This is a genomic window from Crossiella sp. SN42 (assembly GCF_023897065.1).
Lineage (GTDB): Bacteria > Actinomycetota > Actinomycetes > Mycobacteriales > Pseudonocardiaceae > Crossiella.
This window is the reverse complement of sequence record NZ_JAMHIV010000034.1, coordinates 1-56,791: the sequence shown is the minus strand read 5'-3', so window position 1 is coordinate 56,791 and position 56,791 is coordinate 1. Positions and strand designations below refer to the sequence as shown.

The window sequence follows — 56,791 nt, the reverse complement described above, 5'->3', positions numbered from 1 at the left end:
ACGGCTTCCTGCGCTTCGCCGAGTCGACCTTGCTGCCCGCGCTGCGCGAGCTGGGCTGAACGGCACGGGGCCCGGGAGATCCGTCCCGGGCCCCTCTGTGCGCTGTTCAGTCGGTCGGACCGGGTGGGGTCAGACCAGGAAGGTGCGGTCGAAGGAGCAGTTCAGCACCGGGGTGTTGAGACCGGTGCACTGACGAGGCGCCTGCCGCCAGACCTGACCCTGGGGAGCGATCAGCGTGGTGGTGTAGCCGAGGATCTGCTCGGCGCCACGGGTCACCGGGGAGTGGGTGGCGGAGCTGACACCCTGGTAGAGGTAGGCGAACCCGAACCGGGGTGCGGCCTGCTCGACCTGGCGGGTCTCGGAGTAGAGGGTCGCCTGGCCGGTCATGATCACCGGCAGGCCGCAGTTCGTGCGGCCCTGGAAGGAGATCCGGACGTTCTGGGTGTCCGAGGGCCACTGCGCCCTCAGGTTGATGGTGCAGATCGTGGCAGCCGAGACACCCTGGGCGCGGACCTGGAACTGGTCGCTGATCACCGTGTCGGGGATCGGGGCGGCGTTGGCGGAGACGCCGGCGACCAGTGTGGTCAGGCCGACGAACGCGGCGACTACCAGTGCACGCAACCGCATGACTTTCAACCTCCGAAATGGGGGTGGACTTGCTAACGGTCACTATTCAGACATGCCGGCCGGGTCCCGGTCCAGCAATTCCGGCTGCGATCAATCGGGGATACCGAGCGTCTGTGTGCAAGCAATTACCGGGGTTGGATGTCGAAAACCGGACCGGTGGATGCGGTGAGTACGCACTGGTTGGGGTAAGTGCGCTGAAAACGAACCGGGCGCCCCTGCCAGTGTCCGCGGGCGGTGACCGTCACCGGGCGGTAGTCACGCGGGCAGCCGGGGTGCGCCGGATCACCGGGCAGCCGGGCGAGATCTCCGTTTGCCCTGGTCAGATCGGCGCAGGCGGCTGCGGCGCGGGGGTGGTCGCCGCCGGGCGGCTGACAGGTGAGGGTGCGGCGGTGCGCGATCGGGGCCGGGTCCTCACCCTCGGCGATGGTCAGCGTCAGGCGGCTGGACTGGGCCGGTCCGGCATTCACCGGCCCGGCGGTCAGCCCGGCCCCGGAAATGGCCGCGACAATAGCGGCGGTCGCGAACAAGCGTTGGCGCATAGTGTTGCCTCCACACAGAAAACCGACGGGAGCGGTTCTCGCTCCCGTCGGTATACGGGTGGGACAATTCAAAGCTCGCGCCCAGGACGGCGGAACCCACTGAAAGCAGGAGTCAGACCGTTTCGGCGTGTTCGCGGTAGGCGGCCAGCCCCTCGACCAGCCGGGCGCGGGAGGCCGCGCGCAGCCGCGGCGGGCCGGGCTGGCCGAGCCGGTGCTCCCCGGCCCGCACGTCGTCGAGGAACCCGCGCACCTCGGCCGGGGCGGGCAGCAGGGCGTCGCCGAAGTAGGCCAGGGTGATCATGTCCTCACCGGTGCGGGACTCCAGGGCGGCGTACCAGCCCTGGCTTTCGTCCCACAGCAGGGCCAGGTCGAGGCCGGGGAAGCGTTCCAGCCGCCAGTCCAGCGCCAGGTAGGCCGAGGCGGGCGGCTCGGGGTCGATCGTGCAGGATTCGAGGCCGATACCGAGCGACCGTGCCACTTCCGCGATGTAGCCCTGCAGGCCGCGCGCGAAAGCGTGTTCGGTATCCATCACCGCACCCGTCATGGCCCCCTCTTTCCACTTGTGGTTCACAGTTCGTGTCAGGGGGATTCACCGGATGCCCGTACCGCAAACTCTTGCAGGGCAAGATTTTCAGGTGGTGTGGATCACCGTTCGTGCCGGCGGGCGGCGCGGCCGCCGGCACGGGTGACCCGGTGGCTCAGTACACGTAGACGCTGTTGGCCGCGAGGTCGATCGAGGGGTCGCCGCTGCCGGGGCTGATCGGGTAGGGCCGCCCGGTGCAGTCCCGGCTGGCGAACAGGGACGCGGTGCGCGAGCCGTTGTTGAAGCCGGACTTGGCCCGGCCCTCGCCCCACTTGTGGTCGTAGAGGTTGACGCAGGTGCCGCGCTCGGGGTCGAGTGCCCGCACGTTGAACGGGTTGCCCAGGTAGTTCTCCTGGTCCCACAGGCACAAGGCGCCGGAGTGCGGGCAGGGCGAGGCGGGCGCCGCCGAGGCGGTGCCGGCCAGGGCGGAACCGGCCAGCGCGGTCACCGCGAACGCGGTGAGGGCCAGCCGGGCGGTACGGGAAACGGACTTGCGCACGACAACCTCCAGACACGGCCCCGGTCCAGGGGGCACCGGCGGCCGCCCCCGGACCGAGGAGTGGAAACCTCGGTGTGGTGAGTCCTCGGTTGCGAGGACGAGGGCAGGAAGCACCGCGACCCCCGCCCCGGCGTTGCCGGGGAAAGGGTTTGCAGTCCCCCAGGACCTCACCACAGAGCCTGGCACGAACCGGGCACGCCGTCCATGCCCGCAGAGTTAAGCACCGAAGTGGACGAATGGCCCCCAGACCGCGATGCACAGGCCGTGACGGTGCGCGGCGCCGACGACCTGGGCCAGTGAGCAGGTGTCGGGGACGCCGACCAGGGCGCGGTGGAGGTGGGCGAGCAGGTCGGCGGTGAGGGTGGGGTCGGGCAGGGGCCAGAGCGCGCCGAGGACGGGGAGGGTGTCGAAGGCGGCCAGGCGTCCCCCGGAGAGGATGACGAGGGGGTTGGCGGCCGGTTCCGGGGACGCGGGGCGGTGGCCGAGCAGGACCGTGCTGCGCCACGGCTCGTCCGCGTCCATGATCCCGTGGCAGGTCCGCCGCTCACTCCTCCCATCGCGCAACCCGTCCCGCACCCCACTCGCGGCCCCCTCCCCCAGCGACACCGGCGGCATCGCCGGGGCGTGCACCGGCACCCGTACCGACAGGTCCAGCAGCACGCACGCCGGCACGCCCTCGACCAGCGCCGTGTGCAGCGGCAGGTACAGGATGTCGCCGACCGGGGCCAGTTCCACCTTGGTGCCGCGCAGGTCCGGCCACTCGGCCAGGATCGGCTGCCAGATCAGGTCGCCGGTGGCCGCCAGGGACTCGGTGAGCAGGCGGATCCGGGTGGTGGCGGCCAGGGGCGCGGGGCCGGTGGCCTTGGCCAAGGTTCGCACGGCGGCGGTGACCTCGGGGGTGCTCAGCCCCGGGAGTTCCAGGGTGCCGGTGATGGCGCCGGTGTCGCCGCCCACGGCCTGCCGGACGGCGACGCCCGCGTGCGGGCCCGCCATCAGGTAGAGCAGGGTGCGCTGTGCCGGTTCGGCGAGCGTGGCCCGCCCCGGCCGGAACCAGGACAAGCCGGTTCCCCCTCACCAAGTGTCCACTGTGGACTGGGTCGTTTCCCGTGGATCGCGTGCGAGATCCACGGGACACGACCTAGCGCCACAGTTTCCGGTCGCTGACTGCCGTCAGCATCGGTGAGAGCGTCCGCGGTCCGCGACGGCCGGATGCCCGATCGGTATCTGACGCGGGGTTTCCTGCCCTCTCCGCCGCCCCATCGGGCAGCGCGTTCACCTGTCCGGACTCACCCGTTCCGCTCTCTAGCGCACGGTGCGGCCCCGGTCGATGATCGCCTTGAGGTCCAGGCCCGGTGGCAGGGTGCCGAAGGCCACGCCCCAGTCGCCGGCCAGGCGGCTGGCGCAGAAGGCCTCGGCGACCGCGGGGCTGCCGTGGCGGACCAGCTGCACGCCTTGCAACAGCAGCGCCATCCGCTCCACCACGCGGCGGGCGCGGGCCTCGATGTCGGTGAGGTCGCTCAGCTCGGCGCGCACCTTCGCCGCGAACGCGTCCAGCCTGGGGTCCAGGCCGCGGGCGGTGTCCACCTCAGCGAAGTAGGCCCGCACGGTCTCCGGCTGGCGGCCCATGGCGCGCAGGGCGTCCAGGGCGGCCACGTTGCCGGAGCCCTCCCAGATCGACATCAGCGGGGCCTCGCGGTAGAGCCTGGGCATGCCGGACTCCTCCACGTAGCCGTTGCCGCCCAGGCATTCCAGCGCCTCGGCCGCGTGCGCGGGGCCGCGTTTGCACAGCCAGTACTTCGACACCGCCAGGCCGATCCGGCGGAACAACGTCTCCTGCTCGTCGCCGTGCTGGGCGCGGTCGGTGGCCCCGGCCAGCCGCATCGCCATGGTGGTGGCGGCCTCGGACTCGATCACCAGGTCGGCCAGCACGGTGGCCATCAGCGGCTGGTCCACCAGGGCTTTGCCGAAGGCCCAGCGGTGCGTGGCGTGGTGCACCGCCTGCACCACCCCGGCGCGCATCCCGGCCGCCGAGCCCAGGCAGCAGTCCAGCCGGGTCATGTTGACCATCTCGATGATGGTGCGGACCCCGCGCCCCTCCTCGCCGACCAGGTAGCCCACCGCGTCCTCGTACTCGATCTCGGCGGAGGCGTTGGACTTGTTGCCCAGCTTGTCCTTCAGCCGCTGCAGCCGGATCCGGTTGCGGGTGCCGTCGGGCAGCACCCTGGGCAGCAGGAAGCAGGACAGGCCGCCGGGCGCCTGGGCCAGGGTGAGGAACATGTCCGACATCGGCGCGCTGGTGAACCACTTGTGCCCCACCAGGGTGTACCCGCCGTCGCCGATGGGGGCAGCGCTGGTGGTGTTGGCCCGGACGTCGGAGCCGCCCTGCTTCTCCGTCATCGACATGCCCGCGATCAGCCCGCGCTTGCCCGAGGGCTCGCGCAGCCCGAAGTCGTACTCCGGCGCGGCCAGCAGCGGCTCGTAGCGCGCGGCCAGCTCGGGGGTGGCGCGCAGCGCGGGCACGGCGGCGTAGGTCATCGAGATCGGGCAGCTGTGCCCCGGCTCTACCTGGCCCCAGGCGAAGAACTTGGCCGCGCGGGCCACGTGCGTCCCGGCCCGCTGATCCCGCCAGGGCGCGGCGTGCAGGCCGTGGCCGACCGCGACCGTCATCAGCTGGTGCCAGGCCGGGTGGAAGTCGACCTCGTCGATCCGGTGCCCGTACCGGTCGTGCGTGCGCAGCACCGGCGGGTGGTCATTGGCCTGGCGGCCCCACTCCTGGGCCTGCTCACTCCCGGCCAGGCGGCCCAGCTCGTGCAGCTCGGGCTCGGCCCAGCCCGCGCCTTCCCGGTGCAGCGCCTCCACCAGGGCCGGGTCGGCGGCGACGTCGTGGTCCAGCAGCGGGGGGACCTGGTTGGTGACTTCATGAGTCGGCATTGGGGGCTCCGATCGCGCGCAGGCAGAAGGAGATCAGGTTCGGGATGGTGTCCGGGTCGGCGTGCCCGGCGGCCAGTGGGCCGATCAGCACCTCGCCGACCGCGCCGACCAGCGCGGCCGCGGTGACCGCCGGGTTCTGCGGCGGCAGCTCGCCCCGCTCGACCGCGGTGGCCAGCACACCGGAGACCAGGTCGCGGAAGGCCACCCGCAAGCGCAGGCGCTCGCGTTCCACCGCCGCGTCGATGGGTTCGGCCAGCAGCGCGTAGGCCAGCCGGGGCGACTTCAGCGCGCGCCCGGCGAAGGTCTCCACCACCGCGACCACCCCGGCCCGGTGGTCCGGCGCGGCGGCCACGGCCTGGGCGACCGCGTCCACCTCGTGCCCGACGACCACCCGGAACGCCTCGGCCAGCAGGTCGGCCTTGTTCGGGAAGTGCAGGTACACCGAACCGGCCGCCACCCCGGCCCGCCTGGCCACGGCCGCGATCGAGCAACCGGCGTACCCGGCCTCGGCCAGCAGCTCCCTGGTCGCGCCGAGCACCCGGTCCCTGGTCGCGGCGCGGCGCGCGTCGACCGAAGGCGTGCGGCGGTACGGCATACAAGGAGTGAACCGCGATTCAGTCCTTCGTGCAAGCCAGTCCCAGCGAGGTCCAGAGCACCACCGCGCCGTCGCCGGTCGGGGTGTGCCCGGAGACCGAGTCCCGCCAGGCCGGCACGGCCAGCGCGCTGCCGCCGCGCAGCAGCCCGCGCACCGAGACCACCATCCGCTGCACGTCGGTCCAGAACTGCAAGGTCACGCACTCACCGCGCTCGGCGGCGGTGTGCGCGACCAGGTCGGCGGCCACCGGCGGCAGCACCTCGGTCAGGCCGGGCAGCCGCCAGCTCTGGCAGATCTGCTCGGCCGCGGCCCTGGCCAGCAGCTCACCGGAGGGCGAGGCCGGCACCGGCAGGCGTAGTCGCCGCCCGCGCGGACCGGTGTCCAGCGCGGCCATCGCCTCGGCCACGCTGTGGCAGGCCAGCACCCGTTCCGGCAGCCGCACCGCGGCGAAGATCAACCGCACCGACGGGCTGGTGATGGCCAGCAGCACCGGCACCCCCGGCCAGTCGGCGACCTCGGCCGCGACCACGTCGAAGACCACCAGCAACGCCGGCGAGGTCACCTTGACCTCACCCAGCTCCACGATGATCGCCTTGGGTCGCTCCACCGCCAGGCCGAGCAGCAGCTGCCGCACCTCGTAACACGCGATCCGGTCCAGCTCGCCCGCCAGTCCGACGACCCGTACCCGCGCCTCGTCCCGAACCTCGACATCCAGAAAACCGGTGCCGTCCACCGGGCGCCTCCTACCGAGTTGCCCTTCGCTGGGTACCGGAAGCGTCACACGGCGTGCTCTCCCGGCACATCGGGAGTACTACTGCTTTTTGTGTTATTTGCAGTTTGCATGTGTCTGTAACCAACCATAGCGCGATGATCTTCTACGGAGAGTGCCGTAATGTGCACGCAATGGCTTCGGCGGCACCAGGCAACCTGCCGGTCGAGATGAGCTCCTTCATCGACCGGGCCGCGGAGATCGCCCGGGCCCGCAGGCTGCTGCTCGACCACCGGCTGGTCACCCTGACCGGGCCGGGCGGGGTGGGCAAGAGCAGGCTGGCCGCGCGGGTGGCCGAGCAGTCCCGGCGGGCCTTCCCGGACGGGGTGTGGCACGTGGAGCTGGCCGCGCTGGACGATCCCGGCCTGCTCGCCCAGACCGTGGCCAACCGGCTCGGCGCCACCGAGCGCTCGGCCCGGCCGCCGATGGCCGCGATGCGGGAGTTCCTGCGCGAGCGGCGGCTGCTGCTGGTGCTGGACAACTGCGAGCACCTGGTGGCCGCCTGCGCCGAACTGGTCAGCGCGCTGCTGCCGCAGGCCCCCGGCCTGACTGTGCTGGCCACCGGCCGCCAGGCCCTCGGAATCGGCGGGGAGCACCTGCTGCCGGTGCCCCCGCTGGACGTGCCGCCCACCGGCAGGCGGCTGACCCTGGAGGAGCTGCGCGGCTTCGGCTCGGTCCGGCTGCTGCTGGCCCGCGGCGGGCTCCGCGTGGACAGCCGCAACCGGGAACCGATCACCCAGCTCTGCCGCCGCCTGGAGGGCATCCCGCTGGCCATCGAGCTGGCCGCCGCCCAGCTGCCCGGCAGCGGGCCGGCGGACCTGCTGGCGGAGTTCGGCCATCGGTTCGACCTGCTGCTCTGCGCGACCACCGCGACGCCCCGGCAGCAGACCATGCGGGCCACCGTGGAGTGGAGCTTCGGCCTGTGCTCCCCGGCTGAGCGGATCCTGTGGGAGCGGCTGTCGGTGTGTTCCGGCGGCTTCGACCTGGCCGCCGCCGAGGAGATCGCCACCGGCGAGGACCTGGCCCGCGGCCAGGTGCTGGACGCGCTGACCGGGCTGGTGGACAAGTCGGTGGTCAGCCGGGTCGAGGGCGAGGGCACGGCCAGGTACCGGATGCTGGAGACCATCCGCCAGTACGGCCGGGACCGGCTGACCGGCCAGGGCCAGCTGCTCCGCTGGCGGCGGCGGCACCGGGATCACTACCTGCGGCTGGCGATTGGCTTCGACCGGGGCTGGCACGGGCCGGAGCAAGCCCGGTGGAGCAGGCGCTGCGACGCCGAGCTGGGCAACCTGCGGGCCGCGCTGGAGTTCAGCCTGGCCGAGCCCGGCGGCGCGCAGGTGGCGCTGCGGCTGGTCACCGCGCTCAGGTGGTACTGGGCGGTGTGCGGGGCCACCGAGGAGGGCCAGCTGTGGCTGACCCGCGCGCTGGGCGCCGCCCCGGAGCCGACCGAGCTGCGGGCCACCGCGCTGTGGGTGACCGCGCAGGTCGCGGCGCTGCGCGGGGAGCCGGCCACCATGCGGGCCGCGGTGCTGGAGTGCGAGGAGCTGGCCCGCGAGCTGGGCGCGGAGGGCGTGCTGGCCTACGCGGTGCAGTACCGGGCCGCCCACGCCATGTACACCGGCGAGATCACCGAGGCGATCACGCTCTTCCAGGGGGCGATCGAGCGCCACCTCGACGTCGGCGACCAGCTGGGCGCGAGCCTGGCCATGATGCAGCAGGCACTGTGCCGCTGCCTGCGCGCCGACCAGGCGCAGCAGGACCTGGCGCACGCGGTGGCGCGCTGCCAGGAGGCGATCGCGATCGTGGAGCCCGCGGGCGAGGTGTGGATCCGCACCTGGGCGCAGACGCTGACCGGCCTGGCGCACTGGCTGGACGGGCGGCCCGCGGCGGCGCTGCCGCTGCTGCTGGAGAGCATCCGGCTCAAGCGCAGCTTCGCCGACCGCTTCGGCCTGGGCATGACCCTGGAGATCCTGTCCTGGGCCTTCGCCGCACAGGGGCGGCACGCCGCGGCGGCCTGCCTGACCGGCGCGGTGGAGTCGGTGCTGACCCCGGTGGGCACCAGCTTCTTCCGGATCGACGGGATCGCCCGGCACCGGGCCGAGGCGACCGCGCGGATGCGCCAGTCCTTGTCCGCGGGCGCGTTCGAGGCCGCGCGGCGGCGTGGGCTGCGCTTCGACCTGGACCAGGCGGTGACCTACGCCGAGACCGAGCTGCTCGCCCCGGCCGCGCCGAGCACGCTGACCCCGCGGCAGCTGGAGGTGGCCCACCTGGTGGCGCGGGGGTTGAGCAACAAGGAGATCGCCCGCGAGCTGACCATCGCCCAGCGCACCGCGGAGGCGCACCTGGAGCACATCCTGGCCCGGCTCGGGGTGCGGTCCAGGGCGCAGGTGGCGGCCTGGGTGGCCGAGCAGCTCAGGCCGTGACCACCCTGGCCTTCTCCTCGCCCACCGCGACCACGTCGCCGTCGCGCAACTGGGCGCCGCGCCGGGTCTCCACCCGCCCGTTCACGGTGACCTCTTCCTCCTCGATCAGCGACTTCGCCTGCCCGCCGTCCTCGGCCAGCCCGGCCAGCTTGAGGAACTGACCGAGCCGGATCATGTCGTCGCTGATCTCCACCGTGCGGATGTGCATGGCGGGAATCATCTCAGGCGTTGAGCCAGCCGGCCGCGGCCTGGGCCGCTCCCAGGGTGAGCTGGTGCCCGCCTGGGTGACGGAAGGCGGTGACCTCCGCGCCGCGGGCCCGCAACGTGGCCTCCAGGCGGTCCACCGAGGCCAGTGGCGCCATCTGGTCGGCGGTGCCGTTGGCCAGGAACACCCTGTTGCCCGTGAGATCCGTGCCGGGGTCCTCGGGCAGCGGGCTCATCGCGGCGAACAGGGCCGCCTCGCGCAGCACCTCCGGATGCAGCAGCGTGACCGCGGCGGCGATGTTGGCGCCGTTGGAGAAGCCGACCGCGACCAGCCGCCGCTCCCCCAGCCCGTACTTCTCCTTGGCCGCCAGGATGAACTCGGCCAGCTCGCCCGCGCGCCTGTGGACGTCCTCGTGGTCGAAGACGCCCTCGGCCAGGCGGCGGAACCAGCGGGCCATGCCGTGCTCGGACACCGGGCCCAGCGGCGCGAGGGTGGCCGCGCCGGGGCTCAGGTGCTCGGCCAGGCCCAGGAGGTCTGCCGGGCCGCCGCCGGTGCCGTGCAACAGCAGCAGCACCGGCTCGGCCGGGTCGCCCTCGCGGAACTGGTGCGTCAGGTTCACGCCGGGAGCTCCAGCTTCGGCAGCGCGCGCTGGATCTGCTCGCGGCTGGGCTCCAGCCACGGCGGCAGCTTCAGCGCGCGGCCCAGCTCCAGCAGCGGCTCGTCGGCGGCGAAGCCGGGGCCGTCGGTGGCCACCTCCAGCAGGGTGCCGCCGGGCTCGCGGAAGTAGATGGACCGGAAGTACTGCCGGTCCAGGATCTCGGTGACCCGGACGCCCCGGTCGAGCAGCTCGTCCCGCCAGGACACCTGGGTGGCCTCATCCGGCACCCGCCAGGCCACGTGGTGCACGGTGCCGACCGCGACCAGCCCGCGCTCGTCCCCGGGACGCACCAGCACGTCGACCAGGGACCCCGGACCGCCGTCCCCGGCCTCGAACCGCAGCCGGTTGCCCTCCTGGCCGACGAAGCGCAGGCCGAGGTCCTCGGTGAGGGTGCCCGCGGTGGCCTGTTCCGCGGTGACGGACAGGGTCACCGAGTGCAGGCCGCGGATGGCGTGCTCGGGCGGGACCAGGCCGTGGTCCCAGGGATCGCGCGGGTCTTCCTGCGGGTGCGCCACCAGGGACAGCTCCAGGCCGTCCGGGTCGCGGAAGAGCAGGGCTTCCTCGCCGTCGCGGCCCTTGATCTCACTGACCGGCGCGCCGGCCTTGGCCAGGTGCTGCCGCCACCAGCCGAGGGAGGACTCCGGCACGGAGAAGGAGGTGGTGGTCGCCTGCCCGGTGCCGCGCCTGCCCAGGGGCGCGTCCTTCCACGGGAAGAAGGTGATCAGCGAGCCCGGCCGGCCGGAGCCGTCGCCGTAGTAGAGGTGGTACGTCCCAGGATCATCAAAATTGACGGTCGTCTTGACCAGGCGCAGACCGAGTGCGCGCAGGTAGAAGTCGACGTTGCGCTGGGGGTCGCCGCCGATCGCGGTGACGTGGTGCAGCCCGCTGGTCTGGATGCTCATGCCGGAGACGCTACGCCGGGATTATCTTCCTCGCAAGAAGTTTCCCCGGAAGGGGTGCGTGGCTATGCTGGCGGCATGACCGAGCCGGACAAGATCGCCGATGACGAGATCATCACCTGGTGGGGCCTGGTGATCGAGGGCTACCTGGCCACCCAGGACCGCCTGATGAGCGAGATCGCGGAGAAGTTCGGCCTGCAACCGGCCCCCTTCGACATCCTGCTGCGACTGATCCGCTCCGAGGGCCACCGGATGCAGATGACCAGGCTGGCCAACGAGGCCGCGCTCACCAGCGGCGGGTTCACCAAGGTGGCCGACCGCATGGTCAAGGCGGGGCTGATCCGCCGGGAGCCGTGCGAGAACGACCGCAGAGTCACCTACGCGGTGCTGACCGAGCACGGGGAGGAAGTAGCGGCGGCGGCCCGCCGGGCCGGTGCGGACAACCTGCGCCGCACCGTGCTCACCCCGCTCGGGTCCGAGCAGGCCGCCGCCCTCGCCGAAGCCATGCGCACGTTGCGCGAGACCAACGGCACGCGCTCGACGGTGAGCTGAGGGGAGGACTCCCAGGACCGGGTCGGGCCTCAACGGTGTGGTGGCGCGGCGCTGGTTCGCGGGATCACCGCGTCAGCGCCTCGATGCCGTCCACTCCGGAAATCACCCGGTCGGGGAAGGTAAAACTGTGGGCCCGGATCTCGGAGGGGTCGTCGAGACCGGGACGTTATTACGAAACGAGTCAGTCCAGTCCGCGCACAATGTGCGGCTCGAAGGTCTCGTCGTCGAGCAGCCACTGCGGGATCGGGCTCCCGGCCACCTGGCGCGACCTGCTCTGGCGCTCGGCCTGCACCGGGAGCCCGACCCTGGGCGCGGGCTCGGTGCGTTCTCGGACCTGTTCCATCATGACGGCTACCGCCTTTCGTGTGTGTCGGCTATCACGTTAGAGGAAGGGTGGCCTTTCGCGCTCGGGTATATGCAGAACACTGGTCGAAATACGGATCGCTTATCACTCCTTCCGCTCCAGCCCGCAAGGTGGAGGCGGGTGATCATCTTCCGCGGGCACCCCATAGGGTGTTCGCGCAGACACGGAAGGTGGGCGGGATCGTGGGCGCGGTCGACTACTACGAGCTGCTTGGCGTCGGCCGGACCGCGACCGCGGCGGAGATCAAGACCGCCTATCGCGCGCTGGCCAAGGTCATGCACCCGGACGCGGGCGGCACCTCGGGCTCGTTCCGGCTGCTGCGCGAGGCCTACGAGACGCTCAACGACCCGGACCGGCGGGCCGACTACGACCGCGGCGAGGACGACGAGGACGACTGGGACGAGTCCGAGGACTGGATCGACGAGTCCGACATCGAGGTCACCGTCGAGGCCCCGGAACCGCCCCGCCGCGGCACCCGGCAGCGGGCCAGGCCGTGGCCGCGCACCGGCGCCGCGCGCAAGACCCGCACCTTCGGCCCGGACCCCGAGTTCACCCCGGCCATGCCGCGGCTGGACCCGGACACCATCCCGTGGTGGCCCGAGGTCGACCCGGTGGAGCGGGTGCGCCTGGTGCCGCCGACCGGGCCGGGCCACGGGCCCGCCTTCGGCTCGCTGGCGGCCTGGCTGGCGATGTGGGTGCTGCTGCCCGTGCTGACCGGCTCGGTGTGGCTGATCGGCCTGTGGCTGGCCGTCTTCGCCGGGGTCACCGGGGTCACCCTGCACCTGTGGCGCGGGCAGCTGGCAGCCAGCCGCGCGGACCGGGAGTTCACCGCCGAGTTCGGCATCCGCACCGTGTTCGGCCGGCCCGGCGCCGAGGAGGGCGATGTCGCCGAGCAGCTCACCGCGCGGCTGCTCGGCCGCTACCTGACCCGGTTGCCGGGGGTGCGCATCTTCCACGGGCTGGCCTGGCCGGACTCGGTGTTCGCCGACATCGACCACGCCGTGCTCTGCGGGCGGCGACTGGTGCTGATCGAGTCGAAGCTGTGGCTGCCCGGCCACTACACCGCCGACGAGACCGGGGCCCTGCGCCGCAACGGCCACCCCTACCGCGGCGGCGGCACCCGGCTGCCCGAGGGCGTGGAGGCCTTCCGCGACCTGCTGCCCGAGGTGGAGGTGCGCGGGGTGCTGGTGCTCTACCCCAACCGGGCCGGGGAGATCACCACCGGCGAGGCGCCGGAGGTGGCCGCCCCGCCGATGAGTCCTGAGCAGTTCATCGCCGAGATCGGGCAGTGGCTGGCCGCCGAGCCCAGCACGGTGGACCGGGACCTGTTCCGGGTGGTGCTGGGCCAGGTGGTGCAGCCGGAGAGCGTTCGTTAGGACGGGACCGGGGTGCGGCGGCGGGCCACGCCCGGGGTGTAGCCGGCCTGCTCGGCCTCGGCGGCCGAGGCGAACCAGATGTCGCCCTTGGTGCGGTTGAAGTAGGGCGAGTCCGGGGTGTGGTAGCGCTTGGTCCGGGTGTTGCCCTTGACCGAGCCGAGCACGACCTCGGCGACCGGTTCCGGTTGCGGCAGCACGGTTTCCACCCGCTGCGGCACCACCTCGACCACCTCGGTGGCCACCGGAGCCTGCTCCCGGCGCTCGGCCAGCGGGCGCACCAGCAGCAGCCAGCTCAGCAGGCCGCCGGTGAGGAAGGCGGCCAGGCACAGCAGGAAGACCTGCCAGAACAACCACATCATCGTTTCGCTCCTAGCTGACAGCGACCCGCGCGCGGCGCAGGTGCGGGACGAAGGTCTCCGGGCCGGGCTCGACCCTGGCCACGGTGGTGATCAGCTCACGCGGAATCCCTTGTCCGGCAAGCAGGTCGCGCACCAGCTCGGCGCGCCGGCCGGCCAGCTTGCGCGGGTCGACACCGGGCGGCTGCTCCTCCGAGGCCCAGGCGGTCACCGTGATCAGCGACTTGGGCGCCACCCGCAGCAGCCTGCCGATCCGCTCCACCAGCCGGGGCCCGTGCCCCTCGCCCCAGCGCACGGTGGCCGCCTCGAAGCTGATCCCGCCCGCGCCGTCGACCATCCGGCCGACCGCGGCGTCCAGCGCCCGGATGTCCACAGTGGACGGCAGCGGCGAGGGCCCGACGGTGAGCCCGTCCGCGCTGACCGGACCGGCCCACCGGGTGCGCAGCCGCTCGATGAGGGTGTTGCGCTGGTCGGCGTCGGCCACCACCCCGCGCACGGTCACGCCCTCGGGCCGGATGGCCACGGTGAGGTCGGCGCCCCTGGCCTCGGCGGCGGCCTGGGCCAGCCGGGCCAGCTCCTCGGCAGGCAGGTCGGGGCCGGTGCCGGGCGCGGTCAGCGTCAGGTCGGTGACCTGGTGGCCGGGACAGCGGGCGGCCACCGCGTCCAGCAGCCGCCGGGTGGCCAGCTCGCTGTGCCCGGTGGCCGAGAGGAGTAACTCGCCGTCGCGCACCCGCAGCAGCACCGGGGTGGGGGCCAGCTCCCGGGCCACCACCGAGTCCACGCCGGGCAGGTTGGCCACCATGGTGCTCAGCGCGGCCAGCCGCTCCCCCGGCAGCCCGGCCAGGGTCAGCTCCCGGCCTGCCGCGGCCACCTGGGCGTCCGGGTGGCCTGCCCCGCCCAGCGCGGCGCGGGCCCTGGCGGTCAGCTCGTGCTCGATCCTCGGCCCGGCCACGGCCACGCCAAGACCGGCCAGCAGCACGGGCACCGCGACCGCGGTCAGCGCCCAGCCGATCCACTGTGGACGGGGGTGCGGCGGGGCTTGCGGCTCTGCTGTCTGGTCCATGGGCACCGGGTTGTAGCGAAACGCGCCGCGCTCGCGCCAGCCCGCTGCGGGCTATCCTGGTGACACGCCGGAGAGTTCACCTGGTTCAGCGATCATGCGACCGGGAACCCTTGTCTGGTCAAGGAGTCGGGGAGGTCGGGTGCTGGTTCTCGGGGCAGGGCTGCTCGTGCTGGGCGGGCTGGCCTTCTGGCGGCTGTCCTCATCGGTGCTGTGGCTGGAGCCGACCACGGTGGCCATCCTGCTGACCGTGCTCGGCGGGCTGTTCCTGGTCGCGGGCATCGTGCGCGCGGTGCGCAGGCGCAAGGGCCTGGGTTCGCCCAGCACCGTGCAGCGGGCGCGGGCGCTGCCCAGGATGCTGCGCGCGATGCGCGACCGCCGCTATCCCGCGCCGCCGTGGTCCAAACGGTTGTTCTGGATCGCCGGGATCATCTACATCATCTCCCCGATCGACCTGCTGCCCGAGGTGTTCCTGCCGTTCATCGGACTCACCGACGACGTCGGCCTCGGCGCCTTCCTGCTGGCGCAGCTGCGCGCGGAGACCGGCCGGTTCGTCGAGGTGGAACGCGGCAATTCCACGCCGAAAAAGTAGACCGGCCAGTTTCAATTCAGCCGGGTGCCGATTGGGCCGAAAGGACGCTCCCCGGTGCGGCCGTAGTGCGTAGCATCGATCGACGGGACATCGATTGCACCTGCGGTTTCGCGTCCTGGCGTGGTGCGCGGGGTCGCCAGGACCCGAAACCGGTAAGTCCCCGGACCAGCTGCCGTCGCGGCCTGCCCGCACGGGCAGCGGAATGCGACCAAAGGCGCACCCCGGGCGACGAACGACATCGTTAGTAGGGACTTGAGGGGGCCGAAAGGCGTTTCTCTCACCTGAACCTACGGTCGAGTCAGTACCGTTCTGGGTGTGCAGGCACCTTCCCGCCGGCCATGGTGGCCACCGCGCCGGGCGAGTCCCGCGGACGCGGCGGCCGCGCTCGCCCTCCTCGCCATCGGTCTGCTGCCCCCGCTGCTCGGCTCGCTCTGGTGGCCGGCCGACGCCTACCCGTGGCCAGGGGTGCTCGGCCAGGCCGTGGCCAGCCTGCTGGTGCTGGGCCGGAGCGTCGCCCCGGCCGCGGTGGCCTTCGGGCTGACCGGGGTGGTGCTGGCCGAGCTGGCGGTGCCGGGCCTGCTGCTGCCCTCGAACCTGGCCACCGTGCCCTGGCCGGCCGCCGCGCTCGCCGTCGCCGCGTTCACCGTGCCCCGCGCGAGGCAGCGGTGGTGGTGGCCGCTGGCCGGGGTGGCCGCGGTGCTGGCCGCCCAGCCGTGGCGGCTGGACCTGGGCATCGCCGCCACCGGACTGCTGCTCACCCTGCTCCCGGTGCTGCTGGGCCGCCACCTGCTGGCCCGCCGCGCGCTGGCCCGCGCCGAGGCCGAATGCGCCGGGCACGCCGATACCGAGGCCCGGCTGCTGGCCGAGCAGGCCCGCGCCGAACAGCGGGTCCGGCTGGCCGGGGAGATGCACGACGTGCTGACCCACCGGGTGAGCCTGATGGTGCTGCAGGCCGGCGCGCTGCGGATGACCGCCCCCGACGAGGCCACCCGGCAGGCCGCCGAGGACCTGCGCGCCGCGGGCTGCCACGCCCTGGACGAGCTGCGCGACCTGGTCGGCGTGCTGCGCACCCTGCCGGCCAAGAGCGCCAACGGCGAGGCCGCGGTGGAAGCCCCGGCGACCGCGCTGCCGGACCTGTCCGCGCTGGTCGCCGAGACGGTGTCGGTGGGCATCGGGGTGGACCTGGTGCAGGACGGCTCGCCGGTGCACACCTCGCCGGTGGTGGGCCGCACCGCGTTCCGGATCGTTCAGGAGGCGCTGGCCAACGTGCGCAAGCACGCGCCGGGCAGCCAGGTCAGGGTGCACGTGCGCTACGGCGCGGACCGGGTCTGGCTGAGCATCCGCAACACCGCCCCCGCCGTCGCCCGCCTCGCCACGGCCCCCGCCGGGCCGCCCACCGGCGGCGGCCTGCTCGGCCTGCGCCAGCGGGTGGCCCTGGTCAGCGGCACCATCAACGCCGGTCCCCGCCCCGATGGCGGCTTCTCCGTCGATGCCATCCTGCCCGCCTACATGCCCACCGGCTCGCACGCCGACCTGGCCCGGCACGCCCGCTGACGGCGCTGCCGGACAGGCGGACCCGCCCGGCAGCTTCGCCTCAGCGGATCTCACTCCGCAGGACGCGGTCGGAGCCCGGGCCCTGGCCGCCGTTGCCGTCGGCGTTGGTGGTGCCGATCCAGATCGCGTTCGCACCGGGCACCTTCACCACCGTGCGCAGGCGGCCGAAGCTGGTGAAGTGGCTGGTGGTCGCGCCCGCGCCGGTGCCGTTGAGCTCCACCCGCCACAGCCGCTGCCCGCGCAGGGCGGCGAGGTAGGCGGTGTCGTTGACGATGGCCAGCGAGCTGGGTGAGGCCTCGGCGGTGGTCCAGGTCCGCTTCGGGTTCTCCATCCCGCTGACGTCGCAGTTGCCCTCGCACCGCGGCCAGCCGTAGTTGCGGCCGGGCAGGATCAGGTTCAGCTCGTCGGTGGCGACGTTGCCCAGCTCCGCCGACCACAGCCGGCCGGCCGAGTCCCAGGCCAGGCCCTGGGCGTTGCGGTGGCCGTAGCTGTAGACCAGCGAGTTGAACGGGTTGCCCGGCGCGGGGGCGCCGGTGCGGGTGAAGCGCAGGACCTTGCCCGCGACGCTGCCCAGGTTCTGCGCCAGGCTGGTGTTCTGCGCGTCCCCGGTGGTGGCGTAGAGGAAGCCGTCCGGGCCGAACTTGAGCTGGCCGCCGTTGTGGAAGCGGCTGGCCGGGATGTTGTCGACGATGATCTGCCGGTTGCTCAGCGTGCTGCCGTTGAAGCTCATCCGCACGATCCGGTTGGCCTGCGCGCCGCCGTCGTGGGAGGTGTGGAAGAAGAACACGTCCTGGTCGCTGGTGCCGTTCCAGGTCGGCGAGACCGCCACCCCCATCAGACCGCCCTCGCCGCCGGTGGTGGTGCTGTCAGGCACCGTGCCCGCCTGCGTCCTGCCGCCGTTGAGCCCGGCCCGGAACACCCGGAAGGTGTCGCGTTCGGTGATCAGGGCGGACTGGCCGTCCGGCAGGAAGGACACCGCCCACGGGATGGACCAGCCGGTGCTGACGTTGGCCGGTGGCTGCGGGTTGCCGCGGCCGGGGGCGGGCGCGGTGTCCACGTCCAGGGCGTCCAGGTTGGGTCCGCCCGCGGCGGTGGCCCCGGTGGCGCGGATGGTGTTGGCCCCGGCGTTGAGCGCGGCGGTCACCGTGACCGACTGGTAGCTGGTCCAGCCGTTGCTGGGGTAGGCGAGGTCGTTGGCGACCAGGGTGCCGTTGACCGTGATGTCCAGCGGCCGGTTCGCCCCGCTGCCGTTGGCGTAGCGGAAGGACAGCACCGCGTTCGGGCCTGCGGTGGCGGCGTTGACCGTCCACTGCACGTAGCTGCCCGCCACGTTGTCGCTGTTGACGAAGCCGCTGCCGCTGAAGCCGGCGTGGTTGGCCTCCACCGCGCCCTGGGAGATGGTCGCGGTCTCGGCCTCGTGGCGCACCGGGGCCGCACCCGCCTGCCCGGCGGGCAGCACCAGCGCGCCCGCCACGACCACCACCGGCAGTCCCGCTCTGGTAAGCGCTTTCAAACCAGTTCTCATAACCGTTCCTCTCGAGTGTGCGGTGAGGGAAGGCGGTTTCCCGTGGCGGCGGGATTCTCGGGAGAACCGTGAACGTGGTGCGGCAGCCCGGTCGGCTGCCGCACCGGCCATGCGTCAGGAACCGGACCGGACCTGGCGGATGGTGTCCCGGTACCACAGCGCGCTGCGCTTGGGCGTGCGCCGTTGGGTCTCGTAGTCCACGCGGACGATGCCGAACCTCTTGTCGTAGCCGTAGGCCCACTCGAAGTTGTCCATCAGCGACCAGGCGAAGTAGCCGCGGATGTCCGCGCCCTGCTCGCGCGCGGCCGCGACCGCGGCGATGTGCTGCCGGAAGTAGTCGGTGCGCTCGGTGTCCTCGACGAAGCCGTCGGCGTCCGGCACGTCGGCAAAGGCCGATCCGTTCTCCGTGATCACCATCGGCACGCCGGGGTAGTCCCGGCCCAGCCGCACCAGCAGCTCGGTGAAGCGCTCGGGCACGATCTCCCAGCCCATCGCGGTGACCGGTTTTCCTTGCGGGATCTGGCGATCGATCGGGTTGCCCTGGGCGTCACGGGTGTTGCCCTGCTCGTCCCGGCCGGAGTAGACGTGGCCGGAGTAGAAGTTGACGCCGAGCACCTCGATCGGGGCGGAGATGATCTCCAGGTCACCGTCCTGGACCGGCAGCTCGATCCCACGGTCGGCCAGGTCGGTGACGATGTCGGCCGGGTATCGCCCGCGCAGCAACGGATCCAGGTAGAGGCGCGCGCCGAGGCCGTCGGCTCGGCGGGCGGCCTCGCGGTCCTCGATGGAGTCCGAGGCCGGGGTGGCGGTGCCCAGGTTCAGGGTGATGCCGAACTCGTGCCCGGGGTTTGCCGCGGCGCGCATCCGTTGGGTGGCAAGGCCGTGGCCGAGCAGCAGGTGGTGCACCGCGTGGATGGCGTCGGCGAAGTTCTGCCTGCCCGGGGCCTGGCGGCCCACGTAGTAGCCGAGCATGGCCGAGCACCAGGGCTCGTTCAGCGTGGTCCAGTCCCGCACCCGGTCCTGGAGCTTGTCGAAGACCAGCATGGCGTAGTCGGCGAAGCGGTAGGCGGTCTCGCGCACCGGCCAGCCGCCCGCGTCCTCCAGCTCCTGCGGCAGGTCCCAGTGGTACAGCGTTACCCAGGGGTCGACGTCCTTGGCCAGCAGCTCGTCGACCAGGCGGTCGTAGAAGCCGATCCCCTTGGCGTTGACCGGACCGGCGCCGCCCGGCTGGACCCTGGGCCAGGACACCGAGAAGCGGTAGGTGTCCACGCCGAGGGAGCCGATCAGCTCGACGTCCTCGGGCATCCGGTGGTAGTGGTCGCAGGCCACGTCGCCGTGGTCGCCTGCGTGCACCATGTCCGGTGTTCGGCAGTAGGTGTCCCAGATCGAGGCCGTCCGCCCGTCCTCGAAGGCCGCGCCCTCGATCTGGTAGGCCGAGGTCGCCACGCCCCAGCGGAAGGACTGCGGCAGGGTGCGGATCAGCTCCTCCGCCGCGGTGCCTGCCGGGGCTGCCGTCGTGATGTCCACGCTGTCTCCTTCTCCCTCAGGTCGGAACTCGGCCGCCTGCGTGCAGGTGGCACGCCACGGTGCGATCGGCGTGGCCGGCTGGCGGTCCGAGCACGGGAACCCGTTGCGCGCACGGGTCGAAGGCCCGTGGACAGCGGGGGTGGAACGCACAGCCGCTGGGCAGCGCCCTCGGGTCCGGTGGCGAACCCGGGATTCCGGACAGCTCCCGGCGCGGGCCGCGCAGGGCGGGGAAGGAGTGCAGCAGGCCGTCGCTGTAGGGGTGCAAGGAGTCTCGGTACAGCTGTGCCGAGGGGGCCTGCTCGACGACGCGTCCGCCGTACATGACCGCGATCCGGTCGGCGAACTCCACCAGCAACGACAGGTCGTGCGTGATGAACAGGACGGAGAAGTCGAGTCGTGCGCGGAGGTCGACGAGCTGGCGCAGGATCTGCCGCTGGGTGACCACGTCCAGCGCGGTGGTCGGCTCGTCCATGATCACGATCTGCGGGTGCAGCGCCAGCGCCATGCCGATCATGACGCGCTGGCGCATGCCGCCGGAGAGCTGGTGCGGGTAGGCGTCCAGGCGGTCGGCCGCGATGCCCACCAGGTCCAGCAGCTCCTTGGCCCGGGCCCGGCGGGCGCGGGCGGTGCTGCCGGGTTCGTGCGCCTTGATCACGTCGGTGAGCTGGGTGGCGACCTTGTGCACCGGGTTGAGCGAGTTCATCGCGCCCTGGAACACCAGCGAGGTCTCCGCCCACCGGAACCTGCGCAGCTCCGGGATGGACAGGCGCAGAATGTCCACCGGTTCGCCGTGGGGGTCGTGGTAGATCACTTGACCGCCGCGCACCACGCCGGGCGGGGGCAGCAGCCGGGTGAGGCCGTAGGCCAGGGTGGACTTGCCGCTGCCGCTCTCCCCGGCCAGGCCGAGCACCTCGCCGCGGTGCAGGGTCAGGTTGACCTCGCGCACCGCGCGCACCGCGTTGTCGCCGAGGCCGTAGTCGACGTTGAGGTCCTTGATCTCCAGCACCGGCCTGCTCATCGCGCACCGTCCTTTGTGGACTCCCCGAGGACGGGGGTGAAGCCGACCCGCATCCGCACCACGCGACCGTCCGCGGTGCGCGTCCGCCGTCCGCCGGAGCTGCGCAGCCGGGGGCTGACGAACTCGTCGATGCCGAAGTTGAGCAACGAGAGCGCGGTGCCCAGCAACGCGATGGCCAGCCCGGCGGGCACGAACCACCACCAGGCGCCCTGGGCCAGGGCCTGCTGACTCTGCGCCCAGAACAGGATGGTGCCCCAGTTCCACTCGGAGATGCCGGAGACGCCGATGAAGGCCAGGGTGATCTCCGACATCACCGCGAAGATCACCGTGCCGACGAAGTTGGCGGCGATCACCGCGCTCAGGTTGGGCATGATCTCGAAGAGGATGATCCGCCAGCTGGTCTCGCCGGTGGCCCTGGCCGCCTCCACGTAGTCCCTGCGCCGCAACGACAGCGTCTGCGCGCGCAGCACCCGCGCGCCCCAGGCCCAGGAGGTGAACCCGATGACCAGCGCCACGGTGAGGTCGCCGCTGCCCGGCAGGGTCGCGGTCACGATGATCACCAGCGGCAGCGCGGGCAGCACCAGGAACACGTTGGACACCACCGAAAGGCTCTCCCCCGCCGCGCCGGAGAGGTAGCCGGAGGTGACGCCGATGAGCACCGCGAGCACCGCGGCCACTCCCCCGGCCAGGAAGCCGACCAGGATCACGCTGCGCGCGCCGACCAGCACCTGGCTGAAGATGTCCTGCCCGATGTGCGTGGTGCCGAACCAGTGCGCGGCCGAGGGCGGCTCCAGCAACGCGGAGCTGCGCTGGGACGGGTCATACGGCGCGATCCACGGCCCGATCACCGCCAGCAGCACGAAGAAGCCGACCAGCGCGAGCCCGGTGGCCACCTTGGCGTTGGCCGCGAAGCGGAACCGGCGGCGCCTGCCCGCGATCGGCGCGGGCTGTTCCGGGGGCAGGTCCGCGGCGGCCAGCAGGTCGGTGGTGGGCATGGCCATGGCTCAGCCCTCCTTGCGGGTGCGCGGGTCCAGGGCCAGGTAGGCCAGGTCGGCGAGCAGGTTGGCCACCAGCACGGACAGCGTGATCACCAGGAAGATGCCTTGCAGCAGCGGGTAGTCCTTGGCGCCGACGGCCTGGAAGAGCTGGAAGCCGACGCCGGGATAGGAGAAGACGATCTCCACCAGCAGCGTGCCGCCGACGATGAAGCCGAGGGAGAGCGCGAGGCCGGAGACGTTGGGCAGCACCGCGTTGCGCGCGGCGTAGCTGAGCGCGACCCGGCTCTCCGACAGGCCCTTGGCGTGCGCCACGGTGACGTAGTCCTCGGCGGCCACGGTGACCATCATGTTGCGCATGCTGAGGATCCAGCCGCTCATCGAGGAGATGATGATCGTCACCGCGGGCAGGACGCTGTGGTGGAGCGCGCTGCCGGCGAAGTCCAGGTCCCAGCCCGGCACCAGCCCCGCCTCGAACCCCCCGGAAGCCGGGAAGGCGCCGTCGATCCCGGCGAAGAGGGTGATCGCGATCAGCCCGAGCCAGAAGTAGGGCACCGAGGACAGGAAGGTGGTCACCGGCAGCACCAGGTCCACCCAGGACCCGCGCCGCCACCCGGCCAGCACGCCCAGTCCGGTGCCGATCAGGAAGCTGGCGATGGTGGTGACGCCGACCAGGACCACCGTCCACGGCAGGCTCTGCGCCAGCACGTCGGAGACCGGTGTCGGGAAGAAGGTGAAGGACAGGCCGAGGTCGCCGCGCAGCAACTGCGCGCAGTAGTCCAGGTACTGCGCCACCAGGCTCTGGTCGCCGTCGAGTCCAAAAAGGACGTACAGGGACTGGATGTTCTCCGCGCTCATCGCGCCCTGCTGCCGGGACAGCAGCGAGGTGACCGGGTCGCCCGGGATCAGTCGGGGGATGAAGAAGTTGATGGTCACCGCGGCCCACGCGGTGAACAGGTAGAACGCCAGGCGTTGCAGCACATGCCTCACCTGAGCGGCTCCTCGGCCGGTTCGCCTGCCGCGTACAGCCAGCAGGCCGCCCAGTGCCCGTCGGCGTCGCCGAGGTCGAAGCGCGGCGGGACCTCACTGGCGCAGCGGGCCATGGCCTGCGGGCAGCGTGGGTGGAACCGGCAGCCCGAGGGCGGGTTGATCAGGCTCGGCGGCTCGCCGCCCGCTTTCGCCAGGGAGTCTGCCTGCTCCGGCACGGCGGTCTCGTGCCCGGCGCGGTCCGGGTCGGGCGCGGAGTCGATGAGCAGCCGGGTGTAGGGGTGCGCGGGCCGCTGGGTCACCGTCTCGCTGTCGCCGCCCTCCACGATCCGGCCCGCGTACATCACCAGCGTCTCATCGGCGAAGTAGCGGGCCGAGGCGATGTCGTGGGTGATGTAGAGGATGGCCAGTCGCAGCCGTTCCTTGAGGTCCCGCAACAGGTTCAGCACGCCCAGGCGGATGGAGACGTCCAACATGGACACCGGCTCGTCGGCCAGCAGCGCGTCCGGGTCCGCACCCAGCGCGCGGGCGATGGCCACCCGCTGTCGCTGGCCGCCGGAGAGCTCGTGCGGGAACTTGTCCAGGTAGCGTTCCGGCGGGGTGAGCGAGACCCTGGTGAGCAGCTCGTGCAGCGCGGTCTCCAGCTCGGCCCGGTTGGCGCCGCCGTTGCCGTGGATCTTCAGTGCCCGGCCGAGGTGGTAGCGCACGGTGTGCACCGGGTTCAGCGAGGCGAACGGGTCCTGGAAGATCAGCTGCACTTTTTTGCTGTAGGCGCGGAACTTCCGGCCGCCGCGCACGGTCACCGGCTCGCCGTGCAGCCGGATCTCGCCGCCGGTGCGCGGGTACAGCTGGGCCAGCAGCCTGGCCACGGTGGACTTGCCCGAACCGGACTCCCCCACCAGCGCGGTGACCCGGCCACGCCGCAGGCGCAGCGTGACCTCCTCCACCGCGTGCACGGTCTTCACCGTGCGGGAGAACACTTCCCCGGCCCCCTTGCGGACCGGGAAGTGCTTGGTCAGGTCCTCGGCTTCCAGCACCACCGCCGTAGTGCCGGAAGCCGAGGCAATCGTGCCCTCACTCATACCCGTGAGTCCTCCTGTCCTTCCCAGGCGCCGCTCAGGAGGCGGGTTTGAGGTGGAGCACGACATCCAGTGAGGTGCGCAGGCTCGGCTGAGCCGGCGCGTAGGGGTTGCCGTCATCGGGCCAGCCGACCCAGTTCTTGGTGCTGTACATGCCACCCACGTTGGCCGCGCCGGTGACCGCGACCGGCTGCTGCTCGATCATGATGCGCTGCAGGTCGTGCAGCGCGGTGGTGCGACCGGCCTCGTCGGTGGCGTTGGCGTACTGGCGCAGCGCGGCGGTGGCCTCCTCGTTGCGGAAGCGGCCGTAGTTGCCGATGGTCTGCCCGGTGCCCAGTGGCTTGTACAGCTCGCCGTCCATCATGTACCGGTAGGCCTGGTACGGGGTCGGGCCGTCCTCGGTCCAGTGCAGGACCGCCTCGAAGTTGCCCGCCTCCACCGCCTCGGTCCAGGCGTCCTGGTTGGTCTTGTCCACGGTGGCGGTGATGCCGAGGCCGGCGACGTTGTCCTTGATGATCTCCAGCGTGGTCACGTAGTCCGACCAGCCCGAGGGCACCGACATGGCGAGCTTGACCGGCTTGCCGGCCGGGTCGACGAGCGCGCTGCCCTCGTAGCGGAAACCGGCCGCGGTGAGCATCCGCTTGGCCTCTTCCACGTCAGGGGTCAGCGTCTTGCCCTGGTACTGCGGCGCGATGAAGGCCTCACCGCCGGGCGTGGGGATGCCGGTGACGTTGTCGATCTTGGGGTAGAAGTACCCGGCCTCGGCCTGGGTGAAGATGTCCTCGCGGTTGATCACCAGGTTGATCGCCTTGCGCAGCGCCGCGTTGTCGTAGGGCGCCTTCTCGGTGTTGAACCACAGGCCGTGCACGCCAAGGGATGCGGGGAACCACAGCTTGTGGTGCCGCGGGTTCTTGCTGGTGTAGACCGCCTGGTAGTTCGGGATGAACACGAAGGCCCACTCCGAGGCGCCGGCGGCCAGCGCGGTGGTCTGCGCGTTGTTGTCGTTGTAGGAGGTGTAGCGGAGCTCCTTGACCTTGGGCAGCTCCTGCCAGTAGCTCTCCCGCGCGGTGAGCGTGACGGTCTGCTGGGTGAAGGACTTCAGCGTGTACGGGCCGGTGCCGACCGGGTTCTTGTTCAGCTCCTGGGCCGGGTCCTTGACCTGCTCCCAGATGTGCTTGGGCACCACCGCGGCTTCCAGGATCATCAGCTGGTTGGTGAACTGGGACCTGGGGAAGGTCACCGTCACCGTGTTGCCGCTTGGGGTGATCTCGCCGTAGGGGATGGCGTGCAGGTTGAACGCCGGGTGCTTCTTCAGCAGACCCAGGCTGAAGGCCACATCCTGCGCGGTCATCGGCTTGCCGTCGGAGAACTTCACGTTGTCCCGCACGGTGATGGTGAGCTTGGTGTAGTTGTCCGCCCAGTCCCACTTGCCGGCCAGCCAGGCCTTGCCGGGGTCGGTGGGGCGGGCTTTGTTCCGCATGACCAGCGGCTCGTAGATCATCCACCGGTAGCCGAGGGAGCCGGCGGCCGAGGTCTCCAGGAACGGGTTGTGGTTCTCCGGCTGCGGCCCGTTGGGCGCGCCGATGTTGAGCACCGCACTCGGGTTGCCGCCGGCGCTGCTGTTCCCGCTGCCGCAGGCGGCCAGGGCCGCGGCCAGGATTCCCGCGAGGGTCAAGGCCGCGATGCGCTTGACTCGCATGGATCCTCCTTCGACGTCGATGGCGGCTCGCTGCCTGCCGGAGAACCTTGGAAGCGCTCTCTCGGTCAGCTTGTGCGAGGCAGTCAACCGGCCGCACCCGGCCACGTCAATAACGAGAACATAACGTATCCCGGCTAAATTTAAGCCATGAAGTAAGCCGGACGGCGTGGCTGGGCCCGGAAGATCCCCGTTTGGCCCACACTGGTGCCGAGGTTGTTCACATACTTGTTTCAAGGGGGGAGGAAACCACCATGACGGCACGACGGTCCACGGTGCGGGACCTGCGCCGCGGCAACCGGTCCATGCTGCTGTCCAAGCTGTTCTTCGACGGCCCGCTCAGCCGCCAGGAGCTCAGCCAGCAGACCGGCCTCAGCGCCGCCACGGTCAGCAACGTCACCGGGGAGCTGGCCGAGGAACGGCTCATCGTCGAGGCGGGCCTGGTCGAGTCCGACGGCGGACGGCCCAGGGTGCTGCTCCGGGTGGACCCGGAGTACGCCCACGTGGTCGGCATCGACGTCGGCGAGACCGGCGTGAAGGTCGAGCTGTTCGACCTGGGCATGACTCGCCTGGCCGCGGTGGACCACCCACTGCCCAGCTCCCGCCCCCGCCCGGCCGCGGTGGTCACCCAGGTGGCCTCCGCCTTGCGCGAGGTGATGGCCACCTCCGGGGTGAACGCGGGCACGGTGCTCGGCGTGGGCATCGGCGTCCCCGGCACGGTGGAGCAGGGCAGCACCGTCCGCGTGCACGCCCAGACCATCGGCTGGGACGGCGTGGAACTGGAAAACCTGTTGCGCGCCAAGGGCGTCAAGCTCCCCCTGTTCATCGACAACGGCGCCAAGACCCAGGGCCAGGCCGAGCTGTGGTTCGGCGCCGGCCGAGGCGCCCGCCACGCGGTCGTCGCCCTGCTCGGCTCCGGCGTGGGCGCCGCGGTCATCACCGACGGAGCCACCTACCGCGGCTCCACCAGCAGCGCAGGCGAGTGGGGCCACACCACCATCGTCTACAACGGCCAGGAATGCCGTTGCGGCGCAAGGGGTTGCCTGGAAGCCTACGTCGGCGCGGAAGCCATCCTGGAACGCTACCGAAAGGCCCGCGGCGGCCGAGCCGTCCCCGGCACCGACGAGCAGAGCAGCCTGGCCGCCCTCCTGACCGCCGCCGAACGCTCCCGCACCGCCGCCAAGGTCCTGGAGGAAACCGCCGGCTACCTGGGCGCAGGCATCGCCAACCTGGTCAACCTGTTCAACCCCGAACGCATAGTCCTGGGCGGCTGGGCAGGCCTGTCCCTGGGCGCCACACTGCTCCCCGCCATCCGCGAGGCCACCGCCGCTCACGCGCTACGCCATCCCTACGGCCAGACCACGATCGAGGTGGGCCAGCTCGGCCCGGACGCGGTCGCGGTCGGCGCGGCGACGCTGCCGGTGGCCTCCCTGCTGGAGCAGGGCTGCGACCCGAGGGAGACCGCGGGCGACGACGCGGCCTGAGACTCGCCGGAGGGCCGCCGCCACGGCCCACCAGCGGGACTGTCCCGGAGCGGCTCAGTTCAGTATCGGAAGCGGCTTCGGCCCGTGCGCCAGCAGATGCGCACCTGTGGGCTCGATCCCCTCACCTATCACGGTGGTCGCGATTCGGGAAAACCCAGCTACCTCTTCGACATCGACACTGAGCAGAGACGTCCTGTCAGACACATACAGGATGAATCTGTCGGTTATTCCATCGCCGAGGTAATCAGCTCGGACTGAACAGGTCCAGGAAGACCTCGATTCATGCTATTGCTGGCACGTCCCTGCTCGCAGTGCTTGCAGCGCTCCGCGCAGCATCGAAACGTCGCATGACCACAAAACTTTAGTGAGCTTCTCCTAGAAACAAGGCTGAATGACTCGCCCGGGAGACGGACCCAGGCTACGGATTAGGTGGCCGATACGACTCCGCGAAATCGCATCATACCCTCTTCGGCGGCGACTCCGAGCACTGGATGCGTCCACGAGAGCGTTCCGAGCTTTCTTGCCTTCCAGCTCCATCGCGCGAACTCACCCAAGCTCCTTCCCTCCAGACCAGCCAAGGTTAAGAAGGCTCGCCGCTTCACTGATTTCTTCCAGTTTGTAGCCGGTTCGAAGGAACAATTCGCGGGGCCCCATAGCAGTCACGACCAGTCGAGTAAGCCCATACCACCGCTCAGCGATCCGCGATGGAATATTTGCATGAACCTCACGACTTGAATTTCCACCCTCACCGTTTACCCGAAGGACCTCTGGCGCAGCAGCAGATCCCGAATTGTCACTGCGCAACCTAATGCTTACTTCCGAGGCCTCCGGCACGCAGGACTCCACCTCGCGCAGCGTATCGATCATCTGCTGCAAATCATCGCCTGAAACCCCGAGAGTCGATAGGCGATACTCCTGGATGTTGGACAACTCAAGCGTGACCTGGAGGACAACTTGAAATTGCTCAGCGGTCAGGACAATTTCACACACAGGCGAGCCTGACTCAAACTGCCCACCATCACTTGAGGACATTATCGAAGTAGTCCTTTCCACCTCGGGGGTGTAGACAGTTCCACCGATGCCATCCTCGATCACGAGCGCCTCCTTGTCCGGATCCCAATAGGCGACTCGCCCGTTCCTGAGGAATCTGGTTTCAACATTAGGAACATTGCCATTGATTACACCATCAACATAGCAGGGAAGCGCCTTCTGATCGACACCTCGAACGTAGTGCGTCCCATTTCCATCAGGGCGAATAGCTTCACCATTCGAGTGCTTCGCAATGTTCTCGGACACCTCGTCGATTTCCGGACAGCCATTGGTGTTGTGCGCGAGGATCGGCGTGGCACCAGCGAGCACATAGTACGTGTGGATGCCGTCGACGGTCAGGTTGTGCACCCGTTGGATCGCCGCCCGAGACTCCACCTTGACGATTGGGAGCCGCTCCCCCTCCGGCGTCAGCACATCATCGCCAGGGCGGACTTCTTCCGCGTCCAGCCAACGCCCCTGATCGTCAATCCAGAACGGGTGCTCGCTGGTCGCCACCAGCGTTCCGACCGCATTGCCGCGCGGACCGTCGACGTCGACGGTGATCTCGACCAGCTTCTTCGGGCCTGCGCTGGTGATCGTCGCCGTGACTTCCCTGGCCTCGGTGCGCCCGGACTCCGGGTCAGTGGCCACGACAAGGTCGCCGTTCACCAGGTCCTCGATGGCCCTGGTCGTCCCGTCCGCCAGCAGCACCAGCGTGCCCGCCACGAAGCTGTTGCAGGGCGAATCAACCCGTTTGGCCGTGGTCGCGGCCGCATCCGCGGCGTGCGTCGCGGTCTTGGTCGCTGTGACCACGCCCTTCGAGCCCAGCACCAGCTCAGCCAACGTGCCCACCGCCAGGCCGGCCAGGCGCCCGTACTCGCCGTTGTTCCACGCCTTGTCGGCCAAAGGGGCGCTGGTGCGGATTCCGTTGTGGGAGCCGGAGAAGTTCGAACTGGTGCGCGTGGACGTGCCGATCGGGAAGCCGGACGGGTTGCTGGTGCGGCCGGGGAACCGGTTGCTGGCGGTGGACAACACCGCGGCCAACCGGGTGGTGGAGCTGCGTTCCGCCGACGGCTGGCGGAGCGCGGTGGTGACCGCGTCCACGCCGTGGGCGGACAAGGCGCCGACCACGCTGGCCGCTACGCACTGCGGGCCGTACGCGCTAGCCGGGCGGCTGGACGTGCTGCTCGGTGGTGGGCGCAGCGACGAGTTCGTGCTGCGCCGCCTGGAATGAACCGGGACCACCGTTACCCTGCTCCGGATGACGACACACGGGATGCTGCACCACGTCGAGCTGTGGGTGCCGGACCTCCAGCGCGCCGTCGACTCGTTCGGCTGGCTACTGGAAGCCTTGGGGTACCGGGAGTTCCGGCGTTGGGACGGTGGTCGCAGCTGGCGGCTCGGGCCTGCCTATGTGGTGCTCGAGCAGTCCCCCGCGCTGACCGCCGACCGGCACGACCGCTGCCGTCCCGGGCTGAACCACCTGGCCTTCCACGTCGAGGACGCCGCCGCCGTGGACCGGCTCACCGCCGAGAGCGGGCGGCACGGGTGGACCTTGCTCTTCCCCGAGCGGCATCCGCACGCCGGTGGGGCGCGGACCTACGCCGCCTACTGGGAGAACGAGGACGGCTTCGAGGTCGAGCTCGTGGCGCCCGAACCGCCTGTGGCGCAACCCGGTTCGCCGCTGCCGGAGCGTGCCGTGTGAGGATGGCGGCATGGGGCGGAGCAGGGGGACGCGGTTCGCGGCGGCGGTGGTGGTGCTGGTCGGCGGGTTGTCGGTGGCTGGGGACGGGTCGGGGGTGGCCGCGGATCGGGCGAGCGGGTTTGGTGACCGGGTGCTGGCTCGGGCGGAGAGTTGGTACCGGCAGAACCTGGAGTACTCGCAGGAGCGTTGCTACCACACGGGATCCGGGTACCGCGCGGTTGACTGGAGCGGGCCGCTGGGTGGGTGCCGGCAGCCGTTCCACCGCACCGACTGCTCCGGTTTTGTGTCCATGACCTGGGGGCTGGAGTTCAGCTACGCCACCCCGCGGCCCGGCGACAGCCCGGACCTGGCCGACGTGGCCCATCCGATCCAGCTCCCGCAGTTGCGCGCCGGGGACATCCTGGTCGCCGACGGCAAGCACGTGCGGCTGTTCGAGCGCTGGCTGGACTACGCCGCGGGCCGCTACCGGGCCTACGACTTCGGGGCCACGCCGGTGAAGCACCAGGACTACCTGTGGCGGGCGGCGGGCGAGCACGACTACCGGCCGATGCGCGACAACCGGCATCCCTAGCACCCGGACACCAGGGCGTTCACTCGTTCAGCCCAGTCCGGGTGCCGGTCGGCAGCGGAATCGTCCCGGTTTCTGGGACGGAAGCCGCGCCCCTGCCGGGTGCGGACGTTCGCGGTTAGCGTCGCCTGCCATGACCGACTCCCGGCCCGTCCGCCGGCTGAGCGAGGACTGGCTGGCCGTCCTCGTCGGCCTCGCGCTGCTCGCCCTCGCCCTCACCGGTGTCCTTCCGCCGGGGCTGGTGCCGTGATGGCCACCGTGACCACTCCCCGCCGCTCCCCCGCGCTCGCCTGGGCCGGGCTCGGCGTGCTCGTGGTGCTCGCGCTCGCCGCGCTGGCCCGCTACCTCTCCGCCGCGGTGCCCGAGCTGACCAAGGGCACCGCGCTGGCCGGGATCGGGGCCTCGGTGGAGTTCCCGGTGTACGCGATCCTGTTGGGGTTGCTGGGCAACGTGCTGCTCGCCGGGACGGGGTTGCGGGACCGGCTGGCCGGGGGCTTCCGGACCGAGTTCTTCATCAAGACCGGGCTGGTGCTGCTCGGCGCCTCGATCAACCTGGCGGTGATCGTGCGCGCGGCCGGACCGGCGATCGTGCAGTCGCTGCTGCTGATCACCATCGTCTTCGGCTTCAGCTGGTGGCTGGGCGGGCGGCTCGGGCTGGAGGACAAGCTGCGCGCGCTGCTGTCCTCGGCGGTGGCCATCTGCGGGGTCAGCGCGGCCATCGCGGCCGCGGGCGCGGTGCAGGCCAAGAAGGAACAGCTCGCCTACAGCGCCAGCCTGGTGATCGTCTTCGCGCTGCCGTCGATCTTCGTGTTGCCCTGGGCCGCGGCCGCGCTCGGCCTGCCGGATGAAGTAGCGGGGGCGTGGATCGGCGGCAACATCGACACCACCGCGGCGGTGACCGCGGCGGGCACGCTCACCGGGGAGAAGGCGCTGGAGATCGCCACCATCGTCAAGGTCACCCAGAACGCGCTGCTCGGCGTGGTCGCGGTGGCGCTGACCGCCTACTTCGCGCTCAAGGTCGAACGCACCGGCGCCACCGAGCGCTCGGTGGCGCGCGGGCTGTGGCAGCGGTTCCCGAAGTTCGTGCTCGGTTTCCTGGCCGCTTCGGTGCTCACCACCGTCTACATCGGACTGGTGCCGGCGGCGGAGAGCAAGGCGGCGCTGGGGGTGGCCAACGACCTGCGGACCTGGTTCCTGATCCTGGCCTTCGTCAGCATCGGCCTGGAGTTCCGGGCCGGGGCGCTGCGGGCGGCCGGATGGCGGCCGGTGGGTGTTTTCGGTGCGGCGACGGTGGTCAACATCGTCGCCGCCCTCGGCCTCGCGCTGCTGCTGTTCGGCTAGGCGAACAACCGCTGCACGAAAGTGATCACCGACTCCGCGGCGCTGCGGAGCATGCCCAGGATGCCGTGCACACCGCCGGCGGCACCCTGTGGGTCGTTCATGATCAGGTAGATCACCAGAACGACCGCCAACACCACGATCAGCTTCTTCGCATTCACCGGCTCGAGTCCATCCTCATCACTGCCCGTCTACCCAGGACGCGCAACAGCCTCCCATCGAGGGACCGCGAACGTCGAACCGACACCCCGTTGGCTTGCACACACCTGTCTGGGCCGAGTCTAAATTGAAACCGGCTCCCAGCGGGTGAAATTCAAGTTCCCGGATGTCCGGCTCTGCTCGATGATCATCCATCCGACCATCGGACACCCCGTCTACCTGCGGAAACAGGCGTACATAGGTAACCGCTTGCACGATAAAGCAGTCCCTTTCTCCCGTCGGTTTCATTCCGCCGATGCAACAACTCGACCGGACGCACAACGTCTGCCACAAAGACCGGATGTTCTCACCCGTTCCGGTGAACCGCCTGGTGGCGGCCGCTCCCCGGCCGACGCGCCAGTGGTTCTGGCTCAGCTGCGGCGTCTTCGGTGTGCTCGGCTTCGGCAGCGCGCTGCTCGGCCCCACCCTCGGCGACCTGGCGCAGACGCTGGCCATCACCCTGCCGATGGCGGGCTCGATCCGCTCCGGCCGCCAGCTCGGCCAGTTCCTGGCCTCGGTCAGCTGCGCCTGGCTCGGCGCCCGGCTGTCCACCGCGCTGCTCGGCCTCGCCGGTTTCCTCTGCTACTCCGCGGGCCTGCTGCTGTTGCTGCTGCCCGCCGGGCTGCCGGTGGCGGTGCTGGCCGCGGTGCTGTGGGGCCTCGGCCAGGGCGGGCTGCACGTGGTGTGCAACGCCGAGGTGGTGGCCAGGATGGGCGACGAGGCGCCGCGGCACGTGGCCGCGCTGCACTTCTGGTACAGCCTCGGCTCGATCGCCGGGCCGCTGCTGGTCTACCTCTGCCGCCTCACCGGGCACTGGGGCGCGGCCTACGCGCTGGCCGCGGGCACCATGGCCGTGCTGGGCAGCCGTCTGTTCGTCTACCGGGCCGCGCCCGTTTCCGGACTCACCCGGGCAGCGGTTCCCCGGCTGCCGATCGGGCTCGGCGTGCTGGCCGCGCCGATGGTGGCGGTGTCCGCGGTCAACATGATGAACGCCGGGCTGGCCGACTGGTCCTACCAGAACGCGGTGCTCGTCGCGGGCGCAGGCCCCGGCGCCGCCACCGCGGTGACCTCGGCGTTCTGGATCAGCGTCGCGGTGGGCAGGCTGGCCTCGGTGCGCCTGGTCGACTGGCTGGGCACCGGGCCGCTGCTGGTCGGCGCCGCCGTGCTGGCCACCGCGGGCACCGGCGGCGTCGTGCTCTACGGGCCGGACGTGCCCGGTCTGACCGTGGCCACCGCGGTCGCCGGGCTCGGCATCGCCCCGCTGTATCCGCTGGTCACCGCGTTGGGCGCGGCCGCGACCGACTCGCCGACCACCGCGGCGGGCGTGCTGTCGGCCGCCGCGGCGGCCTCAGCGGCGGTGGGCCCGATGGCGCAGGGCTTCCTGGGTGGCGGGCACGACGGCGGGATGATCCTGGTCGCGGCGCTCTCGCTGCCGCTGGTGCTCGGCGTGGTGTGCACGGTCGGTCAGGACCAGCGCCGGAAAGCCACCCGGCCGAGTGACTGCTGACCGGGTTCGGACCGCGATCCGGGCGAGTGGATCACACCAAACGGACACCCCGGCCGACCGGGTAGATCGATTACCTGGGAAAACCCCTGGTAGTCCGGCGGCGAAACGGACATCAAACGGGCGTTGACCGGCTGGGCTGTGGTGCTGGCCACACCGTTTCGGCGGTGTTAAACCTATGCGCAGCCCGAACGGGCACGGTTGAGCCCAGGTTCGAAGCCCGAACGGACAAGGAGGTCTGGGTGCAGGCGGAAGACCGCAAGCGGCGCATCCTGGCCAGGGCGCGAGCCGACGGCAAGGTCGACGTGATGGCCATGGCGGTGGAGTTCGGGGTCGCGCCGGAGACGGTGCGCCGCGACCTCAAGACCCTCGGCGAGCACGGGCTGCTGCGCCGCACGCACGGCGGCGCGCTGCCGGTGGAGAGCGCCGGGTTCGAGACCGGGCTGGCCTTCCGCGCGGCGTCCATGGTCCCGGAGAAGCAGCGCATCGCCAGGGCCGCGGCCGAGCGGCTGGACGAGGCCGAGACGGTGTTCATCGACGAGGGCTTCACCCCGCACCTGATCGCCGAGAACCTACCGACCGCCCGGCCGCTGACCGTGGTCACCGCCTCGCTGCCCACCGCGGCGGCGATGTCGGAACAGCCCGGCTTCACCGTGCTGCTGCTCGGCGGGCGGGTCCGGGGCCGCACCAAGGCCACCGTGGACCACTGGGCGATCCGGATGCTCAGCGAGCTGGTCATCGACCTGGCCTACATCGGCGCGAACGGCATCTCCCGCGAGCACGGCCTCACCACCCCGGACCCGGTGGTCAGCGCGGTCAAGGCGCAGGCCATCCAGTCCTCCCGGCGAAAGGTCTTCGTCGGGGTGCACACCAAGTTCGGCGTGGCCAGCTTCAGCCGCTTCGCCACGGTCTCGGACTTCGAGGCGATCATCACCGACACCACCCTCTCCCCCACCGAGGCCCACCGCTACGCCCTGCTGGGCCCCAAGGTCATCCGGGTCTGACCCGCACAACTCCAGTTCCCCCAACAGGTTCGCCCCCGCGGCGGCCCCTGCCGTGCTGCCCGCACTCAGGGAAGGAAGGACGATGACGTCACCCACCCCCCGGCGACTCGCCGCTCTCGCGCTCGCCTCGGCTTTGCTAGCCGCCGGTTGCGCGGGCGCGGGCGGCATCGGCGACCCTGACGACCCGAACTCGATCAACGTGCTGATGGTGAACAACCCGCAGATGCTGGACATCCAGCGGCTGACCGCCGAGCACTTCAGCAAGCGCACCGGCGTCAAGGTGAACTTCACCGTGCTGCCGGAGAACGACGTCCGGGACAAGATCAGCCAGGACTTCACCAGCCAGGCCGGGCAGTACGACATCGCCACCCTGTCCAACTACGAGGTGCCGATCTACGCCAAGAACAAGTGGCTGGCACCCCTGGACGGCTTCATCGCCGCCGACCCCGGCTTCGACCAGCAGGACGTGCTGGAGCCGATCCGGCAGTCGCTGACCGCCGCCGACGGCAAGGTCTACGCCCAGCCCTTCTACGGCGAGTCCTCCTTCCTGATGTACCGCAAGGACATCCTGGCCGCGAAGAACCTCACCATGCCGGAACGGCCGACCTGGCAGCAGGTCGCCGACATCGCGTCCAAAGTGGACGGTGCCGAGCCGGGTATGAAGGGCATCTGCCTGCGCGGCCAGCCCGGCTGGGGCCAGCTGATGGCGCCGCTGACCACCGTGGTGAACACCTTCGGCGGCACCTGGTTCACCCAGGACTGGCAGGCCAAGCTGGACGCGCCGGAGTTCACCGAGGCCACCAAGTTCTACGTGGACCTGGTCCGAAACCACGGTGAAGCCGGTGCGCCGCAAGCGGGTTTCGCCGAGTGCCTGAACAACATGACCCAGGGCAAGGTCGCCATGTGGTACGACGCCACCTCCGCGGCCGGGCTGCTGGAAGCGCAGGACTCCCCGGTGCGCGGCAAGCTCGGCTTCGCCCAGGCGCCGGTGGTGAAGACCAAGAGCTCCGGCTGGCTCTACACCTGGGCCTTCGCCGTGCAGCAGGCCTCGAAGAAGCAGCAGGCGGCCTGGAAGTTCCTGTCCTGGGCCAGCGGCAAGGACTACGAGACCGTGGCCGGGCAGCAGCTGGGCTGGTCCAAGGTCCCCGACGGCAAGCGCGCCTCGACCTACCAGCGGCCGGAGTACCTGAAGCTGGGCGGTTCCTACGCCGCCGCCACCCGCGAGGCCATCGCCACCGCCGACCCGCGCAACCCGGGTGTGCAGCCGCGTCCGGCCTACGGCATCCAGTTCGTCGGCATCCCGGAGTTCACCAACCTGGGCACCCAGGTCTCCCAGGAGATCAGCTCCGCCATCGCCGGGCGTGAGTCGGTGGAGGAGGCGTTGCGGGCTTCGCAAGGCCTGGCGGACAAGGTCGCCAAGAAGTACCGGAACTGAGAGGAGGAACGATGACCACCCTCGACACCCGCCCCGCCCCGGTCGCCGGTCCGCCGGCCCAGCCGCGCAGCGCGGCCAAGGCGGCCCGCTGGGCCCGGCGCGCGCCGCTGCTGCCCGCGCTGATCTTCACCATCGCGGTCACCCAGCTGCCGTTCGTGGCCACCCTGGTGATCTCCTTCCTCCAGTGGAACTCCCTGGCCCCGGAGAACCGCGGTTTCGCCTTCCTGGACAACTACCTGGCCGTGGTCACCGACCCGAACCTGCGGTCCTCGGTGCTCACCACGATCCTGCTCACCGCCAGCGTGGTGCTGGTCAGCCTGATCCTCGGCCTGGGCCTGGCCCTGTTGCTGGACAACAAGTTCCGCGGCCGCGGCCTGGTGCGCACGATGCTGATCGCGCCGTTCCTGGTGGTGCCGGTGGCCGCCGCGCTGCTGTGGAAGCACGCGCTCTACAACCCGGAGTACGGCCTGTTCAACGGTCTGCTCGGCACCGAGGTGGACTGGATCAGCGAGATGCCGCTGGTCGCGGTGGTCGCCTCGCTGGTGTGGCAGTGGACGCCGTTCATGATGCTGATCCTGTTGGCAGGTCTGCAATCCCGGCCCCTGGACGCGGTGGAGGCCGCCTCCATCGACGGGGCCAGCGGGTTCCAGGTCTTCCGCTACCTGACCCTGCCGCACCTGCGCCAGTACCTGGAGCTGGGCGCGCTGCTGGGCTCGATCTACATCGTGCAGAACTTCGACGCGGTGTTCACCATCACCTCCGGCGGCCTGGACACCGCCAACCTGCCCTACACCATCTACCAGACCTTCTACCAGGCACACGACTACGGCCAGGCCTCCGCCGCCGGGGTGGTCGTGGTGATCGGCTCGATCATCATCGCCACCTTCGCGCTGCGCGCGGTGTCCTCCCTGCTGAAAGACGAGGTGACCCGATGACCCGCCGCGCCTGGCGCCCGTGGGGCGCGCTGGCCTGGCTCGCCGGCATCCTGTTCTTCCTGCCGGTGGCCTGGATGGTGCTCACCTCGCTGCACAGCGAGTCCGACGCGGCCACCAACCCGCCGTCCATCCTGGCCCCGCTCACCCTGGACGGCTACGCGGAGTTCTTCGGCGCCGACGGCGGGGCCAGCCCGTGGCCGCCGCTGCTCAACTCGGTCAGCGCCAGCGTCGGATCGACGATTCTTGTTCTCCTGCTTGCGGTTCCGGCGGCGTACGCGCTCTCGATCAGGCCGGTGGAGAAGTGGAGCGATGTGCTCTTCTTCTTCCTCTCCACCAAGATGCTGCCGGTGGTCGCCGGGCTGCTGCCGATCTACCTGATCGCCCAGTACTCCGGGCTGCTGGACAACATCTCCTTCCTGGTGGTGCTCTACACCTCGATGAACCTGCCGATCGCGGTGTGGCTGATGCGCTCCTTCCTGGCCGAGATCCCCAAGGAGATGCTGGAGGCCGCCGCGCTGGACGGCGCGGGCCTGGTCACCACGCTGCGCCGGGTGGTCGCGCCGGTGGCCATGCCCGGCATCGCGGCCACCGCGTTGATCTGCTTCATCTTCAGCTGGAACGAGCTGTTGTTCGCCAGGGTGCTGACCGGGGTCGTCGCGGGCACCGCGCCGGTCTTCCTCACCGGGTTCGTCACCAGCCAGGGCCTGTTCCTGGCCAAGATGTGCGCCGCGGCCACCGTGGTGTCACTGCCGGTGCTCATCGCCGGTTTCGCCGCCCAGGACAAGCTGGTCCAGGGCCTGTCATTGGGAGCTGTGAAGTGATGAAGGCCGCCGTCATCAGCGGAGTCGGTCAGGTCGAGGTCACCACGGTGCCCGATCCCGCGCCGGGTCCCCGCGAGGTCGTCGTCGAGGTGGCCGCCTGTGGCCTGTGCGGCACGGATCTCCATATCCTGCAAGGAGAGTTCGCCCCGACCCTGCCGGTGGTGCCCGGCCACGAGTTCGCCGGGGTCGTGGTGGAGACCGGCAAGGAGGTCACCGAGGTCCGCGCCGGGGACCGGGTCGCGGTGGACCCCTCGCTGTACTGCCACGAGTGCCGTTACTGCCGGGTGGGCCGCAACAACCTGTGCGAGCGCTGGAACGCCATCGGGGTCAGCAAGCCCGGTGGCGCGGCCCAGTTCGCGGTGGCGCCGGTGGCCAACTGCGTGAAGCTGCCCGAGCACATCCGCACCGAGGACGCCGCGCTGATCGAGCCGCTGTCCTGCGCGGTGCGCGGCTACGACATCCTCAACTCACAGCTGGCCAGCCGGGTGCTGATCTACGGCTCGGGCACCATGGGCCTGATGATGCTGGAGCTGGGCAAGCGCACCGGCGCGGCCAGCATCGAGGTGGTCGACCTGAACCCGGACCGGCTGGCCACCGCCCAGCGCATCGGCGTCACCGGCACCGCCACCAACGCCGACGAGCTGGACCGGCCGGAGGGCTGGGACGTGGTCATCGACTGCACCGGCAACGAGAAGGCCATCCAGGACGGGCTGGGCCGGGTGGCCAAGGGCGGCACCTTCCTGCAGTTCGGCGTCTCCGACTACTCGGCGCGCGCGGTGATCGAGCCGTACAAGATCTACAACCAGGAGATCACCATCACCGGCTCGATGGCGGTGCTGCACTCCTTCGAGCGGGCCGCGGACCTCTTCGCCGCCGGCGTGCTGGACCCGGAGATCTTCATCAGCCACCGCCTGCCCCTGGACGACTACGCCGCCGCGCTGGAGTCCTTCCGCCGCGGCGAGGGCCGCAAGATCCAGGTCCTGCCCGGCGCCTGACCGCCGCCAGCGCCCCCGGTCTCGTTGGGGGCGCTGGCGGTGAGCCGAGTGTCAGACGCTGGGCCTAGCCTCCCGGTATGACCCGCACCACCAGGCCGCCCGCGTATGGCGTCGCTGCCCGGTTCCCGGCCCTGGCCGCCTATGCGCGCATCACCGTGCGCCTGCACCCGCGCCGCGGCAACCCCAGCGCCTACGACAGCCACCTCGGCGGCCCGCTGCTGTGGCCCGAAGACGAGGCCTGGCCGCGCTGCGGGCGCCCCAAGTGCTTCATCCCCGCGCCCGAGCAGCCCGAACCAGCTGTGGTGGCCGGGCAGTTCTGGGCCAGGGACCTGCCCGACCTGCCCTTCCCACCCGGCACGGACCTGTTGCAGGTGCTGTGGTGCCCGCACGAGCACGACGAGTTGCAGGGCGGCATCGGACCGTACGTCTACCTGTTCTGGCGGAACTCGCACTCGATCACACCGTCCTCGGCGCCACCGCCGGAGCCGATGCTGCTCGACGGCGACGACAGCCTGGTGCCCCGGCCCTGCGTGCTGCACCCCGAACGCCTCACCGAGTATCCGTGGCACGAGGACCTGCCCGCCGACCTGGCCGAGGCGGTGCAGAGCATCCGGGAGGACTACCGGGACGGCCTGTCCATCGCGCCGGGCAGCAAGATCGGCGGCTGGGTGTCCTGGGCGGTCACCGACCGGATCCCGCAGCCCTGCCTGGCCTGCGGCACGCCGACCGAGCACCTGCTCACCATCGCCGACACCGAATGGGGCAGCCGCGAGTCCCGCTGGCGGCCGATCGAGGAGGACGCGCTCGGGGACCGGGACGCGTGGAACCCCATCGGCACCTATATCAAGGACGCCGTGCGGCTGTTCGTCTGTCCACAGTCGACAGAGCACCCGGTCCGGTTCGACCGGCAGTGACACGGTCCCTCAGCGTGCCCTGACCAGGGAAATCCCGCCGCGACGGGCATCCACCTCAAGGCCGACGTCCTTGTACACCAGGCCACCGCCGCGCACCGGCTTGGCCCGATACTGGCACTTGGGTTCGAGCTTCTTGCCGAGCTCGACCAGCTGCACCTTGGGCAGCTCGTCGCAGCGCAGCTCGTCGCCGTCGGCTCCGAAGTCCTTGGCCAGCCGCGCGTGCACCGCCTCGGCCAGCAGCACGCCCTTGAGCGGTTTCTTGGTGTACTTGACCAGCAGGTCCGACTCCTTGAAGTCGTTGGACACGGTGATCTGCCAGGGCACCTGCACGCCCTCGTAGGTGATCACGCAGTCGGTGACGGCACCGGCCTTGAGCACGACCGTGTCGTCCTTGCAGCCGCCGCTGGTCTCGCCCCGCCACTGCACCATCAGCAGGGTGTCCTTGCGCAGATCGTGCACCAGCTTCTGCACCAGTGGCGCGTCCGCGGCCGGCTCGGGGAGCACGGCCTTGTTCGCCTCGGCCACGCTGAGCAGCTCCGTGTTGCTCGCCGTGACCAGCACCGGACGCGGTGTGCCGGTGATCGGCAGTGAGGCCGGCGTGCCGGTCACCGACACGCTCCCGCACCCGGCCAGCAGCATCGCGGTCAGCGCGAGCACGCCGCCAGTTCCCCCAAAACGCATGGTCATGAGCTTAGACGAGGGCTTCAGGTGGTTCGCCGGGGTCCTCTCCCAGTCCCGGCCCGCGGAGAGCCACATCCACTTCGTCGGCGTGGACCCGGCCGAGCGCGGCCCCGGCCTGGACCGGCTCAGCTTCCGGCGCGATCTGGACGGTTCGCCCACCCGGTAGCCCACCGGCGCGGCACACTCATCCGGTGATCCTCCGAGCACTGGCCGCCGCGGTCGCGCTGACCGCCACCGGCCTCCAGCCAGCCGCGGCCGCCCCCGCGGCGATCGAACCCTGCTCCGCCGTCTCGGTCGGCCCGGCCCAGGTCGTGGTCGACAACACCACCCGGCTCAACCTCGGCCTCAAGGGCTGGCCGGACACCGCCTTCGGGGTGCTGCCCGAGGGCAACGGCCAGTACCGCTTCCTGTCCACCTCCGCGCTGGTCGGCTCCGGCACGATGCCGCAGAGCATCGCCACCACCAAGGGCACCCTGGACAACCCGGTCGCAGGCGGGGTCAAGCACGCCGCGGTGCGCAACGTCCCGGCGGGCTACCAGTACGCCGGTGGCGGGCCGGTCTTCCGCGACCCGGCCAGCGGCCTGGTGCTGCAGATGGTGCACCTGGAACGCAGCCTGGACGGGCCGAACCACCAGTTCTACGCCGAGCTGCACCTGGGCCTGCACGACCTGGCCACCGGCGAGACCCGGCTGCTGGGCGAGATCATCTCCCCGGACATGGACTTCGCCACCGCGTACCGGCACAAGCTGACCGCCGACATCGGCACCTCCTCCTTCGTGCTGCGCGACGGTTACCTGCACGCCTACTTCCCGGACTACTCCTACGACAACGGCAAATGGGTCAACACCCCGCTGTCGGTGGCCCGCGCCCCGCTGGCCGAGGTCGTCGCCGCGGCCAAGCAGGGCAAGGCCAGTGAGTGGCGCAAGTACCACGACGGCGCGTGGAGCTCCCCCGGCCGCAACGGCCCCTCCAGCGCGGTGCGCGAACAGGGCGTCGGGGCCTGGCACCCGAGCGTGGTCAAGACCACCAGGGGCGGCACGATCATGGTGGCGGGCAACAGCATCACCGAGTTCGTGCTGGCCACCTCGCCAGATGGGCTGACCGGCTGGTCCGGCCCGACCACGCTGTTCCGCGACCCCGAGCGCGGCAACGCCTACCCGACCATCGTCGGCACCGGCAGCGATCCGTCCATTGTGGACAACGAGTTCTACCTCTACTACCTCCAGTGGGCCAAGCCCGGTGACTGGGCGAACGCGGTGGCCATGCGCCGCCACGTCACCTGCGTCGCGGGTCGCACGCTGCCGAGCGTCCCGCTGACCGGCTACGCCAACGGTGCCCAGCACCGCACCAGCACGATCACCGAGCGCGCCACCGGTTTCGCGCCCGAACCCGGTCGCCTGTGGCGGCTGGAGACCGCGGCCGTGCCGGGCACCGTGCCGCTCTACGGCTGCCGCAACGGTTCGGACCACTACCTGTCCCTGGCCCAGGGCTGCGAGTCGCCGCAGGCCGCCGTGTTGCAGAGCGAGGGCCGGATCTACTCCGCCGCGCCCTCGGCCCCCTCGACCCCGTTGTACCGCTGCAAGTCCGGCGCGGACCACTTCACCTCCACCGCGGCGAACTGCGAGGGCCGCGGCACCCAGGACAAGCTGCTCGGGCACGCGCTGACCACCACGCAGCGGGTGTTCAGCCGGTTCTACGACGGCCGGGAGCACTGGGACACCAGCGGCGCGGTCACCGCGAAGTACGCCCTGGAACACCGCTGGTTCCTGGAGTCGGCGAGCAAGCCGGGCACCCGCGCGCTCTACGGCTGCGCCTACACCAGCGTGAAGGGCCTCAACCACTTCGTCTCCACGCAGCCGGACTGCGAGGGCCAGCAGGTGCTGCGCACCGAGGGCTGGGCCTACCTCGACCAGCCGGGCGCGCCGTCGGCGCCGCTGTACCGGTGCTACTGGCCGGAGCAGGACGACCACTTCCTGTCCCCGCACGAGAACTGCGAGGGCGTGCCCGGCGGCCGCAACGAGGGCCGCCTCGGCTACGCGCTGAGCTGAGCCGGGATCGAGGGCGGCCCGGCACCCCAATCGCCGAACGTGTGCCCGAGCGGGTGCCCGGCCGGGCGTGGCTGGGCTGATCGGATTACAACGTTGGCGGTCCATTTCCGGACAGAGTTCTGTCCGTTGTTGACTGGTCACGATCGGTTGTTGTTAATGGGATCGGTTCCACATCGGGGTGGACCGCTCTACCCGCTCCTGCGCGGCCACCCCGCCTTCGGTTGTGCTCCCCGCCAGGAGGTAGGCGCCCATGTCCCGATCCCGGTTGCGATCCGGCCCGCTGGTGGCCGGGTTGGCACTGCTCGCCTCGCTGGCGACGTTCCCGCCTGCGCAGGCCCAGGCCGCGCAGGCCCAGCGCACGGTCACCGGCCAGGTCCGGGACGCGGTCTCCGGCGCCCCGGTGGCCGGGGCGGTGGTGCACGCGGCGGCCCAGACCACCAGCGTGCGCACCGGGGCCGACGGGCGGTTCAGCCTGCCGGGGGTCCCGGCCGAGGCGGTCGGGGTGGTCGCGGCCAAGCAGGGCTACGACTTCCGCTGGCTGCCCCTGGAGTCCCGCGGCGACACCGCGGTCACCCTGCGCCTGGACCGGGAGACCCCGCGCACCCTGCCGCACCCGGACTACCCGCGTCCCGACCTGGACCGCCGGGCAGGCGCGGACGGCAAATGGCTCAACCTCAACGGAACCTGGTCGCTGAGCTTCGACCCGCGCGATGTCGGCCTGAAGGAGAACTGGGCCGCGGGCGGGCACGAGTGGCAGCACGCAGTGCGGGTGCCGTTCAGCTACACCTCCCTGGCCGGGGTGGGTGAGGAGGCGCGGGCGAACAACCAGGTCTACGCCAGCCAGTTCGAGGCCAACAAGGGCGCGGCCTGGTACCAGAAGCAGGTCACCGTGCCCGCGGACTGGCCAGCCGAGCGCAACGTGCTGCTGCGCTTCGGCGCGGTGGAGTGGCACGCGCAGGTGTTCCTGGACGGCGTCAAGCGCGCTGAGCACGACGGCGGCTACTCCCCGTTCGAGGTGGACCTGGGCCGCCTGGCCCCCGGTTCCACGCACTCGCTGGTGGTGCGCTCCTTCGCGCCGGACAACAGCGACCGCACGCCCTACCCGCAGGGCAAGCAGATGGGCTGGTACGCCGACACCGGCGGCATCTGGCAGTCGGTGTGGCTGGAACCGGCCGATGCCGCCCGCCTGGACACCGTGCACGTCACGCCGCAGCTGACCTTCAACGGCGACCGGCTGACCAGCGCCAAGGCCGAGGTCGCCATCACCGGCAACGCCGCCGCGGCCGGGTCCACGGTCAAGGTCACCGTGCGCGAGCAGGCCGGGAAGCCGGGTGTGCAGCAGCGCGGTCTGGAGCTCCCGAAGCCGGTGGAGCCCAAGGCCGGCCGGGTGGTGGCCAGTGCCACCCTGCCGCTGTCCGGCAGCACCGGGAAGTCCACTGTGGACATTCCGCAGGCGAGGTTGTGGTCGCCGGAGACGCCGTGGCTCTACCAGGTTCAGGTGGAGCTGACCGGCAGCCAGGGCCGGGACGCGCTGCACACCTGGACCGGGCTGCGCACCGTCTCCAGGGACTGGGCGCCCGGCCACTCCCCTGCCGAGCAGTCCGATCCCCAGCAGCAGTACCAATACCTACACCTGAACAACAAGCCGATCTACCTGCGCTCGGCGCTGGACCAGGCGTTCAACCCCTGGGGCACCTACTCCTACACCGGCCTCTACCAGGGCGGTGACCTGCGCGCCGGGTCGCTGGCCGAGCCGCGCAAGGGATCCGTGCTCTTCGACCTGGCGCTGGCCAAGCAGCTCGGGCTCAACTCCACCCGGCTGCACATCAAGATCAACGATCCGCTGTACTACCACTGGGCCGACGTGATGGGCCTGATGGTCTGGTACGACCAGCCGAACTTCGGCTACAACGGCTACCAGGCCAGCGCGGAGAAGCTGTTCGAGGGCGTGCTGCACGATGCGGTGAAGCGGGACTACAACCACCCCTCCATCGTGATCTGGGACGTCTTCAACGAGGGCTGGGGTATCACCGACGGCAACGGCATCCGGGAGGAGGCCAAGCCCTGGATCGAGCGGATGGTGCAGCTGACCAAGCAGCTCACCCGCGGCGGGCGGCTGATCGTGGACAACTCGCCCTGTTGCAGCAACCACCATCCCAGCGAGAGCACCGACCTGCTGGACTTCCACGGTTATCTGTCCACTTGGGACGAGTGGAAGGCCAACATCGACAACTACGTCCGCAACACCTATCCCGGCTCGTCCTTCAACATGGAGGAGGGCAAGAAGCAGTCCGGGCAGCCGCTGCTGAACTCCGAGTTCGGCCCGTGGACCGGCGGCCGGGAGAAGGACCAGGACGTGGCCGCGCCGTTCCGGTACACCACCGAGCTGTTCCGCAACCAGCCCAAGATGAACGGCTACCTGTTCACCGAGCTGGCCGACATCGAGTGGGAGTGGAACGGCTGGTCGGCCTACGACCGCACCCTCCAGGTGCCCGGATACCTTGACGCGGAAGGAAAACAGGGCGGCGTGCACCTGGCCAACGCCGACGACGTGCTGTTCTTCGACGCCCGCCCGGTGCAGCGGGTCACCCCCGGCCAGCCGGTGTCGCTGACCGCGAAGTCCTCGCTGTTCTCCGGCCGGGAGGTCAGCGGCGCCCAGCTGCGCTGGCGGATCTCCGGCACCGACCACACCGGCGCGGCCATCCGGAGCACAGACTGGCGGCAGCGGCCGGTCTCGCCGGAGAAGTACACCACCAGCGACCTCGGCAAGGTCGAGGTGACCGTGCCCGCGGAGCTGACCTCCGGCCGCCTGGACATCCAGCTGGTGCGCGGCAAGGACATTCTGGCCACCGGCCAGACCTTCCTGGCCGACTGGAGCAACCGGACCGACCGGGCCACCGTGCTCGGCGAGCACGCCGGCAGCCAGTCCAGGGTCGCGGGCACCATCCGGCTGGACCCGGCCGCGGCCAAGGCGAACTGGCCGCAGGGCCACGACACCTTCCGCAACGACGGGGCCAGCGCTGCCTGGGGCTACGGCGACGGCGACTTCCAGTGGACGGTGGAGCTGCCGGAGGAGCTGCGCACCGGCCGCTGGAACACCGCCCAGCTGGTCCTGGAGGCCTCCGCCTCGCGCACCAGCTCACCGCGCACCCGGTTCCCGCAGACCTCGGAACGCCGCTACCCCACCGAGTTCCGGGCTTCGGTGGACGGGGTGTCCACCAGGTCCGTTGTGCTGCCGGATGATCCGGCCGACGCGCGCGGCGCGCTGTCCAACGAGTCCGGCTTCGACCCCGGCCAGTACGGCTACCGGGTGGTGCTGGACCTGGACGCGCGCCAGCTCAAGGAGGCCGCGGCGGACGGCAAGTTCACCCTGTCGCTCAGCGGTTCCGGCGGCGGGTTGACCGTGCACGGGCCGCGCACCGGCCGCTTCGGCATCAGCCCGCAGCTGGTGCTCTCCCAGGGCCGGGGCATGTCCGGGCCGCCGGTGCAGCAGTCCGAGCCGTACGTGGGCACTCCCGAGGGCGCGGGCGTCAACACGCACTTCGTGCCGGGCACGCTCAAGGAGGGGCAGCCCACCACGGCGAACGTGCTGGTGGTCAATGACTCCCCGCGTCCGGTGCGTCAGGTCCGGCCGGAGCTGGTGCTGCCAGCAGGCTGGCGGGCCGAACCGCTCGGCCAGGTGTCCACAGTGGACCTTCAGCCCGGTGAGTCGGCGGTGGCGCGGTTCCGGCTGGTGCCCGGCAGCGTCGGCGAGAACACGGTGACCACCAGGGCCTTCTACACCGGTGAGGCCGGTCGCCAGGTGGTGGACGAGCCGTGGCTGGTGACCGTGCCGGTGCCCGAACCCAGCGAGGCCAACTATCCCAGGCGCACCGTGCACGACGGCTTCGACAGCGACACCAGCGCGAACTACCGGAGCTTCCAGCCCTTCGGCGGGGAGGCCGCGCCCGCGCCCACGGTGTCCGGTTCGAAGCTGAAGGTCAGCCACCCCAGCCCGTTCTTCACCATGCTCGGCTCCCCAGCCGCGCCCGGCGGCAACCCGACGGTCACCATCCTGGAGGTCGGCGAACTGGCCGGTGGCAGCTCACGGGAGAACAGCCTGTTCACCGGGCTGGTGAAGGACCAGAACACCTATGTGGTGGCCTGGTACAACCACTTCCGGAAGGAGACCGGCTTCGACGTCCGGCTCGACGGCCAGTTCCTGCCCGGGAACCCGACCGCGCGGCTGGACCTGCAACCCGGTGACAAGTTCGCGCTGGTGGTCTCCGGCAGGACCGTGGACATCTTCCACGGCCGGGAAGGGCGCTGGACCTCGGTGCGCACCGGCTCGGTGGACTCGCGGCTCAACCTGTCCGATCCGGCGGTGCTGAGCCAGTTCCGGCACGGCGCGGCCATGCGCGGTGACGGCGGCACGGTGTCCATCGAGTCCCTGGAAGGCCGGACCCGCTGAACCCCTGCCCGGCTGGCACCGTCCACTGTGGACGGTGTCAGCCGGGCCGTTCCCATTCGCCGATGTGCTCGTGGTCGGTGCGGCGCAGCTGCCGGTAGCGGCCGGCGGACATGCCGTACTCGCGTTTGAAGGCGTTGGCCAGGGCGAACTGGGTGCCGTAGCCGCAGCGCCGCGCGATGGTGGCCAGGGTGGCGTCGGTGGTGCGCAACAGGTGCGCGGCCGTGGTCAGCCGCCACCAGGTGAGGTAGCCCAGTGGCGGCTGGCCGACCAACTGGCTGAACCGGCGGGCGAACGCCGCCCTGGACAATCCCGCCCGCGCGCCCAGCGTCTCCACCGTCCACGGCGCGGCCGGGTCCTGGTGGATGGCCCGCAACGCCGCGCCCACCACCGGATCCCGCAGCGCGCCACCCCAGTCCCGGTCCGCGCCGTGCTCCTCCAGCCAGGCCCGCAGCAGGTAGACCAGCAGCACCTCCAGCAGCGCGGGCAGCACCGCGTCCCGCCCCGGCCGCACCTGGGCCAGCTCCGCGCCCAGCACCGAGACCACCCCGTGCAGGGCGGCCTGCCGCACTGGATCGGCGGCCTGCACCAGCAGTTCCGGCAGCTCGGCCAGCAGCGGGTGCACCCTGGCCTGTTCCAGCTGAAACGCCCCGCACAGCAGCCGCGTCGGCACCCCCGCGTCGGCGAGGTCGTGCGCGGCCCCGCCGGGCAGCACCACGGCCTCGCCTGGCCCCAGCACCACCGGCTCGCGACCGGGCAGCACCACGGTGATCGCGCCGGAGAGCACCACGTGCAGTCGGGCTCCGGCGAAGTCCGGGAAGTGCCGGGTCCAGGGTCCGGTGGCCTCGGTCAGCGCCGAGTAGGGCCGCCCGCTGCGCATGGCGGCGATCGCGTCGCTGAGCACATCCATCGGCACCTCACCCCGGGAGATCAAGACGTAGACGTAAACGGCCGAGACGCTGAATCATTCCCGGCCACCCGGCACGAACCTAGCGTGACCGGCGTGGACACCATCACACTCGGCCAGGTCGAGATCACCAGGGTGCTGGAGTGGTCCGGCCCCTTCGCCCCCACCAGCGCCGTCTTCCCCACCCTGACCCGCGAACACTGGCAGGCCAACGAGTCCTGGCTCAGTCCGGACCACTGGGACCCGGCCACCGACATGCTGCTGGCCCGCACCCAGTCCTGGGTGCTGCGCAGCGAAGGCCGGATCATCCTGGTGGACACCGGAATCGGCGATGACAAGGAGCGGCAGATCCCGGTCTTCCACCGCCTGCGCACCGGTTTCCTGGACCGCCTCGCCGCCGCGGGCGTGCAGCCGGAGCAGGTCGACCTGGTGGTCAACACGCACGCGCACTCCGACCACGTCGGCTGGAACACCCGCCTGGTCGACGGCGAGTGGATCCCCACCTTCCCCAACGCCCGCTACCTGCTGCACGCCGCCGACGCCACTCCCGGCCTGAGCGACCCCCAGGTGCACCGCGACAGCATCGACCCGCTCCGCCACACCGGCCAACTGTCCACATGGGACGGTACAGAGCTGCGCATCGACGCCAACCTGACCCTGACCCCTGCTCCCGGCCACACCCCTGGTTCCGCGGTGCTGCGCCTGGTTTCCGGCACCGACCGCGCGCTGTTCATCGGCGACATCGCGCACAGCCCGCTGCAGATCGTCGAACCAGACCACGAGCCCTGCCTCAGCGATGACGCGCCCGCCGCCACCGCCACCCGCCGACGCCTGCTGGCCGAGGCCGCGGACACCGGCGCGCTGGTCATCCCGGCCCACTTCGGCGGCAGCGGCGCGGCCGAGGTCAAGCGGGACGGCGACAAGTTCGCCATCACCGGCTGGGCGGCCTTCGGATGACCCGCACCGCCCAGGGTTTCCTGACCGGTGAGCACCGCGCGGAGGTGACCGTCTACCACGCGGTGCCCTACGCCGCGCCGGTCCACGACCTCGGCACCCGTTTCACCGCCCCGGCTCCTCCCCCGCCGTGGTCCGGCATCCGCGAGGCCACCACCCCCGGCCCGACCGCGCCGGCCCCACCGCGCCCGTCCCTCGGGCTCCTCGACCTCACCCCGCTCAACCCGCCGCCCATCCCCGGCCCCGACTACCGGACCCTCACCATCTGGGCCCCGCCGACCCCCGCGCCGCCGCGCCCGGTGCTGGTGTTCCTGCACGGCGGCGGGTTCCAGGTCGGCGCCGGCTCCGCCCCGCTCTACGACGGGACCGCCTTCGCCCGCGACGGCGTGCTGCTGGTCACGGTCAACTACCGACTCGGCGTCCCCGGCTGGCTGCACCTGCCCGGCGCGCCGGCCAACCGGGGCCTGCTGGATGTGATCGCCGCGCTGGAATGGTTGCGGGACAACATCTCCGCCTTCGGTGGCGATCCGCACAACATCACCGTGGCCGGGCAGTCCGCGGGCGCGATCCTGGTCGCCGGGCTGCTCGCCGCGCCCCGCGCGCACGGGCTGTTCCACCGGGCGGTCAGCCAGAGCGGCAACCCCGCCGCCGTGCTCACCCCGGACCAGGCGCTGCGGGTCACCGGCGCGCTGGCCGCCGAACTCGGCGTCACCCCAGCCGAGATCCCCGGCGTCCCGGACGCCGACCTGATCGCCGCGCTGGCCCGGCTGCCCCTGCCGCCGGACGGGCCGCTGCGCGGGATCACCCCGTTCAGCCTGGTCCTGGACCCGGAAACGCTGCCCCGGCCGCCGATCGAGGCCGAGCTGCCGCCGGTGGACCTGCTGATCGGCACCAACTCCGACGAGGCCAACCTGTACCTGGTCCCCACCGGCCGCCAAGCGCCGTGGCTGACCACCGAGGCGCTCTTCGGCGGGGGCAGCCGCCTGCTGGCCGAGGCGCACGCCGCGCAGCAGCCCGGCCGCACCCACCGCTACGAGTTCGCTTGGCGCTCACAGGCTTTCGGTGGCGCGCTCGGCGCCTGCCACTGCGTGGAGCTGCCGTTCGTCTTCGGCCACACCGCGATCCCGGCCCTGCACGGCGAACACGGCCTGCTCGGCCCCACGCCGCCGTCGCCCGAGCTGGTCAGCCGCACCCACGCGGCCTGGAGCCGCTTCGCCGCCACCGGTGATCCGGGCTGGCTTGCCCCGATCCAGCGCATCGACGAGCGTTGGGGGTGAGGGCTAAGGCGGACCATCCGATCGTCCCGCGCGCACGGGAAGATCGGATGGCCACCCGTTTCGGCCGCCGTGTCCCACCATGGAGCGCGTCGGCAGGGGCACGGTATCAAGGCGTCCCGGATGGTGAACGCGTCTTCAGCCCTGCCTGAAAGGCGAAGTGCCGCCACCCCGGGAACCGGGATGGCGGCACTCGCCGTGCGGCAGCGGTCAGGGCCGCATCTTCTTCAGCGACTCCAGGAGGTGGGTGAGCCGGTCGCGCATGGTGTCGCCGAGCTTCATGCCACCACCCAGCGCGTGCTCACAACCCCTGATCATCTTCTCCCGGTCCTTCGCCGAGCCCTTCAGGTGCCTGATGGCCTCGTCGAGCTCCTTGTCGTTGGCGTACTTGCCGTTGGCCGAGATGGGCTTGCCGAACAGTTCGCCCTTGGCGTCGGCGTGGATCTCGATCTCGGTCCGGTTGTCGGCCATCTTGATGTGGATGCCCTTGGTCTGGGTGTCGCTGTGCGCCTGCTCCACGTGCCCGAAGGGCTGGCACTTCCGCTTGCCGGCCGCGGCGAACCCGGAGAACTCGGCCGGGGCCTCCCACTCGCACGCCTCGATCTCCGGCGTGCGCTCCTTGCGGGCGTTGGTGAGGACGCCCTTGACACCCTCCAGGAACCGCCGGCCCTTCTCCTTGAGCGCGAAGAAGTTCGCCAGGCCGTCGATGACCTTGACGATCGCCTTGCCCACCGCGGGCAGCTTGCCGACGGCCAGGAAGAACGAGCCGACGTCGACCAGGCTCCACAGGCAGGCGCCGATGTCACCGTCGCTGACGCACTTGACGATGTTGTCGATGCCCAGCAGCGTGATCAGGATTTCCGCGCCGTTCTCAGCCAGCCACTGCCCGAGGCCCTTGTTGGCATCGGCCAGCGCCTTGCGGTACTCGTCGACCATCTGCTGGCCGCCCTGCGCCCGCAACGCCTCCTCATCCGCGGAGGTCAGCTCGCCGTCGGCCTGCCGCTCGGCGTCGATCTGCCGGGTGGTGGCCTCCTCGGCCCGCTGCTTCTCGGTGGCGATCTCCTGCGCTTCCTTGGCCGCGGCCGCGGCCTCCTGGGCCAGCGCGCCGGCGGCGATGGCGTCGGCACGCGCCCTGGCCGCGGCCTCCGCGGCGACCGCCGCGTAGTTGCGGGCCTGGGAAGCGCTGGCCTCGGCCTGGCTGGCCGACCTGGCCGCCGCCGCGGCCGCCCGCTGCGCGTCCTGCTCCGCCTGCTGCGCCTGCCGGGCGGACTCGGCGGCCTGGTCGGCCGAGCGCTGCGCCTTCTCCGCCTCCTGCTTGGCCTTGTCGGCGAACTCCCTGGCCTTGGCCGCGGACTTCTGCGCCTCGGCCGCCCAGTGCTTGGCCTCATCGGCCGCCCCGCGCGCGGTGTGCGCGTAGGACTGGGCCTGCAACGCCGCCTGCCGGGACTCCGCGGCGATCTTGTCCGCGTCCGCCAGGTAGGACTCGATCTTGGCGACGTGGCTGGCGGTGTCCGCGTCCCGCTGCTGAGCCTTGTACTGCTCGCTGGTGAGGAACTTGCGCCACAGCGAAGGCGGACCGTTCAGCGCGGCCTGCGCGGCGGCCTTGACCTCCTTGCCGCCGTTGGTCATCGCCTGGGTGACCAGCACGTGGTCGTCGTCCTGGCGCGCCTTGTGCTGCCCGGTGGCCAGGAACGCGGTGCGGTCGGCCGGGGTGCCGCGCAGCGCCTTCTGCGCCGCGGCCTTCACCCCGGGACCACCGGCGTTCATGATCTGGGTGATGGCGACCTGGTCGTCCTCGTCCTTGCCCGCGTACCAGCGGTCCTGCAGGAAGTCCTTGACCATGTCGTGCTTGGCGGTGAGCATGTCCCGCGCGGACCACCGCAGGCCCTCGTTGCCCGTGGTGTCGGCGATGTGCAGCACGCTGGCCCGGTCGTCCTCCTCGACCGCCTTGGCCACTCCGCCGCGGACGAAGTTGAGCACCTCGTACTTGTCGCCGACCAGCGCGTTCTCCGAGGCCGCCCGCACCCAGCCGCCACCGGTGGTGACCAGCCGCGCGGCCACCTTGCGGCCGTTGGCGACCGCGGTCTCCTCCGGCGTGGCCGGGTCCTGCGCCTGGGTCAGCAGCCGCTGCGCCTCGGTGTCGAGCTTCGCGGCCTCACCGGCGACCCAGGTGGTCTCGGTCTGCTTGTTGTCCTCGGCGAGCTTGGCCTCGACGGCCTCCTCGATCGCCTTGGCCTTCTGCGCGGCCAGCCGCTCGTCCTCGGCCGCCCGGCTGGTCGCGGCGATCGAGCGGGCCAGGTCGGTGTACCTGGTGGCGTCGTCGGCGTACAGCTTGGCCTTGTCCGCGGCGGCCTGCGCCCGGTTCGCCGCGCCTTCGGCGTCGTTGGCGTGCTTGACCGCCTCATCGGCCAGGCGCGCGGCGTTGTCGGCGTGGTTGGCGGCGTCGTTGGCCGCGTCCCTGGCCTGACCGGCGTAGCGGGCGGCCTCCCCGGCGATCCGCTTGGCCTCCCCGGCGGCGCGCTTGGCCTCGGCGGCCTTGCGCTTGGCCTGCGCGCTGGCCTGCTTGGCCTGCGCGGAGCTGGCGCCGGCCTTGGCCGCCCAGTCACCGGCCTCGCCGGAGGCGCCACCGGCCTCATCGGCGTGCACCCCCGCGCTGGCGGCCGACTCGGCGGCCTTGCCGGCCGCGGTCGCCGCGATCGCGGCCTGGTCCGCGGCTTCGGCGGCCAGTCGAGCGCCCTTGGCCACATCGCGCGCGGCCTTGGCGGCCTGGGTGGCCTGCTCGGTCTGGCTGCGGTCGGCGGAGGCGAGCGCGGCGGCGTTGCTGGCCCGCGCGGCCGCCTGCCCGGCCATGTTCGCCGCGTGCGCGGCCTGGCTCGCCGCGCTGGCGGCGACCCTGGCGGCCTCGTTGGCCGCGGCGGCGGCGCGGATCGCGGTCTGCGCGGCCCGCGCGGCCCTGGTCGCGGCGTCCGCGGCCCGGCCTGCGGCATCGGCGGCCCGGACCGAGGAGTCCTGGGCGGCCTTGGTCTCCTCGGCCGCCTTCAGCGCGGCCTCCTTGGCCAGCCGCGCGGCGGTGACCGCCTGCTCCGCGGCGACCTTGGCCGCCTCGGTCTGCTCCTTGGTGCGCTCACCGGCCAGGCGGGCCAGGTCGACCAGCTGGGAGATGTCCTGGACTTCCTGGTCCCGCGCGGCGGCGACCTCGTAGCCGTAACGCAGGAAGTACTCGATGTCCTCGCGGCTGCCGTTGAGCGCGCGCTGCGCGGCCTTGCGCACCTCGGGCCCGCCGATGGTCAGGATCTGGGTGACCCGCACCTGGTCGTCATCGGACTTGGCGTCGAAGAACCCGGCGAGCAGGAACCGCCGCCGGTCATCGGCCGTGCCCCGCAAAGCCTTCTGCGCGGCCGCCTTGACCCCGGGGCCGCCCTCGTCCATGGCCTGGGTGACCCGCACCTGGAGGTCGTCCTCGGCCGGCCGCCGCCAGCCGTCCTCGGCGAAGGCCTTCTGCTCGGCCGGCGTGCCGAACAGCGCCCGCTGCGCCGCGGCCTTGACCGCGGGACCACCGGCGGCCATCAGCTGCGCGATGCGCACCTGCAGGTCGTCGGCCTCCGGCTTGGCCCGGCCGCTGGCCAGGAACGTCCGGACGTCGTCATCGGTGCCCGACAGCGCGGCCGCGGCGGCCCGCTTGAGGCCAGGACCACCGGATTTCAGCAGCTGCAAGGTCTCCGCCCGCGCCGCACCGGCCGGAACCTCCTCGGCGAGCGCGGCCGGAGCCGCCCCCACCAGGAGCGAGGTCACGACAAGTGCCGCGGTGACCGACCGTAGCGAGCGCAGCACAATACTGCGTTTGCGCACAGTAAATCCCCCAGGACCGCGAGTCCCTGTCGGACTCGACCAGGGAGAAATTTAACCACCGAATTTTTCAACACCGTGGTGACGCTGCTCACATTATTTCCGGACCCGGGGCACGAATGCCTACCTTTTCCTCGGACCATCCGGCATTCGGGTGTGCCGATCCAAACCATCTCGTCACTGGGGGCACAACCGTGCGCTTTTTGTCCCGACTCGGAGTTCTCGTCTTCGCGGGCAGCACCGCGCTGCTGGGCGCGGCCACCGCCGCCGTGGCCGAGGACAACCCGCCTCCGCTGGAGGAGGAGTACGACTACCCGGGCGCCGACAAGATCTTCGCCGAGCGCGGCATCCGCCTGAACAAGGGCGACGGCAACGTCCTGCTGACGGACTGCGTCACCGGCGCTGACCTGCTGGAAGTCCGCGCCCGCAACCGCTCCCCGTTCTGCTTCACCGTGCGCGGCAACACCGGCTTCCTGACCATGGAGCTGACGGAGTCCTTCGTCGTCTTCAGCAACAGCACCCACACCACGGTCGCCAACTACACGGTCAAGGGCGTCCCCGGCTCGACCACCGTGGCGCCGGGCGGCGCCGACGGAATCGGCGAGGGCGAGGGCCCCGGCAAGTCGGCGACCCTGCTGGAAATCCGCGTCAAGCGCGGAAACTAAGGACTGATTTGGTGTTTATCGCGTGATCACCGCCATCCGTTACAGCGTGTCGGTGATCACGCGATCAACCCAATCCTTTTGTCCAGTTCCGGTCCGGCCGGAACTCACTTCGCGGCCATTCGGCGCTATCCGCACCGGCTGTTGATCCGCTCTTCCGGGCCGCTGTTTCCTGCACCTGATCGCCACTTCGGTCGGATCACCGCCACCGGGTCCCGCCACCGCCCAGCTATGTCACCGGCCCGGCTATGTCACGGCCCGGGCACGTCACTGCTCTGGTGCCCCGCCACCGCGCCGGCTTGGCCCGACCTCGGCCATGTCATTGCTTCGAGGCTCGGCCACCGCCTTGTCGCTCAGCCACCGCCCTGCCGCTCGGCCACCGCTCCAACGCTCGGTCGCTGCTCCGGCGCTCGGTCGCCGCTCGGCACCGCTCGGCACCGCTCGGCACCGCTCGGCACCGCTCCAACGCTCGGTCGCCGCTCCGACATCTGCCAGCCCCCGAGTCCGGTCGCCAGCTCGATTCGGCCAGGCTCCGACTTGGTCCTGCTCCGATTCGACCGGGCTCCAGCCACCCGCCCCGGCCCGGTCTCCACCCGCCTCGCCCCGCGCCCGAGTCTCCGTGCCCCGAAATAGCGGAAGCCGCCCGGTCCGACTAAGCGGAGGGCGGCTTCCCGATGATGAACGGCGATCACGTCGGGCAGCGCGACTGGAGCAACGGCGCGCCCTCTCGGTCGACGCCTACGCCCGCGCAGCTTCCCGGTGCCGTTCATCGTGACGCTGTGGGTTGAGTTGTCTGCTAACAGGGTGACGCATCGACCCAGTTGCCGCAACGGGTTTATCAACTTCAGTTACACCAGGTAGGACTCCACCAGCTCCAGCATCGCGTCCAGCCCGGTCTCCAGCGCCACCGTGTCCCGCCGGATCTGTGTCAGCAGCAACCCGCCCTGCAACGCGGTGAGCACCGCGAGCCCCAGCCGATCCGGATCGGCCCCGGCCCGCAACTCCCCCCGGTCCCGCATCGCCCGCAACCCCGCCGCGATCGCCTCGGCCCACCGCGCGAACCCCGCCGCGACCGCTGCCCGCGCCGCGGCGTCCGAGTCGGCCAACTCGCTACCCAGCGACCCGATCGGACACCCACCGGCGCACTGCCGCGACCGTTGCAACTCCACCAGCGCGTCCCGCCACGCCCGCAGCCCGTCCATGCTGTCCAGCCGGGCGAAGAACGCCTGCTGCGCGGTCATGATCTGCTCGGTCTGGTGGGTGATCACCGCGCGCACCAGCGCGGGCTTGTCCCGGAAGTAGTGGTAGATCTGCGAGGTGCTGACCTCCGCCGCGGCCCGCACGTCCTCGGTGCTCGTCCCCGCCACCCCGCGTTCGAACATCAGCTGAGCCGCGGCAGCCACAATCCGCTCCCGGGTCGCCCGCCCCTTGGCCGTCAACCGCCCCCCGGCCCCACTCGCCTCACTCACGGATGCACCCTATCCCGCCCGAACCAACAGTCTGGAGTTGACACTCCAAAAAATCCCGCTAGGTTTTGGAGTGTCCCCTCCAGACTATCTGGACCACCAAACCCCTTGCCCGGAAAGGCAATCCCCCATGCCCAGCTACGCCGAACAACGCGACGCCCTCGTCACCCACCTCGCCACCCTCACCCCCGCCGAAGTCCTGGCCCCCTTCGCCCACGAACAACACGCCCGCGAAACCCAAGGCCTCCCACCCTGCCTCCCCACCCCGGGCACCCCCATCCCCGAAACCCCTCTCCTGGACGCCCACGGCAACCCCACCACCCTCGCGGCCACCCGCACCGGCCGGGCCGCCGTGCTGGTCTTCTACCGCGGCGCCTGGTGCCCGTACTGCAACCTGGCCCTCCGCACCTACCAGGAAGACCTCCTGCCACAGCTGCAAACGCGCGACGTCGCCCTGATCGCGATCAGTCCGCAGCGGCCGGACGGCTCGCTGAGCATGCGGGAGAAGAACGAGCTGGCGTTCCCGGTGCTGTCCGATCCGGGCAACGAGCTCGCGCGGGCGCTGGGCATCGTCACGGAGGCGACGGCGGAGTCGAAGGCGGCCCAGGCCAAGCTCGGCATCGACGTGGCCGCCGCCAATGCCGACCAGACCGAGCAGGTGCCGATGCCGGCGGTGCTGGTGCTGGATCGCGGCGGGGTGATCCGGTGGCTGGAGGTGCAGCCGAACTACGCCAATCGCACGGAGCCTGCTGCGGTTCTCGCGGCGGTGGCTGCGCTGGAGTCCGCGTAGTCCGTGGGTCCGCGTAGTCCGTGGGTCCGCGCGTGGCTTGGCGGTCCGCTCCGCGCGTGGCTTGCGGTCCGCGTGGTTTCGCCGTCCGCGTGGCTTGGCCGGTGGCGGGTGGTGTGGCTCGCTCGGTGTCGCTGATAGGCCGGGTTCGGCTGTGCTGGGCCCCGACCCGGCCCGGCCCGGTTTGGCTGGGTTCGGCCTGGCCCGGCTTAGCTCGGCTCCGCTCCGCTCAGCTGGGTGGGGCACGTCTTAGCTGGGCGGGGCTGGGGTTGGGTTTGGTTGGGGCTGTTGGGGGTTGGACACTTGGGGCCGTGACCGGTTGCCCGCGCCGGCCTCCGCTTTCTCTGCGGTAACGAGACGATCATGCGGGTGGGTTCCGG

General features: G+C 71.2%; 52 protein-coding genes (1 of these 52 cut by a window edge). 25 read left to right on the top strand and 27 right to left on the bottom strand.

Annotated elements, in window-relative coordinates:
• Positions 1-59, top strand: partial view of a TIGR03557 family F420-dependent LLM class oxidoreductase gene (locus M8C13_RS34075; protein ID WP_252484897.1) — the final stretch only. Its footprint begins 913 nt before the window's first position; the window shows 59 of its 972 coding nt (coding positions 914-972); its start codon lies beyond the left edge, outside the window; it ends in the stop codon at positions 57-59.
• Positions 60-129: 70 nt separating this feature from the next.
• On the opposite strand, the gene M8C13_RS34070 is transcribed toward M8C13_RS34075, so the two are convergent.
• From M8C13_RS34070 to M8C13_RS34035, 8 genes are all read right to left on the bottom strand, one after another.
• A complete protein-coding gene (locus tag M8C13_RS34070) occupies positions 130-627 on the bottom strand; it encodes a hypothetical protein (protein ID WP_252484896.1) in 498 nt (165 codons plus the stop codon).
• Positions 628-752: 125 nt separating this feature from the next.
• A complete protein-coding gene (locus M8C13_RS34065; protein ID WP_252484895.1) occupies positions 753-1,166 on the bottom strand; it encodes an SSI family serine proteinase inhibitor in 414 nt (137 codons plus the stop codon).
• Positions 1,167-1,278: 112 nt separating this feature from the next.
• A complete protein-coding gene (locus M8C13_RS34060) occupies positions 1,279-1,695 on the bottom strand; it encodes a DUF6292 family protein (RefSeq protein ID WP_252484894.1) in 417 nt (138 codons plus the stop codon).
• A gap of 169 nt (positions 1,696-1,864) precedes the next feature.
• Positions 1,865-2,248: a peptidase inhibitor family I36 protein gene (locus M8C13_RS34055; RefSeq protein ID WP_252484893.1), complete on the bottom strand. Its 384-nt coding sequence runs from the start codon at positions 2,246-2,248 to the stop codon at positions 1,865-1,867.
• Positions 2,249-2,464: 216 nt separating this feature from the next.
• Positions 2,465-3,307, bottom strand: a complete 843-nt coding sequence (locus M8C13_RS34050) for a hypothetical protein (RefSeq protein ID WP_252484892.1) — start codon at positions 3,305-3,307, stop codon at positions 2,465-2,467.
• Positions 3,308-3,550: 243 nt separating this feature from the next.
• The gene (locus tag M8C13_RS34045) at positions 3,551-5,179 is read right to left on the bottom strand and encodes an isovaleryl-CoA dehydrogenase (protein ID WP_252484891.1); all 1,629 of its coding nucleotides are present in this window, start codon (positions 5,177-5,179) and stop codon (positions 3,551-3,553) included.
• A complete protein-coding gene (locus M8C13_RS34040) occupies positions 5,166-5,774 on the bottom strand; it encodes a TetR/AcrR family transcriptional regulator (protein WP_252484890.1) in 609 nt (202 codons plus the stop codon). Before M8C13_RS34040 ends, M8C13_RS34045 begins: the two co-directional genes overlap by 14 nt.
• Positions 5,775-5,793: 19 nt before the next feature.
• Positions 5,794-6,507, bottom strand: coding sequence for a hypothetical protein (locus M8C13_RS34035; protein ID WP_252484889.1), 714 nt, complete (start codon positions 6,505-6,507; stop codon positions 5,794-5,796).
• Positions 6,508-6,677: 170 nt separating this feature from the next.
• On the opposite strand from M8C13_RS34035, the gene M8C13_RS34030 reads away from it, so the two are divergent.
• Positions 6,678-8,966 carry a LuxR C-terminal-related transcriptional regulator gene (locus M8C13_RS34030; protein ID WP_252484888.1) on the top strand — a complete coding sequence of 763 codons (2,289 nt, stop codon included), beginning with the start codon at positions 6,678-6,680 and terminating at the stop codon, positions 8,964-8,966.
• On the opposite strand, the gene M8C13_RS34025 is transcribed toward M8C13_RS34030, so the two are convergent.
• The 3 genes from M8C13_RS34025 to M8C13_RS34015 are packed head-to-tail and all read right to left on the bottom strand — an operon-like array spanning position 8,956 to position 10,731.
• Positions 8,956-9,174: an RNA-binding S4 domain-containing protein gene (locus M8C13_RS34025; RefSeq protein ID WP_252484887.1), complete on the bottom strand. Its 219-nt coding sequence runs from the start codon at positions 9,172-9,174 to the stop codon at positions 8,956-8,958. The genes M8C13_RS34030 and M8C13_RS34025 overlap by 11 nt on opposite strands.
• A gap of 13 nt (positions 9,175-9,187) precedes the next feature.
• On the bottom strand, positions 9,188-9,790 hold the full coding sequence (locus M8C13_RS34020) for an alpha/beta hydrolase (protein WP_252484886.1): 603 nt from the start codon (positions 9,788-9,790) through the stop codon (positions 9,188-9,190).
• Complete coding sequence (locus M8C13_RS34015) at positions 9,787-10,731, bottom strand: ring-cleaving dioxygenase (RefSeq protein WP_252484885.1); 945 nt, start codon at positions 10,729-10,731, stop codon at positions 9,787-9,789. The genes M8C13_RS34020 and M8C13_RS34015 overlap by 4 nt, the downstream gene beginning before the upstream one ends.
• Before the next feature lie 75 nt (positions 10,732-10,806).
• Here M8C13_RS34015 and M8C13_RS34010 point away from each other — a divergent pair, with 75 nt between their 5' ends.
• Positions 10,807-11,280 (top strand): MarR family winged helix-turn-helix transcriptional regulator, encoded by a 474-nt coding sequence (locus tag M8C13_RS34010; protein ID WP_252484884.1) that lies wholly within the window; start codon positions 10,807-10,809, stop codon positions 11,278-11,280.
• A gap of 181 nt (positions 11,281-11,461) precedes the next feature.
• Here the strand turns inward: M8C13_RS34010 and M8C13_RS34005 are convergent, their stop codons facing one another.
• A complete protein-coding gene (locus tag M8C13_RS34005; RefSeq protein ID WP_252484883.1) occupies positions 11,462-11,626 on the bottom strand; it encodes a hypothetical protein in 165 nt (54 codons plus the stop codon).
• Between the two features lie 188 nt (positions 11,627-11,814).
• Between M8C13_RS34005 and M8C13_RS34000 the strand changes: the two genes are divergently transcribed.
• Entirely contained in the window at positions 11,815-13,020 is a 1,206-nt protein-coding gene (locus M8C13_RS34000; RefSeq protein ID WP_374213245.1) for a DnaJ domain-containing protein, read from the top strand.
• On the opposite strand, the gene M8C13_RS33995 is transcribed toward M8C13_RS34000, so the two are convergent.
• Positions 13,017-13,379 carry a hypothetical protein gene (locus M8C13_RS33995; protein ID WP_252484882.1) on the bottom strand — a complete coding sequence of 121 codons (363 nt, stop codon included), beginning with the start codon at positions 13,377-13,379 and terminating at the stop codon, positions 13,017-13,019. The genes M8C13_RS34000 and M8C13_RS33995 overlap by 4 nt on opposite strands.
• A 10-nt stretch (positions 13,380-13,389) precedes the next feature.
• Positions 13,390-14,439, bottom strand: coding sequence for a hypothetical protein (locus tag M8C13_RS33990; RefSeq protein ID WP_252484881.1), 1,050 nt, complete (start codon positions 14,437-14,439; stop codon positions 13,390-13,392).
• A gap of 139 nt (positions 14,440-14,578) precedes the next feature.
• Between M8C13_RS33990 and M8C13_RS33985 the strand changes: the two genes are divergently transcribed.
• Both M8C13_RS33985 and M8C13_RS45615 read left to right on the top strand, forming a co-directional pair.
• The gene (locus M8C13_RS33985) at positions 14,579-15,028 is read left to right on the top strand and encodes a DUF1232 domain-containing protein (RefSeq protein ID WP_252484880.1); all 450 of its coding nucleotides are present in this window, start codon (positions 14,579-14,581) and stop codon (positions 15,026-15,028) included.
• A 315-nt stretch (positions 15,029-15,343) separates the two neighbouring features.
• Positions 15,344-16,582, top strand: coding sequence for a sensor histidine kinase (locus tag M8C13_RS45615; protein ID WP_252484879.1), 1,239 nt, complete (start codon positions 15,344-15,346; stop codon positions 16,580-16,582).
• 40 nt (positions 16,583-16,622) lie between these two features.
• Here the strand turns inward: M8C13_RS45615 and M8C13_RS33975 are convergent, their stop codons facing one another.
• The 7 genes from M8C13_RS33975 to M8C13_RS33945 form a co-directional block, all read right to left on the bottom strand.
• On the bottom strand, positions 16,623-18,065 hold the full coding sequence (locus M8C13_RS33975) for a PQQ-dependent sugar dehydrogenase (RefSeq protein ID WP_252484878.1): 1,443 nt from the start codon (positions 18,063-18,065) through the stop codon (positions 16,623-16,625).
• Positions 18,066-18,221: 156 nt separating this feature from the next.
• Positions 18,222-19,628: a GH1 family beta-glucosidase gene (locus M8C13_RS33970; protein ID WP_374213249.1), complete on the bottom strand. Its 1,407-nt coding sequence runs from the start codon at positions 19,626-19,628 to the stop codon at positions 18,222-18,224.
• Positions 19,629-19,650: 22 nt separating this feature from the next.
• Complete coding sequence (locus M8C13_RS33965; RefSeq protein WP_252484876.1) at positions 19,651-20,652, bottom strand: ABC transporter ATP-binding protein; 1,002 nt, start codon at positions 20,650-20,652, stop codon at positions 19,651-19,653.
• On the bottom strand, positions 20,649-21,653 hold the full coding sequence (locus M8C13_RS33960) for an ABC transporter permease (RefSeq protein ID WP_252484875.1): 1,005 nt from the start codon (positions 21,651-21,653) through the stop codon (positions 20,649-20,651). The genes M8C13_RS33965 and M8C13_RS33960 overlap by 4 nt, the downstream gene beginning before the upstream one ends.
• A gap of 3 nt (positions 21,654-21,656) precedes the next feature.
• Positions 21,657-22,637, bottom strand: a complete 981-nt coding sequence (locus tag M8C13_RS33955) for an ABC transporter permease (RefSeq protein WP_252484874.1) — start codon at positions 22,635-22,637, stop codon at positions 21,657-21,659.
• Complete coding sequence (locus M8C13_RS33950) at positions 22,634-23,716, bottom strand: ABC transporter ATP-binding protein (protein ID WP_252484873.1); 1,083 nt, start codon at positions 23,714-23,716, stop codon at positions 22,634-22,636. Before M8C13_RS33950 ends, M8C13_RS33955 begins: the two co-directional genes overlap by 4 nt.
• Before the next feature lie 34 nt (positions 23,717-23,750).
• Positions 23,751-25,412: an ABC transporter substrate-binding protein gene (locus M8C13_RS33945; protein WP_252484872.1), complete on the bottom strand. Its 1,662-nt coding sequence runs from the start codon at positions 25,410-25,412 to the stop codon at positions 23,751-23,753.
• Positions 25,413-25,663: 251 nt separating this feature from the next.
• On the opposite strand from M8C13_RS33945, the gene M8C13_RS33940 reads away from it, so the two are divergent.
• Positions 25,664-26,893 (top strand): ROK family transcriptional regulator, encoded by a 1,230-nt coding sequence (locus M8C13_RS33940; RefSeq protein WP_252484871.1) that lies wholly within the window; start codon positions 25,664-25,666, stop codon positions 26,891-26,893.
• 546 nt (positions 26,894-27,439) lie between these two features.
• Here the strand turns inward: M8C13_RS33940 and M8C13_RS33935 are convergent.
• Positions 27,440-28,828: a Hint domain-containing protein gene (locus M8C13_RS33935; RefSeq protein WP_252484870.1), complete on the bottom strand. Its 1,389-nt coding sequence runs from the start codon at positions 28,826-28,828 to the stop codon at positions 27,440-27,442.
• 10 nt (positions 28,829-28,838) lie between these two features.
• Between M8C13_RS33935 and M8C13_RS33930 the strand changes: the two genes are divergently transcribed.
• The 4 genes from M8C13_RS33930 (at position 28,839) to M8C13_RS33915 (ending at position 31,536) form a co-directional block, all read left to right on the top strand.
• A complete protein-coding gene (locus M8C13_RS33930) occupies positions 28,839-29,156 on the top strand; it encodes a hypothetical protein (protein ID WP_252484869.1) in 318 nt (105 codons plus the stop codon).
• 27 nt (positions 29,157-29,183) lie between these two features.
• Positions 29,184-29,627, top strand: coding sequence for a VOC family protein (locus M8C13_RS33925; RefSeq protein WP_252484868.1), 444 nt, complete (start codon positions 29,184-29,186; stop codon positions 29,625-29,627).
• 10 nt (positions 29,628-29,637) lie between these two features.
• Positions 29,638-30,198, top strand: a complete 561-nt coding sequence (locus M8C13_RS33920) for a hypothetical protein (RefSeq protein WP_252484867.1) — start codon at positions 29,638-29,640, stop codon at positions 30,196-30,198.
• A gap of 246 nt (positions 30,199-30,444) precedes the next feature.
• Complete coding sequence (locus M8C13_RS33915) at positions 30,445-31,536, top strand: YeiH family protein (RefSeq protein ID WP_252484866.1); 1,092 nt, start codon at positions 30,445-30,447, stop codon at positions 31,534-31,536.
• Here the strand turns inward: M8C13_RS33915 and M8C13_RS33910 are convergent.
• On the bottom strand, positions 31,533-31,694 hold the full coding sequence (locus M8C13_RS33910) for a hypothetical protein (protein ID WP_252484865.1): 162 nt from the start codon (positions 31,692-31,694) through the stop codon (positions 31,533-31,535). The two genes, M8C13_RS33915 and M8C13_RS33910, sit on opposite strands and share 4 nt — an antisense overlap.
• A gap of 293 nt (positions 31,695-31,987) precedes the next feature.
• Here M8C13_RS33910 and M8C13_RS33905 point away from each other — a divergent pair, with 293 nt between their 5' ends.
• From M8C13_RS33905 to M8C13_RS33875, 7 genes are all read left to right on the top strand, one after another.
• Complete coding sequence (locus tag M8C13_RS33905; RefSeq protein WP_252484864.1) at positions 31,988-33,238, top strand: sugar MFS transporter; 1,251 nt, start codon at positions 31,988-31,990, stop codon at positions 33,236-33,238.
• Positions 33,239-33,477: 239 nt separating this feature from the next.
• Entirely contained in the window at positions 33,478-34,239 is a 762-nt protein-coding gene (locus M8C13_RS33900) for a DeoR/GlpR family DNA-binding transcription regulator (RefSeq protein WP_252484863.1), read from the top strand.
• 82 nt (positions 34,240-34,321) lie between these two features.
• Positions 34,322-35,674: a sugar ABC transporter substrate-binding protein gene (locus M8C13_RS33895; RefSeq protein ID WP_252484862.1), complete on the top strand. Its 1,353-nt coding sequence runs from the start codon at positions 34,322-34,324 to the stop codon at positions 35,672-35,674.
• An 11-nt stretch (positions 35,675-35,685) separates the two neighbouring features.
• On the top strand, positions 35,686-36,609 hold the full coding sequence (locus M8C13_RS33890; RefSeq protein WP_252484861.1) for a carbohydrate ABC transporter permease: 924 nt from the start codon (positions 35,686-35,688) through the stop codon (positions 36,607-36,609).
• Positions 36,606-37,430, top strand: a complete 825-nt coding sequence (locus M8C13_RS33885; protein WP_252484860.1) for a carbohydrate ABC transporter permease — start codon at positions 36,606-36,608, stop codon at positions 37,428-37,430. Before M8C13_RS33890 ends, M8C13_RS33885 begins: the two co-directional genes overlap by 4 nt.
• Positions 37,430-38,425 (top strand): zinc-dependent alcohol dehydrogenase family protein, encoded by a 996-nt coding sequence (locus M8C13_RS33880; protein WP_252484859.1) that lies wholly within the window; start codon positions 37,430-37,432, stop codon positions 38,423-38,425. Before M8C13_RS33885 ends, M8C13_RS33880 begins: the two co-directional genes overlap by 1 nt.
• Positions 38,426-38,502: 77 nt before the next feature.
• The gene (locus tag M8C13_RS33875) at positions 38,503-39,339 is read left to right on the top strand and encodes a hypothetical protein (protein ID WP_252484858.1); all 837 of its coding nucleotides are present in this window, start codon (positions 38,503-38,505) and stop codon (positions 39,337-39,339) included.
• Between the two features lie 9 nt (positions 39,340-39,348).
• Here M8C13_RS33875 and M8C13_RS33870 read toward each other — a convergent pair whose 3' ends face one another.
• Positions 39,349-40,020 carry a hypothetical protein gene (locus tag M8C13_RS33870; protein WP_252484857.1) on the bottom strand — a complete coding sequence of 224 codons (672 nt, stop codon included), beginning with the start codon at positions 40,018-40,020 and terminating at the stop codon, positions 39,349-39,351.
• A 4-nt stretch (positions 40,021-40,024) separates the two neighbouring features.
• On the opposite strand from M8C13_RS33870, the gene M8C13_RS33865 reads away from it, so the two are divergent.
• From M8C13_RS33865 to M8C13_RS33855, 3 genes are all read left to right on the top strand, one after another.
• Positions 40,025-40,186, top strand: a complete 162-nt coding sequence (locus M8C13_RS33865) for a hypothetical protein (RefSeq protein WP_252484856.1) — start codon at positions 40,025-40,027, stop codon at positions 40,184-40,186.
• Between the two features lie 25 nt (positions 40,187-40,211).
• On the top strand, positions 40,212-42,068 hold the full coding sequence (locus M8C13_RS33860; protein ID WP_252484855.1) for a hypothetical protein: 1,857 nt from the start codon (positions 40,212-40,214) through the stop codon (positions 42,066-42,068).
• Positions 42,069-42,318: 250 nt separating this feature from the next.
• The gene (locus tag M8C13_RS33855; protein ID WP_252484854.1) at positions 42,319-46,518 is read left to right on the top strand and encodes a sugar-binding domain-containing protein; all 4,200 of its coding nucleotides are present in this window, start codon (positions 42,319-42,321) and stop codon (positions 46,516-46,518) included.
• Positions 46,519-46,555: 37 nt separating this feature from the next.
• Here M8C13_RS33855 and M8C13_RS33850 read toward each other — a convergent pair whose 3' ends face one another.
• Positions 46,556-47,425, bottom strand: coding sequence for an AraC family transcriptional regulator (locus tag M8C13_RS33850; protein ID WP_252484853.1), 870 nt, complete (start codon positions 47,423-47,425; stop codon positions 46,556-46,558).
• Between the two features lie 93 nt (positions 47,426-47,518).
• On the opposite strand from M8C13_RS33850, the gene M8C13_RS33845 reads away from it, so the two are divergent.
• Positions 47,519-48,379, top strand: coding sequence for an MBL fold metallo-hydrolase (locus M8C13_RS33845; RefSeq protein ID WP_252484852.1), 861 nt, complete (start codon positions 47,519-47,521; stop codon positions 48,377-48,379).
• Positions 48,376-49,653 (top strand): carboxylesterase/lipase family protein, encoded by a 1,278-nt coding sequence (locus M8C13_RS33840; RefSeq protein ID WP_252484851.1) that lies wholly within the window; start codon positions 48,376-48,378, stop codon positions 49,651-49,653. Before M8C13_RS33845 ends, M8C13_RS33840 begins: the two co-directional genes overlap by 4 nt.
• A gap of 207 nt (positions 49,654-49,860) precedes the next feature.
• Here M8C13_RS33840 and M8C13_RS33835 read toward each other — a convergent pair whose 3' ends face one another.
• Positions 49,861-53,499, bottom strand: coding sequence for an ALF repeat-containing protein (locus M8C13_RS33835; protein ID WP_252484850.1), 3,639 nt, complete (start codon positions 53,497-53,499; stop codon positions 49,861-49,863).
• 200 nt (positions 53,500-53,699) lie between these two features.
• On the opposite strand from M8C13_RS33835, the gene M8C13_RS33830 reads away from it, so the two are divergent.
• Positions 53,700-54,161 (top strand): hypothetical protein, encoded by a 462-nt coding sequence (locus M8C13_RS33830; RefSeq protein WP_252484849.1) that lies wholly within the window; start codon positions 53,700-53,702, stop codon positions 54,159-54,161.
• Between the two features lie 845 nt (positions 54,162-55,006).
• Here M8C13_RS33830 and M8C13_RS33825 read toward each other — a convergent pair.
• Complete coding sequence (locus M8C13_RS33825) at positions 55,007-55,627, bottom strand: TetR/AcrR family transcriptional regulator (RefSeq protein ID WP_252484848.1); 621 nt, start codon at positions 55,625-55,627, stop codon at positions 55,007-55,009.
• A 127-nt stretch (positions 55,628-55,754) separates the two neighbouring features.
• On the opposite strand from M8C13_RS33825, the gene M8C13_RS33820 reads away from it, so the two are divergent.
• Positions 55,755-56,414 (top strand): peroxiredoxin-like family protein, encoded by a 660-nt coding sequence (locus M8C13_RS33820; protein ID WP_252484847.1) that lies wholly within the window; start codon positions 55,755-55,757, stop codon positions 56,412-56,414.
• Positions 56,415-56,791 lie beyond the last annotated feature (377 nt).

Excerpts from the sequence above, each read along its gene's own strand:
- M8C13_RS33890 (WP_252484861.1), top strand. The coding sequence starts at position 35,686 with ATGACCACCCTCGACACCCGCCCCGCCCCGGTCGCCGGTCCGCCGGCC.
- M8C13_RS33820 (WP_252484847.1), top strand. The coding sequence starts at position 55,755 with ATGCCCAGCTACGCCGAACAACGCGACGCCCTCGTCACCCACCTCGCC.
- M8C13_RS34030 (WP_252484888.1), top strand. The coding sequence starts at position 6,678 with ATGGCTTCGGCGGCACCAGGCAACCTGCCGGTCGAGATGAGCTCCTTC.
- M8C13_RS33850 (WP_252484853.1), bottom strand. The coding sequence starts at position 47,425 with ATGGATGTGCTCAGCGACGCGATCGCCGCCATGCGCAGCGGGCGGCCC.
- M8C13_RS34065 (WP_252484895.1), bottom strand. The coding sequence starts at position 1,166 with ATGCGCCAACGCTTGTTCGCGACCGCCGCTATTGTCGCGGCCATTTCC.
- M8C13_RS34025 (WP_252484887.1), bottom strand. The coding sequence starts at position 9,174 with ATGCACATCCGCACGGTGGAGATCAGCGACGACATGATCCGGCTCGGT.
- M8C13_RS33990 (WP_252484881.1), bottom strand. The coding sequence starts at position 14,439 with ATGGACCAGACAGCAGAGCCGCAAGCCCCGCCGCACCCCCGTCCACAG.
- M8C13_RS33960 (WP_252484875.1), bottom strand. The coding sequence starts at position 21,653 with ATGGCCATGCCCACCACCGACCTGCTGGCCGCCGCGGACCTGCCCCCG.
- M8C13_RS34045 (WP_252484891.1), bottom strand. The coding sequence starts at position 5,179 with ATGCCGACTCATGAAGTCACCAACCAGGTCCCCCCGCTGCTGGACCAC.
- M8C13_RS33885 (WP_252484860.1), top strand. The coding sequence starts at position 36,606 with ATGACCCGCCGCGCCTGGCGCCCGTGGGGCGCGCTGGCCTGGCTCGCC.
- M8C13_RS33915 (WP_252484866.1), top strand. The coding sequence starts at position 30,445 with ATGGCCACCGTGACCACTCCCCGCCGCTCCCCCGCGCTCGCCTGGGCC.
- M8C13_RS34040 (WP_252484890.1), bottom strand. The coding sequence starts at position 5,774 with ATGCCGTACCGCCGCACGCCTTCGGTCGACGCGCGCCGCGCCGCGACC.
- M8C13_RS33920 (WP_252484867.1), top strand. The coding sequence starts at position 29,638 with ATGGGGCGGAGCAGGGGGACGCGGTTCGCGGCGGCGGTGGTGGTGCTG.
- M8C13_RS33945 (WP_252484872.1), bottom strand. The coding sequence starts at position 25,412 with ATGCGAGTCAAGCGCATCGCGGCCTTGACCCTCGCGGGAATCCTGGCC.
- M8C13_RS33995 (WP_252484882.1), bottom strand. The coding sequence starts at position 13,379 with ATGATGTGGTTGTTCTGGCAGGTCTTCCTGCTGTGCCTGGCCGCCTTC.
- M8C13_RS33925 (WP_252484868.1), top strand. The coding sequence starts at position 29,184 with ATGACGACACACGGGATGCTGCACCACGTCGAGCTGTGGGTGCCGGAC.
- M8C13_RS34005 (WP_252484883.1), bottom strand. The coding sequence starts at position 11,626 with ATGATGGAACAGGTCCGAGAACGCACCGAGCCCGCGCCCAGGGTCGGG.
- M8C13_RS34015 (WP_252484885.1), bottom strand. The coding sequence starts at position 10,731 with ATGAGCATCCAGACCAGCGGGCTGCACCACGTCACCGCGATCGGCGGC.
- M8C13_RS33865 (WP_252484856.1), top strand. The coding sequence starts at position 40,025 with ATGAGCTTAGACGAGGGCTTCAGGTGGTTCGCCGGGGTCCTCTCCCAG.
- M8C13_RS33855 (WP_252484854.1), top strand. The coding sequence starts at position 42,319 with ATGTCCCGATCCCGGTTGCGATCCGGCCCGCTGGTGGCCGGGTTGGCA.
- M8C13_RS33880 (WP_252484859.1), top strand. The coding sequence starts at position 37,430 with ATGAAGGCCGCCGTCATCAGCGGAGTCGGTCAGGTCGAGGTCACCACG.
- M8C13_RS33950 (WP_252484873.1), bottom strand. The coding sequence starts at position 23,716 with ATGAGTGAGGGCACGATTGCCTCGGCTTCCGGCACTACGGCGGTGGTG.
- M8C13_RS33875 (WP_252484858.1), top strand. The coding sequence starts at position 38,503 with ATGACCCGCACCACCAGGCCGCCCGCGTATGGCGTCGCTGCCCGGTTC.
- M8C13_RS34060 (WP_252484894.1), bottom strand. The coding sequence starts at position 1,695 with ATGGATACCGAACACGCTTTCGCGCGCGGCCTGCAGGGCTACATCGCG.
- M8C13_RS33870 (WP_252484857.1), bottom strand. The coding sequence starts at position 40,020 with ATGCGTTTTGGGGGAACTGGCGGCGTGCTCGCGCTGACCGCGATGCTG.
- M8C13_RS33895 (WP_252484862.1), top strand. The coding sequence starts at position 34,322 with ATGACGTCACCCACCCCCCGGCGACTCGCCGCTCTCGCGCTCGCCTCG.
- M8C13_RS33965 (WP_252484876.1), bottom strand. The coding sequence starts at position 20,652 with ATGAGCAGGCCGGTGCTGGAGATCAAGGACCTCAACGTCGACTACGGC.
- M8C13_RS33905 (WP_252484864.1), top strand. The coding sequence starts at position 31,988 with ATGCAACAACTCGACCGGACGCACAACGTCTGCCACAAAGACCGGATG.
- M8C13_RS34070 (WP_252484896.1), bottom strand. The coding sequence starts at position 627 with ATGCGGTTGCGTGCACTGGTAGTCGCCGCGTTCGTCGGCCTGACCACA.
- M8C13_RS34010 (WP_252484884.1), top strand. The coding sequence starts at position 10,807 with ATGACCGAGCCGGACAAGATCGCCGATGACGAGATCATCACCTGGTGG.
- M8C13_RS33840 (WP_252484851.1), top strand. The coding sequence starts at position 48,376 with ATGACCCGCACCGCCCAGGGTTTCCTGACCGGTGAGCACCGCGCGGAG.
- M8C13_RS33940 (WP_252484871.1), top strand. The coding sequence starts at position 25,664 with ATGACGGCACGACGGTCCACGGTGCGGGACCTGCGCCGCGGCAACCGG.